Here is a 49,328-nt window from a genome sequence, read left to right on the forward strand (position 1 = left end):
GCCGACCTGGGCGATGATCGTCGCGGCGGACTTCGTGCCGCCCGCGATCGCGCTGCACCGGCCGGAGACCGCGTTGATGGTGCTGACCTTCTGCGAGAAGTTCTTCAGGCAGACCGGGCCACCGCTCTGCTGCGTGCAGCTCGGCGCGACGCTGTTCAGGAACGACTGCACGGCGGCGGCGTTCATCGCCGAGCCGTTGTAGAAGGCGGCGTCGCTGATGATGTTGCCCGGGTCGAACTGCGACGCGACGGCGGCGGAGGCCGGCTCGGTCGTGGTCGCCTCGGACAGCACGGTGCCGAACGTCATGCCGGTCGCCGCCACGGCGAGCGCGGCCACGAGGGCCAGGGCGGATCGGAGTCCCCGGCGGGGAGAGCGGGTGGGACGCATCACGGCACCTCCGCCGTCATCGGGTCGGAGGCCGTCGACGCGGAGCCGACGGCGTAGGTCAGGGTGACGGACCAGGTGCCGCTGGCGACCTGGGACGCGGGGAACGCGACCTGTGCGCAGTTCACCGAGGACGCGCTCGCCTCCGCCGCGCTCGTCGCGGTGCGGGTGACACCGCCCTTCGTGGCGGTGAAGCGGCACGTGCCGGACGTGTCGGTGGTGCCGGAGACGAGGCCGCCGGCCTGCAGCGTCTTCGACCCGGTGTCCCAGCCGGCGTAGGTCACGACGGCCGTGGCCGGGAAGTCCGACGGGTCGGTGTCCGGCTCGTTCGTCGCCCCGCTGCCGGGGAAGGGCCCGGGGGTGTCGTCGTCCGAGGCGTCGCCACCGTCCGACGCGTCGTCGCTCGGCGCCGAGGCGGCGTCGGAGGGGTCGACCGCTCCCCCGCTCGTCGCCGTCGAGGTCGGCGTGGCCGTGGCGCTGGTGGAGCGCGACGCCGAGGGGGTCGGCGAGGCGTCGTCGCCGCCGGAACAACCGGCCACGAGGAGACTGAGTGCACCGACCACCGCGAACGCAGCGATCGGCCTGGATGCGTGGAGCATGCTGACGGGCCGTCCTGAGGGAGTTGACAAGGGTCCGGGTTGCGACAACGGTAACTCGAAAGTCAAGGTTGAGGGTTGGTTCGTCCTGAATCACCCCCGGTCGGGGGTACCCGACGACTGTCGTGCACGCGGCGGTCCCGCCATCGGGCCCGGTGAGTATGCTGTTCCGGTCCTGCCCCCACGAACGAAGAGACGTATGGTCGACCAAGCACGCATGACCGCGCTCGCGGAGGAACCGCTCGTCGTGATCGGCGCTCCGACGAGCGCCTTCCGCGGAACCTGGCGCGAACTGCGCGACGTCTTCCGGCAGCGGGAGATGCTCGGCATGCTCATCCGCCGCGACCTCAAGGCGCGGTACAAGGACTCGGCCCTCGGCTTCGTGTGGACGCTCGTGCGCCCGCTGACGCAGCTCCTCATCTACTACTTCGTCATCGGGCAGGTGCTCGGCGCCGCCAACGGCATCGACAACTTCGCGATCTACGTCTTCACGGGCCTGACCGCCTACACGCTCTTCAGCGAGATCGTCGCCGGGTCGACCGGGTCGATCGTCGGCAACAGCGGCCTCATCAAGAAGGTCTACGTCCCGCGCGAGGTCTTCCCGCTGGCGAGCGTCGGCGCGGCCCTGGTGAACTTCACGATCCAGTTCGCGATCCTGCTGGCCGCGACGGTGTTCATCGGGGTGTTCCCCTGGCACGAGGGTCTGCTCTACCTGATCCCCTCGCTCGCCGTGATCCTGGTCTACGGCGCCGCCATCGGCCTGGTGCTGTCGGCGCTCAACGTGTACCTGCGCGACGTGCAGTTCGTCATCGACGTCGGCCTCATGGTCCTGCTCTGGGCGTCGCCGATCGTCTACTCGTACGCACGGGTCGTCGCCACGGTGAAGACCGACTGGCTGCTCGCCGTCTACACGAACAACCCGCTGACCCTGTCGGTGCTCGGGATGCAGAACGCGATCTGGTTGCACGACCCCGCGGACGTGACGTACCCGGACCACCTGATGCTGCGCCTCGGCGTCGCGTTCGTCATCGGGGTCCTCTGCCTCCTCGGCGCGCAGCGGATCTTCTCCCGCCTGCAGGGCAACTTCGCGCAGGAGCTGTAGACCATGGCCATCAGCACCCCCGTTGCCCCGGTCGGGACCGGTGACACCACCGACCGTCCCGACGTCATCGTCATCGACCACGTGCGCAAGCGCTTCACCGTGCGCAAGGACAACACCCTGCGCGAGCGCATCGTCACGCTGGGCCGCGCCGGCCGCAAGCACCGCCAGGACTTCTGGGCGCTCGACGACGTCACCGTCTCGATCCAGGCCGGCTCGACCGTCGGGCTCATCGGCCAGAACGGCTCCGGCAAGTCGACGCTGCTCAAGGCGATCGGCGGCATCATCCAGCCGACCTCCGGCACGGTGTCCCGCCGTGGTCGCCTCGCCGCGCTCCTCGAGCTCGGCGCCGGCTTCCACCCCGACCTGTCCGGCCGCGAGAACGTCTACCTGAACGCGAGCCTGCTCGGCCTCAGCCGCAGCCAGACCGACGAGAAGTTCGACGACATCCTGGCGTTCTCGGGCATCGGCGACTTCATCGACACCCAGGTGAAGTTCTACTCGTCGGGCATGTACGTGCGGCTCGCGTTCGCGGTCGCCGTGCACACCGACCCCGACGTGCTGCTCGTCGACGAGGTCCTCGCCGTCGGTGACGAGGCCTTCCAGCGCAAGTGCCTCGACCGCATCCGCACCTTCCAGGAGGCCGGCAAGACGATCATCATCGTCACGCACTCGCTCAGCCAGGTGCAGGAGATGTGCGACCGGGTCGTGCTGCTCAACAAGGGCAAGGTGCTGCACGACGGCGACCCGGTCACCGCGGTGAGCATGTTCCGCGAGGTCCTCGAGGAACGCCGCCAGAGCGAGCTGAGCACGGACGTCGCCGTCGGTCGCGGCCGGGTCCTCGGCGCGGGCGTGCAGGTCGAGGGCAAGGAACCCCGCGCCGACGTCCTGCCCGGCGACGACCTCGTCATCGACATGGAGTTCGAGCACCTGGACGGCATCGACGACTGGGAGGCCGCGGTGCAGATCAACAACGCCGGCGGCCAGGTCGTCTACGGCACGACGACGGGCATCATGGGCATGACGCTCCAGCCGCTGCACGGTCGCCGGAAGCTCCGCCTGCGGATCGCCGACACCGCCTTCGGCACCGGCAAGTACTTCGTCAACGTCTCGATGATGGACTCCGCCGGCCGCCACCTGCACGACATGCCGGAGTGCGACTCGTTCGAGGTCCCCTCGTTCGGCGACGCCGTCGGCACCGTCTACGCGCGGCCCTCGATCGAGGAGCTCGACTGAGCCCGACCGACGGCGCGGACCGCACCGCGGTCGTCGTCGTCAACTGGGAGCGCGCCGACCTGACCACGACGGCCGTCCGCGCCGTGCTCGCCGAGGGCGCGGCCGACGAGGTCGTCGTCGTCGACAACGGGTCGTCGGACGACTCCCTCGCGGTGCTCCGCCGCGAGCTGCCGGACGCCACGGTCGTCGCCCGGCAGCACAACGGCGGGTTCGCCGCCGGTGCGAACACGGGCATCCGCCGCACGGACGCCGAGATCGTCGTCCTGCTCAACAACGACGCGGTCCCCGCAGCGGGCTTCGTCGCGGCGCTCCGCGACCACCTGGCGCAGGCGGGGCCCGAGGTCGGGGCGGTGACGGGCCGCATCGTGCTCGCGGGACGCTGGACGGGCCTCCCGGCCGGAGCCGCGCCGGCACCCGACCAGCGGGTGCTGCGGGACCACACCGGCCGCGCGTGGACGCCGTCACCGGACGGCGACGTGCGGCTCAACTCGACCGGCGTCCTGGTCGACCGCGACGGCAACGGCATGGACCGCGACTGGTTCGCGCCCGCCGACCGCGTCGCGGACGTCGACGTCTTCGGGTTCTCCGGCGGCGCGTCCGCGCTCCGACGGAGTGCGCTCGACGACGTCGGCCTGCTCGACGAGTCCCTGTTCATGTACTACGAGGACACCGAGCTCGCCTGGCGGCTCCGCCGCCGCGGCTGGCGCGTCGAGCACGCGGCCGGCGCCGTCGTGGAGCACGACCACTCGGCGTCCTCCGGGGTGCAGAGCGACCTGTTCGTGTTCCGCAACGCCCGCAACCGGCTGGTCGTCGCGCTCTGGCACGCGCCGTGGCCGACGGTGCTGCGGGCGGCCGCCCGCACCCTGGTGCGCGGCGTGCGCGGGCTGGCGGTCGGTCGTTCCGGTCGTTCCGGACAGGAGGCCCGGCTCGTCCTGGCAGCGCTCGTCGACGTCGCAGGGGCCCTCCCGTCGCACCTGGCGCGGCGGCTCCGCGAGACGCGTCGCGCCGCCGTCCCGCGCCGCCGGATCGACACGGGCGCATGAGCGGGGCGGGCTATCCTGGTCACTCCCCCGTCGACGGCCCCGGCCGCGACCAGTCCGCACGGAAGGACCCCCGCGTGCCGCAGCTCACCGTCCTCGTCGACGGGACCGCGGTACCGGAGAACCTCGGCGGCGTCGGCCGCTACGTCGAGGGGGTCGTGTCGCACCTGACCGATCCCGCGCTCGACGTCCACCTGGTCGTCCGACCGGTGCACGCCGCGCACTTCCGGGCGATCGCCCCCGGCGTCACCGTGCACACCGCCCCGCGGTGGACCGACTCCGTGCCGCTCCGGTTCCTGTGGGAGCAGACCGGTCTGCCGGCGCTCGGCCGTCGGCTCGGGGCACGGGTGCTGCACTCGCCGCACTACACGTTCCCGTTCGGCTGGCGCGGCGGCTCCGTCGTCACCCTGCACGACGCCACCTTCTTCTCGAACCCCGAGTGGCACTCCCGCCTGAAGCGCACGTTCTTCACGTGGTGGAGCTGCCGGTCCCTGCGCACCCGCCCGGTCGTCGTCGTGCCGAGCGCCGCCACCGCGACCGAGGCCGCCCGGGTCGTCCCCGGCATCCGCGCCGACGTCCGGGTCGCCCCGCTCGGGGTCGACCGCGCCGTGTTCCACGAGCCGTCCACCGCCGAGGTCGAGGACGCGCGGATCGCCGCGACCCTGCCCGAGGGGGCGGCCTGGATCGCGTTCCTCGGCACCATCGAACCGCGGAAGAACGTCACCGCGCTGCTCGACGCCTACGCGTCCGTGCGGCGGGAGCGGGCCGACACCCCGTGGTTGGTGCTCTCCGGCGCCCGCGGCTGGGACACCGCAGCCGTCGAGCGGCTCGACGCCCTGCAGGACGCCGACCACGTCATCGAGGCCGGCTACCTGCCCCTCGAGGACCTCGCCGGCTACCTCGGCGGCGCCGAGTTCGTCGTCTACCCGTCCCTCGGCGAGGGCTTCGGCCTGCCCGTGGTCGAGGCGATGGCCTCCGGCGCGTGTGTCCTCACCACCCGCCGGTTGTCCCTGCCCGAGGTCGGCGGCGACGCGGCGGTGTACTCCGAGCCCTCCGCTCCCGCGCTGGCCGCCGCGATGACGGAGCTGCTCGACGACCCGTCGCGCGTCGCGTCGCACCGCGCGGCGGCGCTGGCCCGGGCCGCCTCGTTCACGTGGCAGGCCACCGCCGCCGTGCACGTCGCCGCCTACACCGACGTCGCCGGGGCCGGGGACGGGGTCGCGCGGTGATCCGGGTCGCGGTGCTGACGGTCACCTACAACACCGGTGAGACCATCCGACCGTTCCTCGCGAGCGTCGCCGCGGCGTCGACGGACCCGGTCGCCGTCGTCATCGCGGACAACGGCTCGGCCGACGTCGACGCACTGCGCGCGATCGGTGAGTCCTACGGCGCCGTCGTGGTGTCCTCCGGCGGCAACCGCGGCTACGGCGGGGGCATCGACGCGGCGCTGAGCGCCCTCGACGACGTCCTGCCCGACGTGCAGCCCGAGTTCCTGCTCGTCACGAACCCCGACGTCGTGCTCGCTCCCGGTTCGATCGACGAGCTCGTCGCCGCCGCCGACCGCCTGCCGTCCGGCGGCTCGTTCGGCCCCCGGATCCTCGACGACCAGGGCGAGACCTACCCGTCCGCACGGCAGCTCCCCTCGCTCCGGACCGGCCTCGGCCACGCGGCGTTCTCGCGCTTCTGGCCCGCGAACCCCTGGAGCCAGCGCTACTGGTCCACCACGAAGGTCGTCGAGCGCGAGGCCGGCTGGCTCTCCGGCGCGTGCTTCCTCATCCGCACGTCGCTGTTCCGCGAGCTCGACGGCTTCGACGAGTCGTACTTCATGTACTTCGAGGACGTCGACCTCGGGCAGCGCGTCGGACGGTCCGGCCGGGCGAACGTCTACGTGCCCTCGGCCGTCGTCACCCACACCGGTGCACACTCGACGTCGTCGAACCGGCGCCGCATGGAGATCGAGCACCACCGCAGCGCCTACCGCTTCCTGTCGCGGAAGTACCGGTCGTGGTGGCTCTGGCCGCTGCGCGTCGCCCTGCACGCGGGCCTGTCGCTCCGCGCCCGCTGGGTCACGCGGAAGTAGCGCGGGGCCGCGGGGCCGCGGGGCCGCGGGGCCGCGCCGCTGACGCGAACGCGCGCCGCACAACCAAAGTGCGTCCGAACCGCGCGGTTGCGCGGCGCGGATGCACTTTGGTTGTGCGCAGCGCGCGCACCCGCCGCGAGACGGCGGCGTCGCCGGCAGGCACCAGCGACAGCGCCGCGCCGCCGCCGCGCGGCCCTACCGCCGCAGGCGGGCGCGCTCGACGCGGGCGGCCTCGAGCAGCACCCGGGCGCGGGCGTCGAAGGAGTGCTCGGCGGCGACGTGCTCGGCGACCGCGGCCCGCTCGGCAGCGCTCGGCCAGGCGTGCGCCGGGTCGAGCAGGTCGGCGAGCTCGTCGCGCGAGCGTGCCACCGCCAGGGTCGGTACGTCGAGCACCTCGGTCAGCCCGGCCACCGGGTCGGTCACGACGACTCCCCCGGACGCCAGCACGTCGAACACGCGGTTCGACAGGAAGCCCCCCGACGCCATGTCGGGCCAGTGGTCGTTCAGCACGAGGCGGGCCGAGGCGTAGGCCCGCGCGACCTCGGCCCGCGACAACGACGGCTCGCCGAGCATCGCCGAGGGCACGAGCGGCTCCCACCCCGGACCGTGCACCCGCAGGTCCGTCCCGAGTGCCACCGCGTCGGAGACCACCGGCCGAGCGGTGCCCCGCGTCGACCCGACGAACACCACGTGCCCGGCATCCGGACCCGCCGGGTCGAGCGACCCCGGACGGAACACCGCGGGATCGGTCGCCTGCAGCAGGGTGCGCACCGGCACGCCCGCGCGGGCAGCGGCCGCCGCCGCCCACGCCGGTCCGGCCGCGAACGCCGCGTCGAAGGACCGCAGCTCGGTGTCGGCGACGTCGTCGGGGTGGCTGATCACCCAGAGCAGGTTCACCGACGCCGGGTTCGGCGGCACCCGATCGAGCCCGCGGACGACGAGGGTGACGTCGTCGGACGCGTCGTCGTCCCGCACGTGGGCGTCGCGTCGGTCGACCCGGACCCGCTGCCCGAGCCGCTCGAGTGCGCCGGCGAGCTCGGCCGCGAAGTGCACGTCGCCCCAGCCGTCGCCCTCGGGGCCGGCGGGTGCGGCGATCTTCAACGACCAGGTGAGTCGCTCTCCCGTGGCCGTCGTCCGCACGGCGGGCGACACCGGTCGGGCACCCCACGGCGGCAGCGGCGAGCCCGCGACGACGTCCGCGCCCTCCGGCCTGCGGTCGCGCCACGCGCTGACGGCGTCGACCGTCGCGGCGTCGACCGTGCGGCCGGGTTCGACGGAGCGGGTCGCGTCGCCGACGACGCGCACCGGTCCGCCGTGCACGTCGGCGACCGCGCGGGTCCAGGCAGCCAGGGTGGTGCGTTCGTCCGGGAGGCCCGGGGCCGGCACCAGCGCCGCCCCCGGCACCGAGAACACCGGTTGGTCCGCAGCGAACACGGTGTCGACGTCGGCGCGGTCGTCGGACCACGGCAGCGCCCCGGGGCGGAGGAGCCGGGCGCCCGACCGCACCGTGCCGTCCGGCAGCCGGACGCGCGCCTGGGCGACGGTGTCGGCGGCGGCGAGGGCGCGGAGCGTGGGGACGTCCACCTGCACCGAGGAGTCGACGAGCACGAGCGTGCGACCCACCCCACCGGCGACCCCGGCGTCGATCGCCGCGCCGAGGCCGTCGACCGGGGCGCGACGCACCCAGGGCACGCCGCGGCCGAACGGGGCGACCGGCGAGGCGTCGGCGACGTAGCTCACCGCGCGGACGTCGGCGGAGCGGCCGAACGCCCGGCGCGCGACGGCGACGAGCGGAGCGACCTCGGCGTGCCGGTCCGAGCGGGTCGTGACGAGCACCGTGACCTCGGCGGCCGACCGCGGCGGAGCGTCCTGCGACCGGGCCGTCCCGTCGACGTCAGCCGACGTCGGCGACGCGGGACGGGCCTCCCGGCCGGAGGGGTCGCGACGGCGACCGAACCACCCGGTTCCCGACGCCACGACGGTGGCTACGCGCCGAGGAGCCGCTGGAGGTAGACGCCGTAGCCGCCCTTGACGAGCGGCGCGGCGAGCTCGGCGAGCTGCGCGTCGTCGATCCAGCCGTTGCGCCAGGCGATCTCCTCGATGCAGCCGATCTTGAAGCCCTGCCGGTCCTCGATGACCTTGACGTACTCGGAGGCCTGCATCATCGACTCGAACGTGCCGGTGTCGAGCCAGGCGGTGCCGCGGTCGAGGACCTGGACGCCGAGCTCGCTGGCCTCGAGGTAGCGCTCGTTGACGGTCGAGATCTCGAGCTCACCACGGGCGCTCGGCTCGATCGTCTTCGCGATCTCGATGACCTTGTTGTCGTAGAAGTACAGGCCGGGGACGGCGTAGTTCGACTTCGGCTCGGTCGGCTTCTCCTCGATGGAGACCGCGGTGAAGTCGTCGTCGAACTCGACGACGCCGTACGCCTTCGGGTCGGCCACGTGGTACGCGAAGATCGTCGCGCCCTGCACGTCGGTGTTCTTCCGCAGGTTCGTGCCGAGGCCGGTGCCGTGGAAGATGTTGTCGCCGAGGACGAGTGCGACGCTGTCGTCGCCGATGAAGTCCTCACCGATGACGAAGGCCTGTGCCAGGCCGTCCGGCGAGGGCTGCACGGCGTACTGGATCTCCATGCCGAGCGTGGAGCCGTCGCCGAGCAGCGCCTTGAACTGCTCGTTGTACTCCGGGGTCGTGATGACGAGGACCTCGCGGATGCCCGCCATCATGAGCGTCGACAGCGGGTAGTAGACCATCGGCTTGTCGTAGATCGGCATGAGCTGCTTGCTGATGCCCTTGGTGATCGGCCAGAGGCGCGTGCCGGAACCGCCGGCGAGGATGATGCCCTTCATGATCGGACTGCTCCCATGGGTCGCGGGTCGGCTACTTCGGCGAGGATGATGCCCTTCATCGGTGTCCCGTTCCCTACTTCTTCGTCCGGAGCGACTCGGTGTACGCGATGCACTCCTCGTAGGTCGGCAGCAGGCCCTGGGCCGCGGCCTCCTCGAGGGTCGGCGCGGTCGTGTCCTTCTCGGAGAGCACCGGCTCGCCGATGCCGTCCGGCAGTTCCAGCCCGACGGTCGGGTCGAGGATGGTGATCCCCTTCTCGCGCTGCGGGTCGTAGTGCGCGCTGACCAGGTAGTTCACGGTCGACCGGTCCTCGAGCGCGACGATCGCGTGGCCGAGCCCCTCGGACAGGTAGACGGCCTTGCGGTCGACGTCGTCGATCCGGACCGAGTCCCACTGGCCGAACGTCGGCGACCCGACGCGGATGTCGACGATGTAGTCGATGAACGCCCCGCGGACCGCGGTGACGTACTTCGCCTGGCTCGGGGCGACGAGGGCGTAGTGGATGCCCCGCGCGACGCCGGCCGACGAGATCGACATGTTCACCTGGCGGAGGTCCAGCGGGTGGCCGACCGTGTCTTCGACGACGTCGGCCCGGTACGCCTCGAGGAACGCTCCTCGTGCGTCGCCGTGCTGGACGGGCGTGAACTCCCACGCGCCGGGGATCTTCAGTTCGCGGATCTGCACCGGGGAAGCCTAGCAAGGGTCACGGATCGCATAGGCTGTCCTGGTTCTGTGCCCTGCGCCCTGCGCAATGCGACGCCCCGAAACGAGACCGAGCGAGCCTGTGAAGCTATTCGTCCAGATCCCCTGCCTCAACGAGGAGAACACCCTCGCCAGCGTCATCGACTCCATCCCGACGGAGATCGACGGCATCGACGAGATCGAGATCCTGGTGATCAACGACGGCAGCACGGACCGCACCGTCGAGGTCGCGAAGGAGCACGGCGTCAAGCACTTCGTGCACCACACCACGAACATGGGCCTCGCCCGCTCGTTCCGCGACGGGGTCGACTACGCCCTGCTGCACGGCGCGGACATCGTCGTGAACACCGACGGTGACAACCAGTACCCGCAGGCGCAGATCGCCGAACTCGTGCAGCCGATCCTCCGCAAGGAGGCCGAGATCGTCATCGGCGACCGCCAGACGCGCACGATCGAGCACTTCTCCGGCTTCAAGAAGCTCATGCAGCGCTTCGGGTCCTGGGTGGCGAGCCGCGCGGCCGGCCTCGACCTGCCGGACGCCGCGAGCGGGTTCCGTGCGTACTCGAAGTACTCGCTCATCCGCCTCAACATCGTGACGCGCTTCAGCTACTGCATGGAGACCATCGTGCAGGCCGGCTACAAGCGCCTGGCGATCGCGTCGGTGCCGATCACGACGAACCCGAAGACGCGGGAGTCCCGCCTCTTCAGCAACATCTTCCAGCACATGTTCGAGTCCGGGTCGGCGATCGCCCGCGTCTACCTGATGTACCGGCCGATGGCGCTCTTCGCCTGGGTGAGCGTGGTGCTCGGCGCCCTGGGGCTCTGGCCGCTCATCCGGTACCTCGTGCTGCTCGCGATGAACACCGGCGGCAACCACCTGCAGTCGATCATCCTCGGGGTGGTCCTGCTCATCACGGCGTTGCTCTCGATCGTCATCGGCGTCGTGGCCGACCTCACGCGCCTGAACCGCACGCTGGCCGAGGAGCAGCTCGACCTGCAGAAACTGCAGCGGTATGGCGACTGACACGACTCCGGTCGTGTCCGGGACGGGTGTGGGGCGCCCCTCCGTCGGACGCGCCGAGCGTGTCGTCGTCATCGCCCTGACGATCGCCTTCGCCGCGGTGCTCGCGGTCTGGGCGGTCGTCACCACGACGTACAAGGCGCCGGACGAGCCGACCCACGTGGACGCGGTGCTCCACGTGGCGATCGGCACGGACTGGGCCGACCCCGGCGAGCTGCACTACCTCGCCGCCACGAACGCCTCGCTCGACGCGAACCTGCGCGAACCGGCGTCGCAGCACCAGACCTGGGGCGAGCTGCTCCGCGAGCACCCGGGGACCGCGCCGACGAGCATCGACCAGATGTCGCAGCACCCGCCGACCTACTACGCACTGGCCGCCGGCGTCCTCCACCTGGTGCACTTCGAGGACCTCCGCTGGGACCTGGCGGTGCTGGTGCTCCGCCTCTTCGACGCCCTGCTCGTCCTGCCGCTGCCGTTCCTCGCCTGGGCGACCGTCCGACGGCTGACCCGGTCGCCCCGCGCCGCCCTGGTCGCCGGTGCGGTGATCGTCGGCGTGCCGGAGATCGCGGCCATCGGCGCCTCGGTCACGAACGACGCGCTCATGCTGCCGCTCGCCGGTGCCCTGGTGTACTTCGTCGTCCGGCTGCTGACCGGCGACCTGCGCGTGCGCACCACGATCTGGATCGCGCTGTTCCTCGGCGCGATGCTCCTGGTGAAGGGCACCGCGCTGCCCGCGATCCCGTTCGTGGCGATCGCCGTGATGGCCGCCGGCTGCACCCGCGCCACCGTGTGGCGGAACGCGCTCCGGACCCTGTGGACGCTCGGCCTCGCCGCCGTCGTCGGCGCGTGGTGGTGGTTGCGCAACCTGCTCGTGTTCCACCAGGTCCAACCCGACGGCCTGGCGCCGTACGCCCGGCCGCCGAAGCCGTTCCCCGAGGGCACCGGGGCGAGCCCGGAGATCTTCCTGCGTGACTACTGGAACGGGGTGAGCCGGACGTTCTGGGGCAGCGTCGGCGGCCTCACGCAGTTCCAGCTGGCGCAGTTCGTCATCGACGGGCTGACCGTCGTGTGCCTTGCCGGCATCGTGATCTGGGCGTTCCGACGCGGCCCGCTGCTGCGTCCGGCCGTCGTGTTGGCGTCGTACCCGGTGGTCCTCATCGCCCTGCACATGCAGAGCGGGTGGGGCGGCTACCTGCGGAACACCATCGTCGCCGGGACCCAGGGGCGCTACTACTTCCCGACGCTACTCGCCCTCGTCGCGCTGAGCGCCCTGGCGTGGCGGCGGGTCACCGTCACCGCAGCCGGCCGGACCCGCCTGGCCGTGGGGATCGCCGTCGCCGCGATGGCCCTCGGCCTGTACGGCGTGGTCTACGCGCTCCGGGCCTTCGGCCAGGACGCCGCGTTCTGGATCGACGACGCCGTCGTCCGCTCCTTCGACCGCACCGGGACGCTCGCGGCCGGCGGCGCCTTCACCCTCGCGACGGTCGCCGCCCTCGCCCTCGTCGCGACGGCCGTGCTGCTCGTGCGGTTCCTGCGCCGACCGGAGGTGCAGGCATGAGCCCCCGCCGCAGCACCTGGCTCCTCCTCGGCACCGTGACGCTCGCCTGGTTCGCGTTCCTGCTGACCTTCGCCCTCGTCACGCCCGTGCTCGGCGCCCCGGACGAGCCCGCGCACGTCGACGCGGCCTTCCGGCTCGCACTCGGGCTCGGGTGGCCGCACCCGGGCGAGATGCACTACCTCGCCGCGATCCGACAGGTCGTCGAGCAGCCCGTCGCCGCGGTCGACCGGCTCTCCGTCGACGCCCTGCTCGCCGCGACACCCGGCGACTCCCCCGCGGTCGACCCGATGTCCCAGAACCCGCCGACGTACTGGCTCGTCGCCGCAGGCGTCCTGCGGGTCGTGCGCTTCGGAGCGCTCGACTGGGGCCACGCGGTGCTCGTCCTGCGCCTGTTCGACGTCGTCCTGGTGACCGCGCTGCCGGTGCTCGTCTGGGCGACCGTCCGACGGGTGACCCGTTCACCGCGGACCGCGCTCGTCGCACCGCTGCTGCTCTTCGCCGTGCCGCAGCTCGCCCAGGTGACGTCGGGGGTCACGGTCTGGGCGCCGATGGTGCTGTTCGGCGCCGTGCTCGTCTGGCTCGTCACCCGCGTGCTCACCGGCGACCGCTCCTGGTGGACCACCGCCGGGCTCGCCGTCGCCGTGACCGGGCTCGCGTCGCTCAACGCGCTCGGCCTGCTCGCGGTGCCGTTCGCCGCGGCCGTGCTCCTGCTGGCCCCCGGCCGCCCCGCCGTCCGACGTGTCCTGCACGCGGCCGTCGTGGTCGCCGCCGCCGCGGCGGTGTCCGGCTGGTGGTGGGTCCGCACGGTGCTCGTGAGCGGTACCCCGGTGCCGGACGCCCTGCGCGGCGTCACCGCGGTGCAGCCGTACGGCCCGGGCGGTGTGAACCCCGGGGCGTTCGCCGGCCGGCAGTGGGACGGGCTCACCACCACGTTCTTCGGGTCGTTCGGCGCGAACCAGTGGCCGCTGCCCGCCGCCCTGCTCGACGTGCTCGCGATCGGTGCGCTCACCGTCCTCGCGTGGTCGACGGCGCGCCGCACCCCCACCCGGCGCGTCACCGCCGTCCTGCTCGTCTGGCCCGTGCTCGTCCTCGTCGCCACGCTCGCCTACAACTGGCGGAACTACCTCAGCACCCACGTGGGCAACGGACAGCAGGGCCGGTTCCTGTTCGTCGCGATCGTCGCGCTCGTGCTCGGCCAGGTCGTCGCCTGGCACGCCCTCGTCGTGCGCCCCGAGCTGCGCCGCCGGCTCGCTCGCGGCGGTGCCGTGGCGGCCTACGCGATCGGCCTGTACGGCATCGGCGTCTGCTACCGCGGCGCGTGGGAGGCCAACCAGTTCCGGATCAGCCGCGCCGGGGCCTCGGCCTTCGCAGGCGGCTCCGTCGCCGGGCCGTACACCGCGGCGCTGGCGTGTGCGCTGTTCGTGGCCGCCGCCCTGGTCAGCACCGTCCTGCTCTGGCGCGCGACGAGCGCCGGCGCGAGCGCCGCGACGACCGCACCGACGAGCACCCCGACCGATCCGACCGGCCCGACATCGACGCCGGGCACGCCCCGCGCCGGGACCGGTGCCGACCACGTCGCGGCCCCCACCCGCCCCGACGCCGCGGCCCCCGCCCGGCCCACGACCGACTCCCCGCTAGAATCGCGGCCGACCGTCGCACCGACCACAAGGAATGAGCACCCGTGAAGATCCTCGTCACCGGAGGAGCCGGCTTCATCGGCTCGAACTTCGTCCGCCGCACGCTGGAGGACGCGTACCCCGGCCTCGAGGGCGCCGAGGTAGTCGTCTACGACGCACTGACCTACTCGGGCAACGAGGCGAACCTCGCGCCGGTCGCCGACTCCCCCCGCTACACCTTCGTGCACGGTGACATCCGCGACGCCGCGAAGCTCGACGAGGTCGTCCCCGGCGTCGACGCCATCGTGCACTTCGCCGCCGAGTCCCACGTCGACCGCTCGGTCCGCGACTCCGGCATCTTCGTCGAGACGAACGTCGTCGGCACCCAGCGCCTGCTCGACGCCGCGCTCCGGCACGGCACCGAGCGCTTCGTGCACGTCTCCACCGACGAGGTCTACGGCTCGATCAGCGAGGGCTCGTGGGACGAGGAGCGCCCGCTCGAGCCGAACTCGCCGTACTCGGCGTCGAAGGCCGGCAGCGACCTGCTCGCGCGCAGCTACCACCGCACGCACGGCCTGAACCTCTCGATCACGCGTTGCTCGAACAACTACGGGCCGTACCACTTCCCCGAGAAGGTCATCCCGCTCTTCGTCACGAACCTCATCGACGACAAGAACGTGCCGCTCTACGGCGAGGGCAACAACATCCGCGACTGGCTGCACGTCGACGACCACACCCGCGGCATCGCGATGGTCCTGACCCGCGGCCGCGCCGGCGAGGTCTACAACATCGGCGGCGGCACCGAGCTCACCAACAAGGAGCTCACGCAGCTGCTGCTCGACGCCACCGGCAAGGACTGGTCGTCCGTCGAGCGCGTCGCCGACCGCCTCGGCCACGACCTGCGCTACTCGGTCGACATCTCGAAGATCCAGGCCGAGCTCGGCTACGAGCCGCAGGTGCCGTTCGAGCAGGGCCTGGCCGACGTGGTGCAGTGGTACCGCGACAACCGCGCCTGGTGGGAGCCGCTCAAGGAACGCGCGGCGATCGCGTGACCCGGTACCTCGTCACCGGCGCCGCCGGCATGCTCGGCCGCGACCTGCAGGCCGCGCTCGCCGGCCGTGAGGTCACCGCGCTGTCCCGCGCGGAGCTCGACATCACCGACCCGACCGCGGTGGACGCCGCCGTCGCCGGGCACGACGTCGTGATCAACTCCGCCGCGTACACGAAGGTGGACGACGCCGAGACGCACGAGGACGACGCGTACGCCGTCAACGCGACCGGACCGGAGCTCCTCGCCCGGGCCGCGGTCCGGCACGGCGCGAAGCTCGTCACGGTGTCGACGGACTACGTGTTCGACGGCCACGGGTCCGCCCCGTACGCCGAGGACGCCCCGACCGACCCGATCAACGCCTACGGTCGCACGAAGGCCGCCGGCGAGGCGCTCGTCCGCGCGACCGCCCCGGACAGCTCGTACGTCGTCCGCACCGCGTGGATCTACGGCGCGCACGGCCCGAACTTCGCCGCCACCATGCTGCGGCTCGCCGGGTCGCACGACACCGTCAGCGTCGTCACCGACCAGGTCGGACAGCCGACGTGGACGGGCGACCTCGCCGCCCGCATCGTCGAGCTCGTCGACTCGGACGCGCCCGCCGGGACCTACCACGGCACCAACGCCGGCCAGGGCTCGTGGTTCGACTTCACGCAGGCGATCTACCGCGAGCTCGGACTCGACCCGGAACGCGTCCTGCCCACGGACAGCACCGCGTTCGTCCGGCCCGCTCCGCGTCCGGCCTACAGCGTGCTCGGTCACGACGGCTGGTCGCGCGCCGGGCTCGCGCCCATGCGCGACTGGCGCGACGCGCTGCACGCCGCGGTCGCCGCAGGTGCGCTGACGGCCTAGCCGCGGCGCTCTGCCAGGAGGCCCGGATCCCGTCACCGACGTCGTCGGACGTGATCCGGGCCTCCCGCCCCGCCCAGGGGGCGCCCCGCTCGCCCTGGTAGTGTCGGGCAGCCGGATGCCGGGACCACGTCCCGCCCGACCACGACGAGGAGACCCGCACCATGACCACGCTCCACGTGCTCGTCGACCAGGTCGTCGCCCCCGTACCGGGCGGCATCGGTCGGTACGCCGAAGAGCTGGCGCGACACCTGGTCGACCAGGCGCCGAGCGGCTGCGACGTCGTCGGCGTCGTGTCGGCCGTCGGCTCCGACGACATGGCCCACCTGCGCACGCTGCTGCCGGGACTCGCCGCGCTCGACCGGCTGCCGCTGCCCCGTCGTGAGCTCTCGCTCGCCTGGCAGGGCGGGTTCGTCGGCGGCATCGCCAAGGGCATGGTCCACGCGCCGAGCGTGCTCGCTCCCCTGGTGAAGCACGACCGCTTCCAGGACCCGGGTCGGCAGACCGTCGTCACGGTGCACGACACGGTGCCGTGGACCAACCCGGAGACCCTCACCACCCGCGGCGTGCATTTCCACAAGGCGATGGTGAAGCGGGCCTGGAAGTACGCCGACGCGGTCGTCGTCCCGACCCACGCGGTGGCCGGGGCCCTCAACGAGATCCACCGCTTCGACGACCGCCTGCGCGTCATCGGCGGCGCCCCGAGCGGACGGCTCCGTCTCCCGGTCGACGCCGACCTGCGTGCCGAGCGCCTCGGACTGCCCGACCGGTACGTGCTCGCGGTCGGCACGCTCGAGCCCCGCAAGGCGCTGTCGTCCCTCATCGAGGCGATGGTGCACCCCGACGCCCCGACCGACATCCCGCTCGTCGTGTCCGGCCCGGACGGCTGGGGCGACGTCGACGTCTACGGCACCGCCGAGCGTGCCGGGCTGTCCCGCGACCGGCTCAAGGTGCTCGGCCGCATCGACGACGCCGACCTGGCGGTCGTCTACGACCGTGCGACGGTGTTCGTGTTCCCGAGCCTGGCCGAGGGATTCGGCCTGCCCGTGGTCGAGGCGATGTCCTTCGGCACCCCGGTCATCCACTCGGACGACCCGGCGGTCGCCGAGGTCGCGTCCGACGCCGGCGTGACCGTCGCCCGGTCGCCGCGGGAGTCCTACCCGGAGCGCCTCGCACAGGCCGTGTACCAGGTCGTCAACGACCCGCACCTGGCCGAGCGCCTCGCCGTCGCCGGGCCGGACCGCGCACGCATGTACGACTGGAGCGACGCTGCCGCCGAGACCTGGCAGCTGCACGCCGACCTCTGACGTCGGTCAGCGCCGCACGTACGTGTAGGTGCTGTACCAGTCGATGTACAGGTGCCCGGACGCGCCCCAGTCGCCGGTCTGGAACATGTACCGGTGCTCCGTCCGGGGCACGTCATGGGTGACCGTGCTGATCACCTTGCCGTCGAGCCGGTAGCGCACCGACTTCCCGGGGATCCACTCGATCGAGTAGGTGTGCCAACGGCGCCAGTCCACGCCGGTGTCGGTGCTCGTCGCCGCCGCCTCGCGACCCGGGCGCATCGAGTGGTGGTGCACCATCGGCCGGGCGTCGAAGTTGCCCTCCGGATAGTCGATCTCGCCGTCCGACCAGACGTCCGACGACGGCCAGAGCATGAACGCCGCACCGTTGCCGTCACCGCCGGTGGCCTTCGCCCGCACGGTGAACTTGCCGCCCTTGTGCGACCACGCCCCCTTCGGCGTGCCGAAGGTCCCCGCGGCGCCGCGCTTCCCGTCGAGCCGGACGTCCATGTACCCGTTGTGCGCGCTGATCTGCGACCCCGAGAAGTACATGCCGCCGGTGCCGTCCGGGTACGGCTGCCAGGTCTTCGCGTAGGTCGACGCGAACTGGCCACCCGCCGCCGCCTTCGTGCTGAACTGCTCGCGGACCGTCTGTCGGAAGTTCCCCACGTCGCCGCGGGGCGCGGAACTGGCCGCGGCCGGCGCGACCGGGACGAGGCCGCCGGCGACGAGCGCGGCACCGAGGAGGACGACGGCGAGGCTCGCTCGTCTCGAGGCACGGTCCTGCATGGGCTGGTCACTCCCTGACGTGACGGTCCACGCCCGTCCGTCGGGCGTCGGGGGCCTGGTCGACGGCCACCCGCGGATCACGCTAGTTCGGCGGCACGCCGGGCACCGCCCCCAGTCCACGCGCGACCCGGACGGGGGGGACGCTCCGTCGACGGCGGACCAGGCGGCCCGGCCGCGCTCGCGCCGAGGGGCAGCCGCGCTGGCTCGGGGCGGATGCCGGCGCCGGTGTCGACTCAGGGGCGGCGTCGGCTCAGGGCTGGCATCGGAGCGATCGGTGCCGGCTCAGGGCCGGTGTCGGGTCCGTGCCGGTGTCGCTCAGGGCCGGTCCCGGCGACGGGTCACGACGGTGACCACGACCGTGCCGACGGCGGCGACCACCGCGACGACGGCGGCGACGACGGCGACCGTCCGCGCGGCGGTCCACCCCTCGAACTGGCTCTTGGTGGCCACGAGCTGGTCCCCGGCCGCTCCGGTCCACGACGCCACCGGGTTGAGCGGGCCGGCGGCGGCGAGCTCGGCGACGCACACGACCGCCGCGACGACGACGACCGCAGCCAGCACGAGGACGGGCACGAGACGACGCAGACGAGCGGACATGCGGCTACGGTAGCGCGCATGACACGGTGCGAGGAGTGCGGCAGACCGATCACGGGTGAGCCCGTGCGGACGGCGACGCGGACGCTCGACCGCGCGTGTGCGGACCGCACCGACGCGATCGCGTACGGCGTCCTCACCGGGGGAACGCCACACGATGCGGCGGGCGCGCCCGACCTCGGCGACCGACGCCGCAGCGCCCGCTAGATCGAGTCGCGCAGGCGCGCGGCCTTCTCCTCGACCAGCCGCTCGAGCCCGTCCGCGTACTCGGCGAGGCGTGCGGCGACCGCGGGTTCGGACGAGCCGATGATCCGCGCGGCGAGCAGACCGGCGTTCGCCGCACCGTTGATCGCCATCGTCGCGACCGGGATGCCCGCGGGCATCTGCACGATCGAGAGCAGCGAGTCGAGACCGTCGAGACGGGCGAGCTGCACCGGCACGCCGATCACCGGGAGCGTCGTCATCGAGGCGACCATGCCCGGCAGGTGCGCCGCACCGCCCGCCCCGGCGATGACGACGCGGATGCCGCGCCCGGCCGCCTCGCGGGCGAACCGGGTCATCTTGTCGGGGGTGCGGTGGGCCGAGACGACGTCGGCCTCGAACGGGATGCCGAGTTCGGCGAGGATGTCCGCCGCCGCGCGCATGGTGGGCCAGTCGGAGTCCGACCCCATGATGATCGAGACGAGCGGCTGGACGGGGGCGTCGGTGTCGGTCACGCGACGAGCCTAGCCGAGCAGCACCCGCCGCCAGGAGTCGCCGTCGCGGCCGATCGTCCGCTCCGTCGCGACCCACCGGGCAGCGCCGTCGTCGGCCCTGCCGTGCTCGACCGCGGCGCGCACGGCCTCCCGCCACGCGGCGGGGTCGTCGGGGACGGCGACGGCGCCGTGCTGTCGGGCCGCGGCGTACGAGGGACGGTCCGAGACGACCGCGGGGATCCCGAGCGCGGTGTACTCGAGGAACTTCAGGTCGCTCTTCGCGCGGTTGAACTCCTCGTCGCGCAGGGGGGCGACTCCGGCGCGCCAGCGCTGCCGGTGCGCGACGAGCCAGCGCGAGAAGGCTGGGTAGTGGCCGTCGGGCACCTCGAGCCGGCGGTACCAGTCGGCACCGTCCTCGTCGGTGACGCCGATGACCTCGAGCCGGATCGGCGTGCCGTCCGTCGTCGTGAGGTCGGCGAAGACGTCGTGCAGCAGTGCGAGGTCGGCGGCGTGCGTGAGCGTGCCCATGTACAAGACCCGGTGCTCGTCACGGGGCCGGTCGTCGTCGGTGGCGGGCTCCCCCGGGGTCCAGAGCCCGGGGTCGAGGGCGTTCCGGACGACCGCGACGCTCCGGGCGACGGGTCGGACGACCTCGGCGAGTTCCGGCGTGCTCACGACGACGGTGTCGGCGCCGCGGACGATCGCGTCGATCGACGCGAGCCGGTCGGGGTCGTACTCGGCACGGGCCAGTCGCTGTCGGCCCGAGGCGGTGAAGAAGTCGTCGTCGACCTCGGCCACCACCCGGACCCCACGGGCCGCAGCCGCGTCGAGGAACGGCTGCACGGTGGCGCGCGGCAGGACGTCGCGCTGGACGAGCACGGCGGCGTACCCGGTGGTGTCAGTGCCGGCCACGAACGCGGCGGGGTCGACCTGGCGGACCGTTGCGGTCCCGCCCGCCGCCAGGTGCTCGACGCGGCGGACGACCCGGACGTGCGCCGACGCGGGGTGTGCCCCGTCGGCACCTGCCACGACGTACCCGAGCACCGGGAGCGGGGCGGGTGCCGGTGGCGCCCCGAGCACCGCACGGCGGAGTCGTCGGACGGCCCGGCGGGCGAGATCACGCGGCATGCGGCCCATTCTCCCGCACCGCCGCACAGGACCGGCACGCCGAGCAGGAACCCACACCGCCCCGGTGGCGCGGTGCGGTCCAGCGGGTCAGCGCACCCGCACCGTGCTGCACCCGAGCGCGGTGTCCCCGCCGCGGCCGATGCCGACGGCGGTCAGGCACACCGAGCGCTTGCCGGCCGCCACACGGACCGACCCTGCGAACCCGTGCCGCGTGCCGCTCGTGTGCACGCGGTCGACGTCGCTCCGCGTGCGGTCGGCCACCAGGGTGCCGACGGACCGGCCGCCGGCCGTGACCCGCACGGAGACGGACCGTCCGAGGGCGTCGCGGTCGAAGGCCCAACCCCGGACCGAGACCCGACCGGCGGTGTCGGCGGTCACGGACTCGCGCTTGCCGACCGGGGCGGCGACGGGCACCGTCACCGTCCGGCACGGACCGACGGGACGGTCGGCGCCCGCTCCGGTGTTCCGCGCGACGGCGCACACGCGGTGCTTCCCCGCGCCGACCGGCACCGTGCCGCTGAACCCGTGGGCCGTGCCGGATCCCCACGTCCGGTGCACGTCGGCGCGGGTGACCCCGGCGGACAGGGACCCGACGGTCCTGCCGTCGACCGTCACCGCCACGGTCGTCGCCGACCCGACGGCGTCCCCGTCGAAGGCCCACCCGGTCACCGCGATGCCGGCCGCCGTCACCCGCGCGGACTCGAGCGCGCCGTAGGGGTCGTGCCGGTAGGCCCGCGCCGTGGCGCAGCCGAGGTCGGTGTCGTCCCCGGCGCCGATCGAGACCGCCGTGACGCAGACGCGGCGCGGACCGGCCGCCGCGGGCACCACGACGTCGAACCCGTGGGACCGGCCGACGCCTGCGGACGCGTCGACGTCGGACCGGTCGGCGTCGGCGGCGATGCTGCCGGCCGCGGCGCCGTCGACGGTCGCGCGGACCCGGACGGGCTGCGTCGGGTCGTCCTCGTCGTACGCCCAGCCGCGCACACGCACGCCGCCGCCCGCGCCGGCCACGAGTTCGAGCGAGCCGCGCGGCGACAGCTGCGGCGTCGCCGCGCCGAGGCGGGCGTTCGCGACGAGGGACTGCGCGTACGTCGACCACCACTTCCCCGCGGCCGGTCCGCCGTTGCAGGTGCCGTCGCTCGCGCCCGGGGTCTTCACCCAGAGCAGGGCGTCGAGCGCGGTGCCGTCGGCGACGACCCGCGGCGTGGTGCCGAGGCCGGCGCCGGGCGCGTTGCACCAGGTGCCGCGCCAGCCCTGCCCGTTCCGCGAGGTGTCGATGACGTAGTGCGAGCCCCCGGTCGCCGCGGAGACCTTCTGCGCGTAGGCCTGTTCCTGGGCGGTCGGGTAGTAGTTCGCGACGTTCGTGAAGAACCCGCGTGCCTGCTGCACGCCCGCGCTGTCCAGGCGGGCGGCCATCGTCGCCGGCTGGACCCAGTTCGAGTTGCCGGCGTCCAGGTAGGCGGGCACCCCGGCAGCGGTCAGGCCGGCCACCGTGCGGGAGAGGATCCGGTAGCGCTGCTGGTCGAGGGCCTGGTCGCACGCGGCGTTGCTGAGCATGGCGAGCGAGTCCGGTTCGACGATGACCGCGACGCGGTGCCCGGCGACGGCGGCGGTGACCTGGTCGACCCACGCGTCGTAGGACGCCTCGTCGAAGCCACCGGCGGAGTACCCGCCGCAGTCCCGGTCCGGGATCGCGTAGAGCACGAACACGGCGGTGGTGCCGGACTGCTCGGCCCCGCTGACGGCGGTGTCGATCGTCTTCCGGAGCTGCGTGCCCTGCGCCCACTCGCCGAGCCAGGTCGCCACCGGGTAGCGGGCGATCGTCGACGCGGCCGAGGCACCGGCCGCGTCGGACCCGGCGAGCGCCGTCGCGGCCTTGGCGGCCTCGCTCGTCGGGGAGCGGTACGGCCCGGCTCCGTACAGCGACGCGGCGGTCGCGGAACGGATGTCGGTCGCGGACGTCGCGGCGGACGCGGTGGCCGTCGGCAGCAGCGCGCCGACGACGGCGGTGAGCGCCACGGCGGCGGCGCAGACGACGGCACGGCGCGGACGGCGGTGCATGGACACACTCCTCGGACGGTCGACCCCTGACCCGTCCATGGGAACACGCGGTCGGCGGCGTCACCACCCGCCAGAGCGGGTGCCACCCGAGGGGGTGTCGGCACTCCTGGGGACGTCCCGGACGTCCGTGTCGCGACCCGGTGACGGACGGGAGGCCCGTGGCGGCGTCCGCCACGGGCCTCCCGTCCGCTCCCCGTCGCGTCGACGGGCCGCCGCTCAGTCGTCGAAGTGCGCTGCGGCCGCCCGTGCGCGGTAGACGACGTCGTCGACGTCGTCGCCGATGACGGTGACGTGGCCGATCTTGCGACCCGGGCGCGGGGCCTTGCCGTAGAAGTGGTACTTCGCCTCGGGGAACGCCTCGAGTGCTGCCGGGTAGCGGGCGGCGAGGTCGCCGTCCGCCGGACCGCCGAGGACGTTGATCATCACCGAGGCGGGAGCGAACGCGCCGGTGGCGCCGAGCGGCAGGTCGAGGACGGCACGCAGGTGCTGCTCGAACTGGCTCGTGGTGGCGCCGTCGATGGTCCAGTGCCCGGTGTTGTGCGGTCGCATCGCGAGCTCGTTGATGAGGATGCGCTCGTCGTCGGTCTGGAACAGCTCGACGGCCAGGACCCCGGTGACGCCGAGCGCCTCGGCGATGCGGACGGCGATCGACTCGGTCAGGTCGGCGATGCGCCCGGCACTGTCCGGCGCCGGCGCGATGACCTCGGCGCAGACACCGTCGCGCTGCACGGTCTCGACGAGCGGCCAGGCGACGACCTGACCGGAGGGACGCCGGGCCACGGACTGCGCGAGCTCGCGGGTGAAGGGCACGAGCTCCTCGACGAGCAGGGCCTGGTCGCCACCGGCCTCGGCGGTCGCGATGAACCAGTCGTCGACGTCCGAGGCGTCGGAGACGACCCGCACGCCCTTGCCGTCGTACCCGCCCCGCGGGGTCTTCACGACCGCACGACCGCCGTGGTCGGCGAGGAAGGCGCGCAGCTCGTCCTGGTCGTGCACGGCCGCCCAGTCCGGCACCGGCAGCCCGAGCTCGGTCAGGCGGGTGCGCATCGTGATCTTGTCCTGTGCGACGGCGAGGGGCTCGGGGCCGGGGCGGACGTCGACGCCGGCGTCGACGAGTGCGCGGAGGACGTCCTGCGGCACGTGCTCGTGGTCGAAGGTGACGACGTCGACCTGGCGGGCGAACGCGAGCACGGTCTCGACGTCGTGGTAGTCGCCCTCGGCGGTGGCGGCGATCGCCGCGGACATGTCCGGCCCCTCGGCGAGGACCCGGATGTCGATGCCGAGTTCGATGGCGGCGGGCACCATCATCCGTGCGAGCTGTCCTCCGCCGATGACCCCGACGCGCAACGCCATGCTGTGTGATCCTTCCGGCACTCACACCGGGTGGCGAGAGCGCGTTGTCTACAATCGTTCTTCGGGTCCGCGGTGCGCGACCCGTCTCAACTCTACGGATCCTGGAGGGCTCGTGCGGCGCCTCATCGCCCAGTTCGCACGCTTCGGCCTCGTCGGAGCGGTCGGCTTCGTCGTGGACACGACGGTGTTCAACGTCCTCCGCAGCACGGTGCTCGACCCGGCGGACGTCCACTCGGGTCCGTTCTGGGCGAAGGTGGTCTCGACCGCGGTCGCCATCTTCGTGAACTGGATGGGCAACCGCTACTGGACCTTCCGCGAGCAGCGCCGCGCCGTCGCCACCCGCGAGGGCATCGAGTTCGTCGTCGTGTCGCTCGGCGGCATGGTCATCGCGCTCGCCTGCCTGGCGGTGTCGCACTACGCGATGGGGCTGACGTCGGTGCTGGCCGACAACGTCGCGAACATCGTCGGGCTCGTGCTCGGCGCGGTCTTCCGGTTCTGGCTGTACAAGGTGTGGGTCTACCACCCGGAGCGCACGGGCGAGGCCGCCGTCGCGGACACCGCGACGCCCGTGCACGCCGCGGCCCCGTCCGACGTCGTCGACGGTGTGACGGACGCCACGGCCGTGCCCGGGCCGCAGGTGAGCGGCGACGCGCGACCGTAGGATCGGTCGGGTGACGGCCCCCACGACCACCACCGGCTCCCCCACCACCGACTCCCCCGCAGCGCCGACCCGCGCCGCCCGGTGGGAGCGCATCGCCATCGCCGTCGTCACCGCGACGTTCGGCCTCTGGCTCGTCGCGTGGGCACTCGTCGTCCCGGTGTTCGAGGCACCGGACGAGACCGCGCACATCGACGCCGCGGTGCACGTGGCACTCGGCGGCGAGTGGGTCGACCCGGGCGCGCTGCAGGTCTCGAACGCCGTGCAGGCCGCCAAGGCCGAGCAGGCGACGAAGCCGGCCGACCAGTGGTCCACCGTGAGCGGCCTGCTGCAGGGCGCACCGGGACCGTCGGCGACGGTCAACCAGATGACCCAGCACCCGCCGACCGCGTACCTCGCCGGCGGGCTGGTCCTGCGGGCCGTCGACTACGGCGACCTGCGGTGGGACCACGCGTTCCTGGCGCTCCGCCTCGCCGACGCCCTCGCCGTGACGGCCCTGCCGCTGCTGGTGTGGGCGTCCGTCCGCCGGGTGACCCGGTCGCCGCGGGCCGCGCTGGTCGGTGCGCTCGCACTCTTCGCGACGCCGGAGCTCGCGTCCATCGGCTCGTCGGTGTCGAACGACGCCCCTGTGCTGCTCGTCGCGGGTGTCGTCGCCTGGCTGGCGACGCGCCTGCTCACCGGCGACACCCGCTGGCGGACGACGATCGCGTTGGCGGTGGCCCTCGGTGCGCTCGTCTGGATCAAGGGCACCGGTCTGCCCGCGGTCCCCTTCGTCGCCGTGGTCGTGCTGTTCGCCGGCGCCGGGGTGCTGTCCCTGCGGCGACGGGTGGTCCGCACCGTGGTCGCGATGGCGGTCTCCGGCGGGATCGGCGCGTGGTGGTGGGTCCACAACTGGTTCGCCTACGGCCGCGTGCAGCCGAACGGCTACACCGCGATGCGGCCCCCGAAGGACTTCCCGCCGGGTGAGCACCCGACCCTCGGACACTTCCTCGACGTGTCGTGGGGCACCCTCGCCCGCACGTTCTGGGGCAGCTTCGGCGGTCGGGCGCAGGTGAGCATGGGCGACCTGCTGACGGCCGTCCTCACGCTCGTCGCGCTCGTCGTCCTGGTCGGCTGGGCGTTCCGCCGTGGCCCGCAGCTCCGCGTCGCGCTCTGCCTGGCGGTGTTCCCGGCGCTGCTCATCGGCATCCAGAACCGCACGAGCGCCCACTCGTACCTGACCACCACCGAGGTCGCCGCCACGCAGGGTCGGTACTACTTCCCCGCGATCGTCTGCCTCGTCGTGCTGAGCGCCCTCGCCTGGCGACGACTCGTGCCGGCGGGTCGTGCGCGGTCGTGGGCAGCCGTCGCCCTGGCGGTGCTGCTCCCCGCGGTCGGCGTCTACGGCTTCGCGGTGGCGTCCGCATGGTTCTGGAACGCCGCGCTGTTCCCGGTCACGGGCCGCGGGCTCCTGCGGTACTCCGAGCTCGGCCCGGTGCCGCCCGCCGTGCTCGCCGTCGTGGTGGTCCTCGTCGCGGCCGGTCTGGTGGCGTCGGTCGTGCAGGTCGCCCGCGCGGGTCGTCGTGGTGCGGTCGACGCCCCCGTCACCGTGGTGTGAGGCCGCCGCTGCGTCGCCGTGGCGGCACCTGGTGAGCAGGAGACGTCGAGTCCGTCGCCCCGACCCGACGTCTTCTGCTCACTGAAGGGATCGCCGGGCGTCAGACCGCCGCTGCGTTGCCCGCTGCGTCGTCGCGGCGGCACTCGGTGAGCAGAAGAGGTCGAGTCCCCCACTCCGACCCGACATCTTCTGCTCACTGAACGGGAGCGCGGGGCGTCAGGCCGCCGGTGCGCTGCCCGCCGCGGCGTGGTGACGGCGCCCGCGCACGGGGCGCCATGCCGCCGGTGCGTTGCCCACCGCGTCGACCTGACGACATCCAGTGAGCAGAAGATGTCGGGTCGTCCGTCCCGACCCGACGTCTTCTGCACACTGGCCGGGAGCGCCGGGCGTCGGGCCGCCGGTGCGTTGCCCGCTGCGTCGTCGTATCGACATCCAGTGAGCAGAAGATGTCGGGTCTGCCATCCAGACCCGACGTCTTCTGCTCACTGGACGGGAGCGCGGAGCGCCGAGCGCGGAGCGCCGAGCGCGGAGCCTCAGGCCGCCGGCACGCCGCTCTCGACCGCCGAGGGGTCGTCGGTCGGACGGCCGCGGCGGAACCACGTGGGGGCTGCGGCGCAGAGCAGGAACAGGCCGTCGACGGCCAGGCTCCAGACGCGGGTGACGACCACCACGACGAGGGCGACGGACGGCGGCATCACGAGCGCGAGCAGCAGGGCCTGGACGCCCTCGCGGACGCCGAGGCCTCCGGGGGCGAACACGGCGAGCATGCTGATCGCCGACGCCATGCTCGCGGCGCCGATGACGAACGCCGCGTCGGTGAGCTTCAGCGACGGGTACACCGCCAGGGTGATGAAGTAGTAGGCCGTGCCGGAGAGCACCGCACCGGCGACGTACAGGCCGGCGCCGCCGAGGACGGTGCCGAGGTTCGGGCGGACGTCGGCTTCGAGGGGCTTGCGCCGCAGGATCTTCAGCGCGATGCCGATGAGGAACACGAACACCTGCGGGATGAGGCAGACGACGCAGCCGACGAAGGCCGCGATCATCAGGACGATGAGCCAGACGTCGAGCTGGTGGGTGCGCGGGTCGATGAGCAGCAGCACGAGGGCCAGGGCGAGGGTCGCGGCGATCTGCAGGGCGCCCTCGAGCAGGCCGCTCACGCCGAGCCGCGCCTTCGAGACGCCGTGCTTCGACGCGAAGTAGACCTTGCCGATGATCCAGGTCGCGGCGCCGGGGATGTACCGCCCCATCCACGACTTCGCGTAGACGTAGGTCAGGGTGACGCCGCTGCCCTTGAGGCCGGTCGCCCCGAGTCGGCGGAGCAGGTAGAACCAGATGCCGACGCCCCAGTAGCGGAAGCCCAGGCTGATGAGCGTCGCGACGACGACCCACGACCACTGCCAGTCGAGTCCGGCGAGCTGCGCCCAGTCGACGTGCCGGACGTAGAGCACGAGGAACACCGCGAGCAGGACGTAGAAGACGATCGGGATCGCCCGCCCGAGGATCCGTCGCGCGGTGGACGGACGCTTCCCCTCGGTCGCGGGGGTCTCGCTGGTGGTTCCTGACAAACGACTCTCCTGCCGGGTCTCGGGCACAGGTCATCGTAGACGCAGCGGCGCCCGGCTCCCTGCGTCGCCGCTCGGACGGACCGCTACCGGGCGAGCTGCACGATCTGGATGCGGCACGGGATCTCCGGGTCCGTGGAGCGGTCGGCGCTGCACGAGATCGTCGCGTCGTAGGTGCCGACGAGCTTCCCCGCCACCGAGTAGTCGCGGGCCGGGGCGGTCGCCGGGTCGAACTGCACGAAGTACTGCACGCCCTCGTCGATGAACAGGTTGCGCATCGCGTCGGAGTGGTACGTGTAGCCCTGACCTGAGCGACCGTACACGTGCGTGTCGGTCAGGAAGGCGAGCGACGAGAGCGAGCGGTAGTTCGAGCCGATGACGTTGGCCCCTTCGGGCAGGGCGCCGCTCGCGCGGATCTGGTCGGCGAGCCGGACGAGCTCGGGGACCTCGGTCGGCCCGAGCACGCGCAGCGGCTCGGTCCGGTTCACCGACGGGTAGAACGGCGCCGGCGAGCCGGCCCAGTTCTGCGTGAAGGACGCGACGGGGACGACGGCGATCGCGAGGCACGCGACGACGGCGCGGACGACCCCGCGTCGGCGCACCAGGCGCCAGACCGCCGGCAGCATGAGTGCGCCGATCATCGCTGTGAGGTACAAGAGCGGCCAGTAGTACCGGGCGTTGCCGCCGCCGCTCGACGACGACGTGATCATGCCGTAGCCGACGAAGTAGACCAGGGTGGTCGCGGCGACGATGCAGGTGAACGCGTAGCGGCGGAAGCGCACGACGCCGATGACGAGCGCGGCGGCGAAGAGCAGGGCGATCGGCGCGGCGAACGGCGCGAAGGTGCTGATCTTCTGCAGGTAGTAGGGCAGGGCGAGCATGCGCTCGTGCAGGTAGTAGGCGGCGCGGGCGGGGATGCCCGACTCCTTCGTCACCCGCGGCCCGGTGTCCTCGGTGGTGGTCGTCGTGGTCGGCGGCACGGCGTCGGGGTCCGGGTTGTCCATCGGACCCTGCTTGTAGACCGACGGGGTGAAGTCCTCGTTCGGCGAGAAGGCGTGCGGGTTCGGCGGGACGGGCAGGAACGGCCAGTCGGTCGCCCGCCCGCCGTCGTCGAACTTCGAGCCGATGTTCACGGACAGCGACGACCCGAGGGTCACCGTGCCGTACTTCACGGTCAGGGCGCCGACCCAGGGGGCGATGACGACCGCGAACACGACGATCGTGGCGACCGGCGCGGTCCACCAGTGCCGGACCGGCTCACGCCGACGGCGGGCGGACCACACGCGCAGGAGCAGCCAGAGGACGACGGCGCCGATGGCGACCGGCAGCAGGAAGAGCTTGGTGAAGTACCCGAGGGCGGCCACGGCGCCGAGCACCGCACCGGAGACGAGCCGTGCGCGCCGCGTGCCGTGCAGCGCCTGGTCCGCCCAGCGCAGGGCCCACAGGAACCCGACGATCCACGCGACGACGAGCAGGTCCGGCGTCTGCACCGACACCGCGCTCATCAGGGCGGGGATCGACGTGACCATGAACAGCACCGCCGGGACGATGCGGTGGTTCTGCGACCAGACGAGCCACCCGCCGATGCCGAGCACGACGGCCACGGCGAAGCAGTTCACGACCGCGAAGGCCGTCTGCAGGCCGAGGCCCGCCGCGACGAACGGCGCCATCATCCACGAGACCAGCGGCGACCAGTAGGCGTTGATCGCGTCCGGCAGCCAACCGTTCGCGTACTCGCGCGCGATGCCCATGTACGAGATGCCGTCGACGTTCGTCACCCCGAGGCGGTTGTGGTACGCCACGGCGGCGCTGAGACCGACCCCGACGACCACGAGGACGGCCAGCACGAGGGGCGCCACGACGTGTCGGTACCGCCGTGTGCCCGCCTCCGGACGCCGTCGGACGGGCTCGGAGGTGATCTGCGGTGCTGCGGGCGTCGTCACGGTCACGTGCTTCATCATGACATCCGTTCGCTCGACCGACCGCACCGTGGCGGATCGCGTGCCGTGGTCGGCGTGTGGGAGACTGCCTGCGACCCCGCTCCGACCACCACGAGGACGTTCGTTGGCCACCGAAACCCGCGCAACCGATCCCGCAGCCGAGACGCCGGTCGCCGCTCCCCGATCGGGCGGTCGGCTCGAGTTCCCGTACCTCGACGGCCTCCGCGGTCTCGCGGCCCTGGCCGTGGTGTTCTACCACGCGTACCTCTTCACGGGGATGAAGGGCACCGGGCCGACCGAGCTGCCGTGGCTCCGTCCGATCATCGGGTGGGGCTACCTCGGGGTCCCGCTCTTCATCGTGCTGTCCGGGTACGTCCTGATGCTGCCCGTCGTGACCCGGTTCGACCGCTACCGGCTGCCCGGCGGGTTCTGGAAGTTCATCTGGCGCCGCGCCCGACGCATCATCCCGCCGTACTGGGCGTCGCTCGTCGTCTTCGCGCTCATCATCCTGTTCGTCCCGGTGATGGGGCAGCCGGGCGGCACCCAGTGGGACACCAAGCTGCCGATGGGCTGGGGCACGTTCCTCACCCACCTGTTCCTCGTGCACGACTTCTTCCCGCAGTACATCGGCAAGATCAACGGGCCGATGTGGACCGTCGCCGTCGAGTGGCAGATCTACTTCCTCATGCCGCTGCTGATCCTGCCGCTCTGGAAGGTCTTCGGCGGGTGGGCGACCGCCTCGTCGCTGGTCCTCATCGGCATGTGGATGGGTGCCGAGAGCCGCTACTCCTGGATGCACCCGTGGTTCGTCGGCCTCTTCGCGGTGGGCATGCTCGCGGCCGAGCTGACGGTGAAGGCCCGCGACGAGCACCTCACCGGCAAGCTCGAGTCCTCGAAGCTCGGCGGTCCCCGCTGGCAGGGCGGCGTGTTCGTCGCGGCGATGTTCGTCGGCACGCTCCTGGTGTTCTTCCGCAACCGCGACTACTGGCAGCACCAGACCTGGCCGTCCGAGGTCGTGCTCGGCCTCTTCGCCGGCATCCTGCTCACCTGGATGGGACGCCGGGCCGTCACCGGGCAGCACACCTGGCTCGCGCGGTTCTTCGCGTGGAAGCCTTTCGTGCTCGCGGGCCTGGTGTCGTACTCGGTCTACCTCTTCCACAGCCCGTTGCTCGGCCTCGGCAACCTGCTGCTCCTGCCGGTCGGCCTGTCCCCGAAGTGGCAGTTCCTGATGATGGTCGTCGTTGTCATCCCGGTCACGCTCGCGATCTGCGTCGGCATGTGGTGGCTCGTGGAACGCAACTTCCTGAACCGTCGGCAGAAGCACGCCACGCAGGAGGTCTCCTCGCGCGGGCGGGTGCCCGAGGTGGAGATCGACGACACCGACGGCGCACGCCCGACCCGCGAGCACCGCTAGCGCCGCCAGCGCCGCCAGCGCGGCCAGCGCGGCCAGCACCGCCGGCACCGCCAGCACCGGGGACGGTGGCCGCCGGCAGCGCCGACCAGCGCGACGGCCCGTCCGCGTCGGCGGCGACGGCACGCGTGCGCCAGGCGGACAGGTGTCGCCGAGGCCCGGTAGCATCGCTCGGACTGCGGCGTGGGAGATCAGGCCCCCACGGCATCTCGACAGGGAAGACGAGACCACATGCGCGCACCCATCACCAGGCTCATCGGACTCGGCACCGCTGCCGCCGTCGCCGGAGCGATCACCTTCGGCAGCGGGCCGCTGGTCGCCGCTGCGGCCCCGACCGCACCGGCAGCCCCGACCGCACCGGCACCCTCGGCGTCCTCCGCCGCGACGACGTCGGCTCCCGCCGCCCCGGAGCAGGAGCTCTCCATCGCCGAGATGGACCGCACCGGCAACCACACCATGGGCGCCGGCATCGCCGCCCACGCCGGTGAGACGCACGTCAGTGTCGCTCCCGGCGGGGTGAGCGCGCAGTCGCTGAGCACCTCCGCCGCCGCGAAGGCGTCCGGCCCGTTGCCCGGCCGCGTGCAGGGCTTCGACATCAGCGCCTGGCAGCCGAGCGTCAACTTCCGGCAGTCGTACCGGAACGGGGCGCGCTTCGTCTACGTCAAGGCGACGGAGGGCACGTCGTACGTCAGCTCGACGTACAAGCAGCAGTACGCGACCGCGAAGCAGCGCAACCTGATCCGTGGTGGCTACGTCTACGCGCAGCCGAGCCAAGCGAGCGGGGCGGCCACCGCGAACTACTTCTTCGCGCACGGCGGGCAGTGGTCGAAGGACGGAAAGACGCTCCCCCCGCTGCTCGACATCGAGTACGGCAGCGCCGCGCAGGGCACCTGCTACGGACTGAGCTGGGGCCAGATGCGCAACTGGATCAAGGACTTCTCGAACACGGTCCACAAGAAGGTCCACCGCTACCCGGCGATCTACACGACGACCGACTGGTGGAAGCGCTGCACGAACAACAGCAACCAGTTCTCGAAGAACGCGCTGTTCGTGGCCCTGTACCCGGTGCACGACTTCACGACGCCGGGCACGCTCGGCCGCAGCTGGTCGAAGTGGACCTTCTGGCAGTGGGCGTCGAGCGGCACCCTGCCTGGTGACCAGGACGTCTACCGGAACTCCGTCACCTACCTGAAGCGCTTCGCGGCGAAGACGGAGTGACGGCGCCGGCGCGCCCCGTCAGGAACGGGTCCGCGCCCGGCGGCCCGTCGCCCAGCCGACGGCGAGCAGCACCAGACCGATGACGGTGACCGGCGCACCCGCGAAGACGAGGAACGCCGCCCCGAAGGGGAAGCTCCCGCCGGTCGCGGCGGACACGACGAGGATCAGCGCCCCGACGGCGGAGACGGCGCCGCCGGCGGCGGCGACGATGCCACCGGCGAGGATGAGGGAACGACGTTCGGTCATGGCGTCAGCCTAGGGGTCGACGGACGGGAGGCCCGTGGCGGCGTCGCCACGGGCCTCCCGTCCGTCAGCTGCGTGCGGTCGCGGGCCGCACGTCGTGTGCCGGTGGTCAGCGGACGTCGCGCGTCGCTTCGGCGAAGTCGGCGTCGAGCGCCGTCGCCATCCGGGCGACACCGTCGGCGAGCTGCTGCCGCACCACGTCGCGGTCCGCGTCGAGCGCTTCGAGCTGCGCGGTGACGTCGTCGACGAAGGTCGGCTCGAGCGCCGACTCGATCGGCTTCGAGAACTCCTGCTGCCCCATCTGCTCGAAGAACAGCCGTCCCTTGTCGACGTAGTAGAGCACCGCGGCCGGCACGCCCGCGATCGTCGCGACGATGGCGGAGTGCAGGCGGCTCGCCAGGAACAGCCGGCTGCGGGACATCAGGCCCGCGTACTCGGACGGCGAGAACGCGTCCGCCTCGACCACGTGGGTGCGGTCGGCGTGCCGCATGAGCGCGATGACCTCGCGGGCGAAGGCGGCGTCGCCCTCGGACGCCTCCATGTGCATCGGGTAGAACACGACGTCGGCGTCCCACCGGTCGATGACGCGGTCGGCCAGGTCAGCGACGGCCTGACGGTAGGTGACGAGCTTGTCGCTGTCGACGCCGGTCTGGCGGAAGCGCTTCGGCAGGAACCGGAAGGGGATCCAGCCGCTGCGCTTGTAGTGGAACCAGCGGCGGACACCGAAGCCGATCGAGCCCTCGAGCTGCTCGGCGGTCAGGCCGGTGGTGCGCTCGAGGCGTTCGAGCACGTCGGCGTCGGGCGTGGTGACGGTGCCGACCACCGCGGGGTCGAAGGACGACACGATCGGCGTCGTCACGCCCCAGGACAGGAGCTTCTCGCGGGACTCGTCGTCACGGACCGCGAACGCGCTGCACAGGTCGACGGTGGCCCGGATGAGGCGCTTGCTGATGCCTGCGGTGGTCGGGCCGATGCCCTGGAACGCCCCGACGAGGTGCTTGTTGACCGCGCGGACGAGCAGCATCTTGCCGAACCAGTACACGAGGCCGAGCTTGTTCGTGTAGTCCTTGAGGATCTCGCCGCCGCCCCAGAGCACGACGTCGGCGCCGCGGGCGGCACGCAGCAGGGCGAACAGGTCGCCGATGCCGGTGCTGTACGGCGAGACCGGCAGGAACCGAATGCCGAACCACGCGGCGTCCCGCTCGGGGTACTGCGACAGGGAGACGATCTCGGCGTCCGGCCAGCGGCGGCGGACGAGTTCGACGTTGCCGGCGAGGATCGCCCGGTCCCCGCGGTTGTGGGGCGAATCGCTATTGTGGATCAGTACGCGCACGGGGTGAGAGCCTACCGGACCGTCCCCCGCCACCCCCGGAAAGGCACGATGTCCCGCACCGACCACACCGCCCGACCCCGCCTGCTCGTCCTCGGTTCGACGTTCCCGGCGCACCCCGACGACGGCGTGCCCGCGTTCGTGCTCGACCTCGCCCACCAGGAGGCCCTGGGCTTCGACACGATGGTGCTCACGCCCCGGGTGCCCGGTGGTGCCAAGACGGAGCGGATCGGCGACGTCGGCGTCCGGCGCTTCCCGTACTTCCCGAAGGCGTTCGAGGACCTGGCCGACGGCGCGATCCTCGACAACCTCAAGGAGCGGCGTTCCCGGATCGTGCAGGTGCCGGCGCTCGTGCTCGCGCAGTACCTCGCCGTGCGCCGCGTCGTGCGGTCGGCGAGGCCCGACGTCATCCACGCGCACTGGGCGATCCCGCAGGCGCTCGTGGCGACGCTCGCGGCGCCCGGCGTGCCGGTGGTCGTCACCACGCACGGTGGCGACATCTACGCCCTGCGTGCCGCGCCGCTCGTCCGGCTCAAGCGCTGGGTCTTCGGGCGGTCCGCCCACGTCACCACCGTCAACTCGGAGATGCGCGACCGCCTGACGGAGTGGGGCGTGCCGGAGTCCCGGTCCACGGTGATCCCGATGGGCGTCGACCTCGGTCCGGCCCGCGACACCCGCGCCCGCGTGCCCGCCCAGGAACACCACGTCGTGGCCGTCGGCCGCCTGGTCGAGAAGAAGGGCTTCGGCAACCTGGTCGAGGCGCTCCGCGGCCTCGGCGACGACGTGCCGTGGCGGCTCACCGTCGTCGGCGACGGTCCCTACCGGGCGCAGCTCGAGCAGCAGGCGGCCGGACTCCCCGTGACGTTCCTCGGGCAGCGCGGCCGCACCGAGGTGCTCGAGACCCTCGCGTCCGCGACCGTCGTCGCCGTGCCGTCGATCCCCGCAGCGAACGGCGACCAGGAGGGCCTGCCGGTCACCCTGCTCGAGGCCGCCGCCGTCGGTGCCGCGATCGTCGCGAGCGACCTGCCCGGCATCCGTGACGTGGTGGAGGACGACGTGTCCGGCGTGCTCGTGCCGCCCGGCGACGTCCCGGCGCTCCGGGCCGCGCTGCAGCGCGTGCTCACCGACGACGCCGCGCGCGCCCGCTACCAGGAGCGGGCCGTCGCGTCGGCGGCGGAGTTCTCGACCGAGCGGATCGGCGAGCGCTACCGCGCGGTGCTGTCCGACGCGATCGGCTGATCCCCGTCCGGGGTCGCCGTCGGCGCCGGCGCGGTCGGTACCGCCGTCGTCGGTGCCGCCGTCGTGTCGTCCTGCCGGCGCCGGCGGAGGCCGTCGAGCTCGCCGAGCACGAAGAGCACGATCGTCGCGGCGGTCAGCACGCCGGCGAGCACCGTCGCGCCGAGCACCAGGGTCCTCGAGTGCGGCACGAGCGTCGCGCCCGCGAAGTGCAGCAGCGACCAGATCGGCACGAGGGCCAGGAGCGTCCACGCCGGCACGAGCACCACGGCCGCGCGCCGCGACGCCCCGAGCCCGGCCGCCACGGCGATGGCGATCGGTACCCAGACCGCCAGCGTGTAGCGGTTGATCGGCGCACCGCCACCGGCCATGTAGCGGATCTCGACGAGCACGAAGAGCACGACGACGGTCACGAGCATCGCGACGACGAGCGCGCGCGGCCAGGCCTCGGCGGACCGGACGGCACGCTCCCCCCGCCGGTCGGTCGCGCGGCGCACCACGAGCACCACGGCGGCGACCGCCACGAGCAGGAGCGGCACGAGCAGGAGCGTCCACGGCACGGGGTCGCGCAGGTCGAGCGCACCGCGGTAGAGCGCGAAGAGCTGCTTCCAGAAGGACGGCTTCGTCGCCACCTCGCCGTCGGTGAAGTGGGCGCGGGGCACCCAGCCCGGCCACGGCTTCGGCCGACCGCTGAACGACCCGGCGACGATGGTGTTGCGCACCCAGAACCACCCGGACGCCGCCGCGGCGGCGGCCACCGGTACGAGCGCGACGACCACGCGGGCCCACACGCCCCGGAGCCGGCCGAGCCGGACCGTCCGGGCCAGCAGGAACGCCACCGCGACGGCCACCAGCCAGAGCGCGAAGGACAGCCGCGTGGTCATGCCGGCGGCCGTCACGAGGGCGCCGCCGACGAGCAGGCGCGGTGTGAGACCGGAGCGCAGGGCGGCGCCGGCCACGCCGCAGGCGAGGGCGCCGAGGAGCGCGGCGAGCGAGTCGTTGTAGACGACGCCGGCCTGCACGACGAGCACCGCGGTGAAGGCCGAGACGACGGCGACGGTGGCGGGCAGTCGACGGGCCCCCGGGAAGCAGCGCGACGCCGCCCAGGCCGCGGCGGGGACGATCCCGGCCACGACGAGCGCGTTCACGACGCGCGCCGCGACGACCGCCTGCACCGGGTGTCCCCCGTCGACGAGCGGGCCGACGAGCGGCGCGAGCAGGACGTAGTAGAGCGGCGGGTGCTGCGCGACCCACTGCACGGGCGGGTGGTGGCCGAAGCCGGGCCGGAAGCGCACGCCGTCCATCAGGACCGGCAGCTGCCCGTGCCACACCCGGAGTGCGTAGTCGACGTGCGCCGACTCGTCCGTGCTGCTGAGCGGCTCCGTCGACGCGATCCGGGCGACGGCGGCGACGAGCACGAACAGGGTGGCCGCGAGCACGACCGGGGTGGCCCAGTCGCGCCCGCGGACGCCGTCGAGCAGGACGCGCCGCACCCGGGGGGCCACGGAGTGCCTCAGCGCCCCATGCCGCGGTACGTGAAGCCGGCTGCGGTCCAGGCGTCGCGGTCCAGGCAGTTCCGGCCGTCGACGACGACCGGGCTGGCGACCAGCGACGCCACGGTGGTCGCGTCGAGCTCGCGGAACTCGGTCCACTCGGTGAGCACGAGCACCAGCTCGGCGCCGGTGAGCGCCTCGGACGCGCGCTCGACGTAGTCGAGTTCGGGGTGCACCCGACGGGCGGTGCCGACGGCCTCGGGGTCGTACGCCGAGACGGTCGCGCCGAGGGCGTGCAGACGCGCGGCGATGTCGAGGGCCGGCGAGTCGCGGACGTCGTCGGAGTTCGGCTTGAAGGCCAGGCCGAGCGCCGCGACGCGCTTGCCCGCCACGTCGCCGCCGAGCAGCTCCTGGGCGAGGTCGACGACGTGTGCACGGCGGCGCAGGTTGGTGGCGTCGACGTCGGCCAGGAACGCGAGCGACTCACCGACGCCGAGCTCGTCGGCCCGGGCCTGGAACGCGCGGATGTCCTTCGGCAGGCAGCCGCCGCCGAAGCCGAGGCCGGCGTTCAGGAACTTGCGGCCGATGCGGGCGTCGTGGCCGATGGCGTCGGCGAGCGCGGTGACGTCGGCGCCGGCGACCTCGGCGATCTCGGCCATCGAGTTGATGAACGAGATCTTGGTCGCGAGGAACGCGTTCGCGCTGATCTTGACGAGCTCGGCCGTCGGCAGGTTGACGACGAGTCGCGGGGTGCCGGTCGACAGCGCCTCGGCGTAGACCTCGTCGAGCGCGGCGACGGCGCGCTGCCCGTCCTCGCCGTCCGGCACGCCGTAGACGAAGCGGTCCGGGCTGATGGTGTCCTGCACCGCGAAGCCCTCGCGCAGGAACTCCGGGTTCCACACGAGCGTCGCCCCCGGCACGGCGGCCGAGACCTCGTCGGCGAGCCGCGCGGCGGTGCCGACGGGCACGGTCGACTTGCCGACGACGAACTCGCCGGCGGACAGGTGCGGGGTGAGCGCGGCGACGGCCGCGTCGACGTAGGTCAGGTCCGCGGCACCGGTCGGGCCCTGCGGGGTGCCGACGGCGAGGAAGTGCACCTGGGCGCCGGCGACCTCGGCCATGTCCGTGGTGAAGCGGATCCGGCCGGACGAGAGCGCCTCGGTCAGGATCTCCGGCAGCCCGGGCTCGAAGAAGGGGGCCTCGCCCGCGGCGAGCCGCTCGATCTTCGCGGGGTCGACGTCGACGGCGACGACGTCGTGTCCGAGCTTGGCCATGGAGGCGGCGTGCACGGCACCGAGGTAGCCGCAGCCGATCACAGAGATACGCACGCGAAGACGCTACCGGTTTCTCGCGCAGATGCCAGCACGGCCCCGCCGCCCGGCGCGGCCCCCGCCGTCAGGAGCGGACGTCGCCCCACGGCGGTCGGTGGTCCGGACCGCCGACGATCTCGTCCCAGTCCGGCTCGCGGTGCCGGCGCCTGGCCTCGTACGCCTCCACCAGGTCGTGCAGGACGGCGACGACGAGGTCGGCGTGCGGCACGTCGGCGAGCACCACGGCCGGGTCCTCACCGGGGAACACCAGCACGTCGCCGGAGCGGAACAGCCCCTGCAGCCCGCGGCGGCGCACCGTGACGTCGTACCCGCGGGAGTGCAGCAGCTCGTGCCGGGTGCGGGTGCCGAGGCCCTGCACGACGACCAGGCGACGGGTCGTCACGATGTACCGCTCGGACATCCACCGGAAGAGCGGGACGGCGCCGCCGACCACGACGAGGAGCACGACGAGGCCCGCCACGACGGCGTTCAGCCACGCGAGCTGGGCCTGGAAGACGCCGAAGCCGAACCCGCCGGCGGCGGTCACGAGCACGACGAACACGGCCGGGCGCACCAGGCGCCGAGCGTGCGGTCGCAGGCGCGCGACGACGCGTTCGGGCGGCGGCTCGGCGGTCATGCCGTCATGCATACCGCAGGTGGGTGACGTCCCCCACGGCGACGCCCCTGGCCGCGCCGGCTCGATCCCGGATCGTGATGCGGCCCTCGTCGTCGATGCCGGTGGCCTCCGCCTCCTCGACCGTGCCGTCGGGCAGTTCGAGGCGGATGCGGCGACCGATCGTGCCGCACGCTGCGCGGACACGGGACCGGACCGTCTCGGCGGCGGGACCGCCGGCGGCCAGGGCGACCACGGCCTCCAGGAGGGCCCGGTGGAAGGCGGACAGGACCGCGTCGGCCAGGGTGGGGGCGTCGTCGACCGCGCCCGCCAGGCGGAGGGAGGTCGACGTCGGCGTCGGCAACCGGTCGGTGGGGATGGTGAGGTTGACGCCGGCTCCCACGACGACGCTGCCGTCCGTGGCGACCTGGCAGAGGATCCCGCACACCTTGTCGCCGGCGACCTGCACGTCGTTCGGCCACTTCACGACGACCGCTGCGTCGGACGGCAGGACCGACGCGACGGCGTCGCGCATCGCCGCACCGGCGACGAGGGGCAGCCACCCGCGGTCGCGGTCGTCGAGGTCGGCCCGGACGAGCACGCTCGCGGCGAGCGTCTCGCCGGCGGGGGCGGACCACGAGCGGTCGAGCCGACCGCGGCCGGCGGTCTGGTCCATCGTGGCGACGACGCTCCCGTGCTGCCGGGCGGTCGCGACGTCGAGCAGGTCCGCGTTGGTGGAACCGGTCCGCGCCGGCGTCTCGAGGGTCGCTCCGGACGCCCGGACCGCGCTGCCGGTGACGGGGAAGGACGACGACGCGGGTGTGGACATGCACGCAAATGTACGGGCAGGAACCGTGGGGGTCCTCCAACCGACCCCGTCCTGGCCGCCGGTAGGGTGAGCGGGTGACCACAGGAGACACCCCCGATCTCTCGACGACGGCCGGCCGACTCGCCGACCTCCGCGACCGGTACCACGAAGCCGTGACCGCCGCGGGCGAAGCCGCCATCGCGAAGCAGCACGCCAAGGGCAAGGGCACCGCGCGCGAACGCATCGAGCAGCTGCTCGACGAGAACTCCTTCGTGGAGTTCGACGAGTTCGTGCGGCACCGCACCACCTCGTTCGGCATGGACGCCAAGCGCCCCTACGGCGACGCGGTCGTCACCGGCGTCGGCACGATCCACGGCCGCAACGTCGCCGTGTACGCCCAGGACTTCACGGTCTTCGGCGGATCGCTCGGCGAGGTCGCCGGCGAGAAGATCATCAAGGTCATGCAGCACGCGCTGAAGACCGGTGTGCCGATCATCGGCATCCTCGACTCCGGCGGCGCGCGCATCCAGGAGGGCGTGGTCGCGCTCGGCAAGTACGGCGAGATCTTCCGCCTCAACACCCAGGCGTCCGGCGTCATCCCGCAGATCTCGATCGTCATGGGCCCGGCGGCCGGCGGTGCGGTGTACTCCCCCGCCCTCACCGACTTCGTCATCATGGTCGACAAGACCAGTCACATGTTCGTCACCGGCCCCGACGTCATCAAGACCGTCACCGGCGAGGACGTCGGCTTCGAGGAGCTCGGCGGCGCCCAGACGCACAACGCGGTCTCCGGTGTGGCCCACTACCTCGCCGAGGACGAGACCGACGCGCTCGACTACGCCCGCTCGCTCATCGGGTTCCTGCCGGACAACAATCTGTCCGACGCGCCGGCGTACGACGTCGCCCCCGAGCTCGAGACCACCGACGCCGACCACGAGCTCGACCTCGTCATCCCGGACTCGACGAACCAGCCGTACGACGTCACCACGATCATCGAGCACGTCGTCGACGACGGCGAGTTCCTCGAGGTCCAGCCGCTCTTCGCACCGAACATCCTCATCGGCTTCGGCCGGGTCGAGGGCAGCACGGTCGGCATCATCGCAAACCAGCCGCAGGCGATGGCCGGCACGCTCAACATCGACGCCGGCGAGAAGGCCGCGCGCTTCGTGCGGTTCTGCGACGCCTTCGGCATCCCGATCCTCACCCTGGTCGACGTGCCCGGCTACCTGCCCGGCACCGACCAGGAGTGGACCGGCGTCATCCGCCGCGGTGCGAAGCTGCTCTACGCCTACGCCGAGGCCACCGTGCCGCTCGTCACCGTCATCACCCGAAAGGCGTACGGCGGCGCGTACATCGTCATGGGCTCGAAGCAGCTCGGCGCCGACATCAACCTGGCGTGGCCGACCGCCGAGATCGCCGTGATGGGCGGTCAGGGCGCCGTGAACATCCTGTACCGCGCCGAGATCAAGCGCGCCGAGGAGTCCGGCGAGGACGTCGCCGCCGTGCGCACGAAGCTCGCGAACGAGTACACGTACAACGTGGCGTCGCCGTACCTGGCGGCCGAGCGCGGCGAGCTCGACGGCATCATCCAGCCGCACGCCACGCGCGTGTCGGTGATCAAAGCGCTCCGGTCGCTGCGCGGCAAGCGTGCGACGCTGCCGCCGAAGAAGCACGGGAACATCCCCCTCTGATGGGCGTGCACTGATGGGTCGTCACGCAGCTCCCGTCCCCGCGGACGAGCCGACGTCGGTCGCCGACGTCCACGTGGTGTCCGGCGACCCCTCGCCCGAGGAGCTCGCCGCCGTCGTCGCCGTCCTGCAGCGCCAGGCCGACGAGGCTGCGGCCGCTGGTCGTGCCGAGGTCGTCGACCGGCCCCGGGCCGGCTGGGAGTCATCCGCACGCGGCCTGCGTCGCCCGCTCGACCACGGCCGCGGCGCCTGGAGCCGGTCGCTCCGCTGATGTACCCCTGCGGGGAGTGCTCCGTGAGCACGTTGCAGGCTGCACTTCCCGGTCGGTATCCCCTCGATCGGGGGGCAGGGAACGCGGAATCGGGCCAGATCCGCTTGATTTGTCCCCCGAAATGATGACTGACACGGGTTGCGGGCGGGGGCAAGATTGACGTGTTCGGTGTCCTTCTCTGAAGAACATCGCAGGTCGGTGGCCGACTAGGGTACGACGCCATCGACCGCATCGAGGCAGGGCGACATTCGGGTTGTCGCTCAGCCTCGGGTCGTGAACGGGCCGGTCGGACTCCGACCGGCCCGTTCCCCGTTTCCGGGGGCGTTCGCACGCGCACCCCTCCGCGACGGTCCACGCGTCGATCACCTCGTGCGTCGTCGGGGTGGTCGCGTCAGCCGTCGGCGCCGGCCCGGCGCGACCAAGTTGCGGCCGGGAGGCCCGTGGCAGCGCTGCCACGCGCCCCCCGGCCGCCCCCGCAGCGCGTCCGCTGTCTCGGGTACCCTGCGGCGCGCACCACCTTCGCGACGATCCACGCGTCGATCACCTGGTGTCGTGTCGGAACATGCGCACGCACCGCATGCGTGCGCATGTCCGACGCTCCACGCGTCGATCACCTCGTGTCGTGTCGGAATCTGCGCAGTCGCCGCGCGACCCCGCGCCGCCGCGACCCGCGTCAGACGGTCTCGTGCCGCGGGATCTCGAGCCAGAGCGCCACGGAGTCGTCCTCGTCACCGTCGTCGTCGTCCATGCCGGCGCCGAGTGCGGCCGACTCGCTCGCCGCGACGTCGAGCCGCAGGCCCACGACCGTCACCGCGGCCTCGGCGCCCTCGCCCACCGTGCGGACGATGACGTTGTCGGCGTCGCGGGCCTGCCGGAGCGCCTCGGCGATGCGCGCGTGGATGCGTCGGACGTCCTCGGCGTCGAGGTCGTCGAGTCCCCCGTCGTCGTGCAGCTGGACGGTGGCACCCCGTCGCCGCAGCTGCATGACCTCGTCGCGGACGTCGTCGGAGAGCAGCGACCTGCCGCGGATCTCGTCGCGGATCGCCTGCTCGAGGTTGAGACACTCGGCGCGGTCGGCCTCGTCGAGGTCGCCGCACGAGTCGATGATCCGCTGCAGCATCGGCAAGGCCATGCGGGTGGTCTGGCGCAGGCGGAACTGCCGCTCGAACACGTGGGCGTCCTGCGCGGCCTGCCAGTCGGCGGTCTCCTGTTCGGCGCGCACGAGCTCGCGGGTGTTCCGGGTGGCCCGGCTCATCGCCGCGGCGAAGACCGTCGCGATCGCGACCCAGGCCACGCTGCCGAGCACGCCGAGCGACCCGAGGGCGTCGAGCCCGGCCCACGCGATGGTGTGCACGGCGAGGAACAGCACACCGACCCAGGCGAACGGGCCGCGGCCGCGCACCACGAGCACGACCATGAGCGTGCCGACCGCGGCGATCCACCAGGTGACGTAGCCCGCACCCGGGGTGATCTCGCGGACGACCGGGGCCGACACGACCGGCATCACGAGCGCGGTCGCCAGGGCGAAGCACGCGCTCCAGACCGGCAGCACCTTGCCCGGCACGAACAGCACCGTGCCGGTCGCCGCGGCGTACAGCACCATGCAGGTGATGACGGGGCCGACCTCGGTGACCCGGGACAGCGACGACAGCGCGAGCACCAGGTGGTAGACGGAGAAGAGCGAGGCGAGGCCGAGCGCGACGCTCGCCGGCAGCGAGACCCTCACGCGGAGGCCCCCGATCCGGCCGCTGCCCCGGTCCAGCGCAGTTCGACGCGGGTACCGGCGCCGGGGGCGGTGTGCACCTCGGCCGTCCCCTCGACGGTGGTGACGCGCTCGATGATCGAGCGCCGCACGCCGAGCCGTTCGGACGGGATCGCCGCGACGTCGAAGCCGCGCCCGTCGTCGCCCACCTCGACCCGGATGCCGTCGCCGCGCTGCTCGATCCGGACCCAGCGGTCGACGTCGGGTCCGCCGGCGTGCTGCACGCTGTTCACGGCGGCCTGCAGCGCCGCCGAGGCGAGGGCGTCCGCGACGGCGGCCGGCAGCCGGAGCGGCGCGGCATGCGCTGGCCGGGGCGGCACGATGCGCACCGGCGCGGCGAGTGCACCGACGGCGTCCCCGATCCGCGTGCGGAGCTCGGCGAGGGTCACCGGGAGCGCCTCGCCGGGGCCGTCCGTCGCGGCGGCCTCGAGGTGGTCGATCGCGTTCCGGGCCATCCGCGCGGCGAGCGTCTTCGCCTCGAGGGTGTCCGCGCGGGCGGCGGACAGCAGCGTCGTGAGCACGCTGTCGTGCACGATGGCGTCGACCTGGACCCGCTCGACCTCGGTCGCGTGCTCCCGGATCGCCAACGAGTACCGGCGGACGGCGGTGGACTGCGCCGAGTCGACGGCCGAGGCCGCACGGCGCAGGACGACCGCGATGACGAGGACGGCGCCGCTGAGCAGCGCCGTGTAGACACCGTCGAGCAGCGCGCGGGTCAGCCCGACCTCGCCGCCGACCGGCGCGAGGCGCACCACCACGTAGACCGCCGGGACGAGTGCCGTGTAGATCGTCGCGCGCCACGTGGCGAAGCCCATCGCCGCGGCGGTCGACCCGACGGTGCAGAACCACCACGGCCAGGGCTGCTGCCCCGCCGGGATCGGGTCCTGCACGGTGGCCGGCCAGCTGACGAGCGCGACGAGGAACAGCAGCGCGCAGGCGATCTGCGCGAGCTGCGCGACCCGCGGCACGAACGCCGAGACGCCCACGAAGACGAACGAGGCGCCGAGCGCGAGCGCGACGAGCGGTCCCCAGAACGGGTCGAGGGCGGGCAGCTGCTCGAGCACGGCCGGCGCGTCGACGATCCCCAGGCCGATCGCGGCCATGGCGAGCAGCACGGCGAACGCGCGCTCGACCGACGCCTGGGTGATCGAGGTGCGGACGTTGCGGGACGGGTCGCCGCCGAACGGTGCCGTGCCGTCGAGTCCCGGTGGGACCGGGCCGTGCTCGGGCGCACCGGGCGAGGCGGGGACCGCACCGGCCCGGGCGCCGGCACGCTGGGCCGCGGGACGCAGCGCGCCGGCCCCCGGGCCCACCGCTCCGGCGAACCCGGGCGCCGGCTCAGCCGCGATCGCCATCGGACTCAGCGACCGTCGCCGTCGGGGTCGATCCCCGAGTCGAGCCCGGGGAGGATCCCGTCCTCGACCGCGCGGCGGAGCAGGTCGACCTTGGTCGGCGCGGGTCGGCCGACCTCGACGTACTTCACGCGGATGCGGTCGAGGTACTCGCGGGCGGTGGAGTACCCGATGCCGAGCTGCTGCGCGGCGAGCTTGAGCGGCAGGCCCGATGCGTAGAGGTGCAGGATCTCCCGCTCGCGGCGCCCGAGCTGCGCCTTCGCGAAGTCCCGGTCGGCGTCGATCGCGCTCGCCCACTCGAGGTTGTTGAGGACGTCCCCGCGCGCGACGGTCGCGACGGCGGCCATCACGGTCTTCGTCGCCGAGGACTTCGGGATGACGCCGGCAGCCCCTGCTGCCAGTGCCTCGCGGACGTTGGCGACGCGGTCGGCGATGGAGTGCACGAGCACCGCCGATCCGGTGCCCTGCACGCCCTTGACGTTCTCGGTGACGGTCGAGCCGTCGCCGAGGGACAGGTCGAGGACGACGACGTCGACCTCTCGCCCGTCGAGGTTCTCGACGTACTCGGGGACGCTCGCGGCGGTGAGCACCACCTCGAACCCCTCGTTCTGGCACGCCGCCTGGATCCCGAGTCGGACGGACTCGTGGTCGTCGACGATCGCGACCCGGACCGGCCTGGTGGCCGTCGCGGGTGTCTCGTTGGTGGTTGTCGTTCCTGCTGCCACTGTGGCCTCTCGTCCCGATGCGCAGGCCCGGCCCCTGAAACCGGGTCGCCATCGAGTACCCAGGATACCCAGCCCGGACTCAGGTGGGGAGTCCGGACGGTGCGCCACGCGGCTCAGGTTCCGGCGCTCGGGCCCTCGGCGGGACCCGGGCGATGCTGGGACGACCTCAGCGCGTCGGTACGAGCCGGGCGACCGCCTCGAGGTGGTGCGTGTGCGGGAACAGGTCGAAGGCCCGCAGCGCCTCGAGCGTGTACCCCAGGTCGGCGAAGGTCGCGACGTCGCGGGCGAGCGCGACGGGGTCGCAGGCGACGTAGACGACCTGTGCGGGTGCCAGTGCCGCGATCTGCTCGACGACCTGGCGTCCGGCGCCGGCGCGCGGCGGGTCGAGGACGATCGTGCCGGCGCGGAAGCGGTCCTGCTCGGCGCGCGAGGCGTTCGCCACCGTGTTCGCGAGCCAGCGGTCGACGCGCCCGGTCTCGGCGCGGGCGCCGATCCACTCGGACAGGTTCTCCTGCGCGTGCTCGGTCGCGCGCCCCGCGCTCTCGACGCTCGTGATGCGCGCCTTCGGGCCGACGAGGTCGCCGAGCGCTGCGGCGAGCAGGCCGACACCGCCGTACAGGTCGAGGTGGGTGCCCTCGGGGTCGAGGCGGTCGCGGTCGACCAGGTCCTGCACGGCCTCGGTGAGCACGGTCGCCGCGGCGCGGTGCACCTGCCAGAAGCCGTTGTCGTCGACCTGGAACGTGCGCTCCCCGACGACCTCGGTCACGACCGTGGGCTTCTGCTCGTCGATGACGAGCCGTGCCCCCTCGGACCCGCTCGGCGCGAGGACGTCGATCACCGACGAGCCCGGCATCACGCCACGGCCGAGCGGCGCGCTCTGCTGCACCGCGGCGCTCGCGAGCGGCAGGCTGGTGACGGGGATGACGGAGTGCGAACGGGCGGCGAACGGGCCGGCGGTGCCGTGCTCGTCGACGTGCAGCCGGACGCGGGTGCGCCAACCGAGGCCGTTCGCGGCGTCGTCGCCGGGCGCCGCCTCGACGACGACGTCGTGGCCGAGCACCTCGGCGAGGTCCGTCCGGGCGAACCGCGCGAACGCGTCGACGAGGACGTCGTGCTTCAGCGTGCGCTGGTGGGCGAGGGCGATGTGCCCGAACTCGGCACCGCCCGGGCGCGTCTCGGGGTCGCGGTCGAGCGCGGCCTCCGGCCAGACGTGGTCGACGCGGTGCTCGCTCGGGGTGACGACGCTGACCGTGTCGGCACGCCAGAACGACTTCTTGCGGTCCTCGGTCACCCGGGCGACGACGCGCTCCCCGGGGATCGCGTCCGAGACGAAGACCACCCGGCCTTCGTGCCGTGCCACCGAGATGCCGCCGTGGGCGATCCCGGTGACGTCGAGTTCGAGCAGCGTGCCGACGGATTCACCCATGGTGAGATGGTCCCATGCGTCTGTACCTCGCGAGTACATCCCCCGCCCGCCGAGCCCTCCTCGCCCAGTCCGGGATCGAGCCGGTGCTCGTCTCCCCCGGGGTCGACGAGGACGCCGCCGGTGCCGCCGCCGCCGCGTCCCTCGGCCGTGACCTGACCGGCCCCGAGCTCGTCTCGCTCCTCGCGGTCGCGAAGGCGTCGGCCGTCGCGGACGCCGCCGTCGCCGGCTCGCCGGTGGACGGCGTGGTGTTCGGCGGCGACTCCGCCTTCGAGGTCGACGGACGCCTGTACGGCAAGCCGCACGACCCGGCGGTCGCCCGGGAGCGCTGGCGGCAGATGCTCGCCGCCGGCGGCGGGACCCTGTGGAGCGGACACTGCGTCGTCGACCGGCGCCGCGACGTGGACCCGGCCACGGGGCGGACGGGAGGCCCGGACGCGGCCCGCACCGTGCCTCCCGTCCGTCCCCTGGTCACGTCGCCTGCCGGGGTCCCGGACCTGGGTGACGTCGCGCCCGGCGGGTCGGCGCTGGCCGCCGCGGGCGACCGCGTGGTCGCGGTCGACAGCGCGGTGCTCACCTTCGCCGACGACGTCTCGGCGGACGAGATCGACGCGTACGTCGCGACCGGCGAGCCGCTCGAGGTGGCGGGCGCGTTCACCATCGACGGTCGGGCGGCGGCGTACATCACCCGGATCGACGGCGCGCCGTCGGCCGTGATCGGCATGTCGTTGCCGATGCTGCGGACGATGCTCCTGCGGGGCTTCGGCATCGACTGGCACGATCTCTGGTCGCTGTAGACATCCGCACTGTGCGGGGCCGGTTCTTTGTGGATGCCGGTCAATTCGTCCCGCGACCGCACGAATACGCTGATGTCTCATGCCCCGTATCAGCAAGGTCCTCATCGCGAACCGCGGCGAGATCGCCGTCCGCATCATCCGTGCGGCCCGCGACGCAGGCAAGGCATCGGTCGCGGTCTACGCCGACCAGGACCGTGACGCCCTCCACGCACGCCTCGCTGACGAGGCCTACGCGCTGAACGGCACCACGAGCGCCGACACCTACCTCGTCATCGACAAGATCATCTCGGTCGCCCGTCGCTCCGGCGCGGATGCCGTGCACCCGGGCTACGGGTTCCTGGCCGAGAACGCCGACTTCGCCCGCGCCGTCATCGACGCGGGGCTGACCTGGATCGGTCCGTCGCCGGAGTCCATCGAGCGCCTCGGCGACAAGGTCTCCGCGCGCCACGTCGCCGAGAAGGTCGGGGCGCCGCTCGCCCCCGGCACCATCGAGCCCGTCAAGGACGCCTCCGAGGTCATCGCGTTCGCGGACGAGGTCGGCCTGCCGGTCGCCATCAAGGCGGCCTTCGGTGGCGGTGGCCGCGGCCTGAAGGTCGCACGGACGCGCGAGGAGGTCGCCTCGCAGTTCGAGTCGGCGACGCGTGAAGCCATCGCGGCGTTCGGCCGCGGCGAGTGCTTCGTCGAGAAGTACCTCGACAAGCCGCGCCACGTCGAGACCCAGTGCCTCGCCGACGAGCACGGCAACGTCGTCGTCGTCTCGACGCGCGACTGCTCGCTGCAGCGTCGCCACCAGAAGCTCGTCGAGGAGGCCCCCGCGCCGTACCTGACCGACGAACAGCAGGAGCGACTGTACGAGTCGTCGAAGGCGATCCTGCGCGAGGTCGGCTACGTCGGCGCCGGCACCTGCGAGTTCCTCATCGGGGCCGACGGCACCGTGTCGTTCCTCGAGGTGAACACCCGCCTGCAGGTCGAGCACTGCGTCTCGGAAGAGGTCACCGGCATCGACCTCGTCCGCGAGCAGTTCCGCATCGCCGAGGGCGGCACGCTCGACTACTCCGACCCGACGCCCCGCGGGCACTCGTTCGAGTTCCGCATCAACGGCGAGGACCCTGGTCGCAACTTCTTCCCCGCGCCCGGCCCCGTGCACGCGTTCAACGCGCCGTCCGGCCCCGGCGTCCGCGTCGACTCCGGCGTCGTGTCGGGCGACGTCGTGTCCGGCTCGTTCGACTCGATGCTCGCGAAGCTCGTCGTCACCGGCGCCACGCGCGCCGAGGCCCTGGAACGCTCGCGACGGGCACTCGCCGAGTTCGAGGTCACCGGCCTGCCGACCGTGCTGCCGTTCCACCGCGCGGTCGTGTCGGACCCGGCCTTCGCGACCCCCGACGACGAGCCGTTCTCCGTGTACACGCAGTGGATCGAGACCGACTTCCAGAACGACATCCCGGCGTGGAGCGGCTCCCCCGAGGAGCTCCCCGCCCCGGCCGCCCGCGAGAGCGTCGTCGTCGAGGTGCAGGGCAAGCGCATCGAGGTCACGATGCCGTCGATCGTCGGCGGTGGCGCGGCCGCGGGGCGTCGTCCCGCCGGTCCCTCCGCTCCCCCGAAGCGCCGCTCGTCGGCCGTGCGCGGCGGTGTCGCGAAGTCGGGCGGGTCCGTCGCCTCGCCGATGCAGGCCACCGTCGTGAAGCTCGCGGTCGCCGAGGGCGACACCGTGGTGAAGGGCGACCTGCTCGTCGTCCTCGAGGCGATGAAGATGGAGCAGCCCGTCCAGGCCCACAAGGACGGCGTCGTCACGAGCCTGAACGCCCCGGTCGGCCAGACGATCTCGTCCGGCCACGTGCTGCTCGAGCTCGCGTAGCGCGCGCGGGCGCCGCGCTCCGCTGGCGCGAATCCGCTTCGCACAACCAAAGTCACC

At 73.0% G+C, this 49,328-nt stretch carries 43 protein-coding genes (1 of these 43 cut by a window edge); 20 read left to right on the forward strand and 23 right to left on the reverse strand.

Going from position 1 to position 49,328, the window contains the following annotated elements; genetic code table 11:
• Together BIU97_RS13570 and BIU97_RS13575 are read right to left on the reverse strand one after the other, a co-directional pair.
• Positions 1 to 387: the 5' portion of a hypothetical protein gene (locus BIU97_RS13570; RefSeq protein WP_139196044.1), read on the reverse strand. 2,154 nt of this gene lie to the left of the window's left edge; only the first 387 of its 2,541 coding nucleotides appear in the window; its start codon is at positions 385 to 387; its stop codon lies off the left edge, out of view.
• Positions 387 to 983: a hypothetical protein gene (locus tag BIU97_RS13575; protein ID WP_071297949.1), complete on the reverse strand. Its 597-nt coding sequence runs from the start codon at positions 981 to 983 to the stop codon at positions 387 to 389. The genes BIU97_RS13570 and BIU97_RS13575 overlap by 1 nt, the downstream gene beginning before the upstream one ends.
• A gap of 196 nt (positions 984 to 1,179) precedes the next feature.
• On the opposite strand from BIU97_RS13575, the gene BIU97_RS13580 reads away from it, so the two are divergent.
• The 5 genes from BIU97_RS13580 (at position 1,180) to BIU97_RS13600 (ending at position 6,435) form a co-directional block, all read left to right on the forward strand.
• Complete coding sequence (locus BIU97_RS13580) at positions 1,180 to 2,082, forward strand: ABC transporter permease (protein WP_071297950.1); 903 nt, start codon at positions 1,180 to 1,182, stop codon at positions 2,080 to 2,082.
• Between the two features lie 3 nt (positions 2,083 to 2,085).
• A complete protein-coding gene (locus BIU97_RS13585; RefSeq protein WP_071297951.1) occupies positions 2,086 to 3,315 on the forward strand; it encodes an ABC transporter ATP-binding protein in 1,230 nt (409 codons plus the stop codon).
• Positions 3,234 to 4,358 carry a glycosyltransferase gene (locus BIU97_RS13590; RefSeq protein WP_083420959.1) on the forward strand — a complete coding sequence of 375 codons (1,125 nt, stop codon included), beginning with the start codon at positions 3,234 to 3,236 and terminating at the stop codon, positions 4,356 to 4,358. The genes BIU97_RS13585 and BIU97_RS13590 overlap by 82 nt, the downstream gene beginning before the upstream one ends.
• 74 nt (positions 4,359 to 4,432) lie before the next feature.
• Positions 4,433 to 5,584 (forward strand): glycosyltransferase family 4 protein, encoded by a 1,152-nt coding sequence (locus BIU97_RS13595; protein WP_071297952.1) that lies wholly within the window; start codon positions 4,433 to 4,435, stop codon positions 5,582 to 5,584.
• The gene (locus BIU97_RS13600; RefSeq protein WP_071297953.1) at positions 5,581 to 6,435 is read left to right on the forward strand and encodes a glycosyltransferase family 2 protein; all 855 of its coding nucleotides are present in this window, start codon (positions 5,581 to 5,583) and stop codon (positions 6,433 to 6,435) included. Before BIU97_RS13595 ends, BIU97_RS13600 begins: the two co-directional genes overlap by 4 nt.
• Positions 6,436 to 6,630: 195 nt before the next feature.
• Here BIU97_RS13600 and BIU97_RS13605 read toward each other — a convergent pair whose 3' ends face one another.
• The 3 genes from BIU97_RS13605 to BIU97_RS13615 form a co-directional block, all read right to left on the reverse strand.
• Positions 6,631 to 8,412: a glycosyltransferase family protein gene (locus BIU97_RS13605; RefSeq protein WP_071297954.1), complete on the reverse strand. Its 1,782-nt coding sequence runs from the start codon at positions 8,410 to 8,412 to the stop codon at positions 6,631 to 6,633.
• A gap of 8 nt (positions 8,413 to 8,420) precedes the next feature.
• Positions 8,421 to 9,284 carry a glucose-1-phosphate thymidylyltransferase RfbA gene (gene rfbA / locus BIU97_RS13610; protein WP_071297955.1) on the reverse strand — a complete coding sequence of 288 codons (864 nt, stop codon included), beginning with the start codon at positions 9,282 to 9,284 and terminating at the stop codon, positions 8,421 to 8,423.
• A gap of 73 nt (positions 9,285 to 9,357) precedes the next feature.
• The gene (locus BIU97_RS13615; protein ID WP_071261629.1) at positions 9,358 to 9,966 is read right to left on the reverse strand and encodes a dTDP-4-dehydrorhamnose 3,5-epimerase family protein; all 609 of its coding nucleotides are present in this window, start codon (positions 9,964 to 9,966) and stop codon (positions 9,358 to 9,360) included.
• A 100-nt stretch (positions 9,967 to 10,066) separates the two neighbouring features.
• Between BIU97_RS13615 and BIU97_RS13620 the strand changes: the two genes are divergently transcribed.
• The 6 genes from BIU97_RS13620 (at position 10,067) to BIU97_RS13645 (ending at position 17,383) form a co-directional block, all read left to right on the forward strand.
• Complete coding sequence (locus BIU97_RS13620) at positions 10,067 to 11,008, forward strand: glycosyltransferase family 2 protein (protein WP_071261627.1); 942 nt, start codon at positions 10,067 to 10,069, stop codon at positions 11,006 to 11,008.
• Positions 10,998 to 12,563 carry a glycosyltransferase family 39 protein gene (locus BIU97_RS13625; RefSeq protein WP_083420961.1) on the forward strand — a complete coding sequence of 522 codons (1,566 nt, stop codon included), beginning with the start codon at positions 10,998 to 11,000 and terminating at the stop codon, positions 12,561 to 12,563. Before BIU97_RS13620 ends, BIU97_RS13625 begins: the two co-directional genes overlap by 11 nt.
• The gene (locus tag BIU97_RS13630) at positions 12,560 to 14,248 is read left to right on the forward strand and encodes a glycosyltransferase family 39 protein (protein ID WP_071297957.1); all 1,689 of its coding nucleotides are present in this window, start codon (positions 12,560 to 12,562) and stop codon (positions 14,246 to 14,248) included. The genes BIU97_RS13625 and BIU97_RS13630 overlap by 4 nt, the downstream gene beginning before the upstream one ends.
• Positions 14,245 to 15,231 carry a dTDP-glucose 4,6-dehydratase gene (rfbB, locus tag BIU97_RS13635; protein ID WP_071261620.1) on the forward strand — a complete coding sequence of 329 codons (987 nt, stop codon included), beginning with the start codon at positions 14,245 to 14,247 and terminating at the stop codon, positions 15,229 to 15,231. Before BIU97_RS13630 ends, rfbB begins: the two co-directional genes overlap by 4 nt.
• Positions 15,228 to 16,079: a dTDP-4-dehydrorhamnose reductase gene (gene rfbD / locus BIU97_RS13640; protein ID WP_071261617.1), complete on the forward strand. Its 852-nt coding sequence runs from the start codon at positions 15,228 to 15,230 to the stop codon at positions 16,077 to 16,079. The genes rfbB and rfbD overlap by 4 nt, the downstream gene beginning before the upstream one ends.
• Before the next feature lie 161 nt (positions 16,080 to 16,240).
• A complete protein-coding gene (locus BIU97_RS13645; protein WP_071261612.1) occupies positions 16,241 to 17,383 on the forward strand; it encodes a glycosyltransferase family 4 protein in 1,143 nt (380 codons plus the stop codon).
• A gap of 6 nt (positions 17,384 to 17,389) precedes the next feature.
• Here BIU97_RS13645 and BIU97_RS13650 read toward each other — a convergent pair whose 3' ends face one another.
• The 6 genes from BIU97_RS13650 to BIU97_RS13675 all read right to left on the reverse strand — a co-directional run bounded on the left by BIU97_RS13650 (position 17,390) and on the right by BIU97_RS13675 (position 23,979).
• The gene (locus BIU97_RS13650; protein ID WP_071297958.1) at positions 17,390 to 18,148 is read right to left on the reverse strand and encodes a glycoside hydrolase family 16 protein; all 759 of its coding nucleotides are present in this window, start codon (positions 18,146 to 18,148) and stop codon (positions 17,390 to 17,392) included.
• A gap of 315 nt (positions 18,149 to 18,463) precedes the next feature.
• A complete protein-coding gene (locus BIU97_RS13655) occupies positions 18,464 to 18,745 on the reverse strand; it encodes a hypothetical protein (RefSeq protein WP_071297959.1) in 282 nt (93 codons plus the stop codon).
• A 200-nt stretch (positions 18,746 to 18,945) separates the two neighbouring features.
• A complete protein-coding gene (gene purE, locus BIU97_RS13660) occupies positions 18,946 to 19,413 on the reverse strand; it encodes a 5-(carboxyamino)imidazole ribonucleotide mutase (RefSeq protein WP_175472241.1) in 468 nt (155 codons plus the stop codon).
• A 54-nt stretch (positions 19,414 to 19,467) separates the two neighbouring features.
• Positions 19,468 to 20,565 carry a glycosyltransferase gene (locus BIU97_RS13665; RefSeq protein ID WP_139196045.1) on the reverse strand — a complete coding sequence of 366 codons (1,098 nt, stop codon included), beginning with the start codon at positions 20,563 to 20,565 and terminating at the stop codon, positions 19,468 to 19,470.
• Positions 20,566 to 20,652: 87 nt separating this feature from the next.
• On the reverse strand, positions 20,653 to 22,626 hold the full coding sequence (locus BIU97_RS13670; protein WP_071297961.1) for a glycoside hydrolase family 6 protein: 1,974 nt from the start codon (positions 22,624 to 22,626) through the stop codon (positions 20,653 to 20,655).
• A 216-nt stretch (positions 22,627 to 22,842) separates the two neighbouring features.
• Positions 22,843 to 23,979, reverse strand: a complete 1,137-nt coding sequence (locus BIU97_RS13675; protein WP_071297962.1) for a 5-(carboxyamino)imidazole ribonucleotide synthase — start codon at positions 23,977 to 23,979, stop codon at positions 22,843 to 22,845.
• Between the two features lie 112 nt (positions 23,980 to 24,091).
• Between BIU97_RS13675 and BIU97_RS13680 the strand changes: the two genes are divergently transcribed.
• Positions 24,092 to 24,640: a GtrA family protein gene (locus BIU97_RS13680; protein ID WP_083420963.1), complete on the forward strand. Its 549-nt coding sequence runs from the start codon at positions 24,092 to 24,094 to the stop codon at positions 24,638 to 24,640.
• A gap of 10 nt (positions 24,641 to 24,650) precedes the next feature.
• The gene (locus tag BIU97_RS13685; protein ID WP_071297963.1) at positions 24,651 to 26,234 is read left to right on the forward strand and encodes a DUF2142 domain-containing protein; all 1,584 of its coding nucleotides are present in this window, start codon (positions 24,651 to 24,653) and stop codon (positions 26,232 to 26,234) included.
• A 533-nt stretch (positions 26,235 to 26,767) separates the two neighbouring features.
• Here BIU97_RS13685 and BIU97_RS13690 read toward each other — a convergent pair.
• Together BIU97_RS13690 and BIU97_RS13695 are read right to left on the reverse strand one after the other, a co-directional pair.
• Complete coding sequence (locus BIU97_RS13690) at positions 26,768 to 27,799, reverse strand: lysylphosphatidylglycerol synthase domain-containing protein (protein ID WP_071261588.1); 1,032 nt, start codon at positions 27,797 to 27,799, stop codon at positions 26,768 to 26,770.
• Positions 27,800 to 27,882: 83 nt separating this feature from the next.
• Positions 27,883 to 29,745: an ArnT family glycosyltransferase gene (locus BIU97_RS13695; protein WP_175472238.1), complete on the reverse strand. Its 1,863-nt coding sequence runs from the start codon at positions 29,743 to 29,745 to the stop codon at positions 27,883 to 27,885.
• A gap of 115 nt (positions 29,746 to 29,860) precedes the next feature.
• Here BIU97_RS13695 and BIU97_RS13700 point away from each other — a divergent pair, with 115 nt between their 5' ends.
• Both BIU97_RS13700 and BIU97_RS13705 read left to right on the forward strand, forming a co-directional pair.
• On the forward strand, positions 29,861 to 31,150 hold the full coding sequence (locus tag BIU97_RS13700; RefSeq protein WP_071261583.1) for an acyltransferase family protein: 1,290 nt from the start codon (positions 29,861 to 29,863) through the stop codon (positions 31,148 to 31,150).
• Positions 31,151 to 31,378: 228 nt separating this feature from the next.
• Positions 31,379 to 32,365: a GH25 family lysozyme gene (locus BIU97_RS13705; RefSeq protein WP_083404850.1), complete on the forward strand. Its 987-nt coding sequence runs from the start codon at positions 31,379 to 31,381 to the stop codon at positions 32,363 to 32,365.
• Positions 32,366 to 32,383: 18 nt separating this feature from the next.
• Here BIU97_RS13705 and BIU97_RS13710 read toward each other — a convergent pair whose 3' ends face one another.
• Positions 32,384 to 32,611: a hypothetical protein gene (locus tag BIU97_RS13710; RefSeq protein ID WP_071261581.1), complete on the reverse strand. Its 228-nt coding sequence runs from the start codon at positions 32,609 to 32,611 to the stop codon at positions 32,384 to 32,386.
• 106 nt (positions 32,612 to 32,717) lie between these two features.
• Positions 32,718 to 33,941, reverse strand: a complete 1,224-nt coding sequence (locus BIU97_RS13715) for a polysaccharide pyruvyl transferase family protein (RefSeq protein ID WP_071261567.1) — start codon at positions 33,939 to 33,941, stop codon at positions 32,718 to 32,720.
• 48 nt (positions 33,942 to 33,989) lie between these two features.
• Here BIU97_RS13715 and BIU97_RS13720 point away from each other — a divergent pair, with 48 nt between their 5' ends.
• The gene (locus BIU97_RS13720; protein WP_071261564.1) at positions 33,990 to 35,177 is read left to right on the forward strand and encodes a glycosyltransferase; all 1,188 of its coding nucleotides are present in this window, start codon (positions 33,990 to 33,992) and stop codon (positions 35,175 to 35,177) included.
• Here the strand turns inward: BIU97_RS13720 and BIU97_RS18155 are convergent.
• The 4 genes from BIU97_RS18155 to BIU97_RS13740 form a co-directional block, all read right to left on the reverse strand.
• On the reverse strand, positions 35,144 to 36,679 hold the full coding sequence (locus tag BIU97_RS18155) for a hypothetical protein (protein WP_071261554.1): 1,536 nt from the start codon (positions 36,677 to 36,679) through the stop codon (positions 35,144 to 35,146). The two genes, BIU97_RS13720 and BIU97_RS18155, sit on opposite strands and share 34 nt — an antisense overlap.
• Before the next feature lie 8 nt (positions 36,680 to 36,687).
• Positions 36,688 to 37,995 carry a UDP-glucose dehydrogenase family protein gene (locus tag BIU97_RS13730; RefSeq protein WP_071261548.1) on the reverse strand — a complete coding sequence of 436 codons (1,308 nt, stop codon included), beginning with the start codon at positions 37,993 to 37,995 and terminating at the stop codon, positions 36,688 to 36,690.
• A 67-nt stretch (positions 37,996 to 38,062) separates the two neighbouring features.
• Positions 38,063 to 38,614 carry a PH domain-containing protein gene (locus BIU97_RS13735; RefSeq protein ID WP_071261544.1) on the reverse strand — a complete coding sequence of 184 codons (552 nt, stop codon included), beginning with the start codon at positions 38,612 to 38,614 and terminating at the stop codon, positions 38,063 to 38,065.
• A 4-nt stretch (positions 38,615 to 38,618) separates the two neighbouring features.
• Complete coding sequence (locus tag BIU97_RS13740) at positions 38,619 to 39,419, reverse strand: biotin--[acetyl-CoA-carboxylase] ligase (RefSeq protein WP_071261541.1); 801 nt, start codon at positions 39,417 to 39,419, stop codon at positions 38,619 to 38,621.
• Between the two features lie 74 nt (positions 39,420 to 39,493).
• On the opposite strand from BIU97_RS13740, the gene BIU97_RS13745 reads away from it, so the two are divergent.
• Together BIU97_RS13745 and BIU97_RS13750 are read left to right on the forward strand one after the other, a co-directional pair.
• Positions 39,494 to 41,089 (forward strand): acyl-CoA carboxylase subunit beta, encoded by a 1,596-nt coding sequence (locus BIU97_RS13745; RefSeq protein ID WP_071261524.1) that lies wholly within the window; start codon positions 39,494 to 39,496, stop codon positions 41,087 to 41,089.
• 13 nt (positions 41,090 to 41,102) lie between these two features.
• Complete coding sequence (locus BIU97_RS13750; protein WP_071261521.1) at positions 41,103 to 41,357, forward strand: acyl-CoA carboxylase subunit epsilon; 255 nt, start codon at positions 41,103 to 41,105, stop codon at positions 41,355 to 41,357.
• 673 nt (positions 41,358 to 42,030) lie between these two features.
• Here the strand turns inward: BIU97_RS13750 and BIU97_RS13755 are convergent.
• From BIU97_RS13755 to BIU97_RS13770, 4 genes are all read right to left on the reverse strand, one after another.
• Entirely contained in the window at positions 42,031 to 43,083 is a 1,053-nt protein-coding gene (locus BIU97_RS13755) for a hypothetical protein (protein WP_071297964.1), read from the reverse strand.
• A complete protein-coding gene (locus BIU97_RS13760; RefSeq protein ID WP_071261511.1) occupies positions 43,080 to 44,474 on the reverse strand; it encodes a sensor histidine kinase in 1,395 nt (464 codons plus the stop codon). Before BIU97_RS13760 ends, BIU97_RS13755 begins: the two co-directional genes overlap by 4 nt.
• Positions 44,475 to 44,479: 5 nt before the next feature.
• Positions 44,480 to 45,196, reverse strand: a complete 717-nt coding sequence (locus BIU97_RS13765; RefSeq protein WP_071261508.1) for a response regulator transcription factor — start codon at positions 45,194 to 45,196, stop codon at positions 44,480 to 44,482.
• A 166-nt stretch (positions 45,197 to 45,362) separates the two neighbouring features.
• Positions 45,363 to 46,622 (reverse strand): class I SAM-dependent RNA methyltransferase, encoded by a 1,260-nt coding sequence (locus BIU97_RS13770; RefSeq protein WP_071261498.1) that lies wholly within the window; start codon positions 46,620 to 46,622, stop codon positions 45,363 to 45,365.
• Positions 46,623 to 46,636: 14 nt separating this feature from the next.
• On the opposite strand from BIU97_RS13770, the gene BIU97_RS13775 reads away from it, so the two are divergent.
• Together BIU97_RS13775 and BIU97_RS13780 are read left to right on the forward strand one after the other, a co-directional pair.
• On the forward strand, positions 46,637 to 47,416 hold the full coding sequence (locus tag BIU97_RS13775) for a Maf family protein (RefSeq protein WP_071261496.1): 780 nt from the start codon (positions 46,637 to 46,639) through the stop codon (positions 47,414 to 47,416).
• A gap of 79 nt (positions 47,417 to 47,495) precedes the next feature.
• Positions 47,496 to 49,271 (forward strand): acetyl/propionyl/methylcrotonyl-CoA carboxylase subunit alpha, encoded by a 1,776-nt coding sequence (locus BIU97_RS13780; RefSeq protein ID WP_071261491.1) that lies wholly within the window; start codon positions 47,496 to 47,498, stop codon positions 49,269 to 49,271.
• The last annotated feature ends 57 nt before the right edge of the window (positions 49,272 to 49,328 follow it).

The organism is Curtobacterium sp. MCBA15_009 (assembly GCF_001864895.1).
Taxonomy (GTDB): domain Bacteria; phylum Actinomycetota; class Actinomycetes; order Actinomycetales; family Microbacteriaceae; genus Curtobacterium.

Coding starts and splice junctions, on each gene's coding strand:
- BIU97_RS13575 (WP_071297949.1), bottom strand. CDS start 983: ATGCTCCACGCATCCAGGCCGATCGCTGCGTTCGCGGTGGTCGGTGCA.
- BIU97_RS13580 (WP_071297950.1), top strand. CDS start 1,180: ATGGTCGACCAAGCACGCATGACCGCGCTCGCGGAGGAACCGCTCGTC.
- BIU97_RS13585 (WP_071297951.1), top strand. CDS start 2,086: ATGGCCATCAGCACCCCCGTTGCCCCGGTCGGGACCGGTGACACCACC.
- rfbA (WP_071297955.1), bottom strand. CDS start 9,284: ATGAAGGGCATCATCCTCGCCGGCGGTTCCGGCACGCGCCTCTGGCCG.
- BIU97_RS13625 (WP_083420961.1), top strand. CDS start 10,998: ATGGCGACTGACACGACTCCGGTCGTGTCCGGGACGGGTGTGGGGCGC.
- BIU97_RS13630 (WP_071297957.1), top strand. CDS start 12,560: ATGAGCCCCCGCCGCAGCACCTGGCTCCTCCTCGGCACCGTGACGCTC.
- BIU97_RS13645 (WP_071261612.1), top strand. CDS start 16,241: ATGACCACGCTCCACGTGCTCGTCGACCAGGTCGTCGCCCCCGTACCG.
- BIU97_RS13650 (WP_071297958.1), bottom strand. CDS start 18,148: ATGCAGGACCGTGCCTCGAGACGAGCGAGCCTCGCCGTCGTCCTCCTC.
- BIU97_RS13655 (WP_071297959.1), bottom strand. CDS start 18,745: ATGTCCGCTCGTCTGCGTCGTCTCGTGCCCGTCCTCGTGCTGGCTGCG.
- purE (WP_175472241.1), bottom strand. CDS start 19,413: ATGGGGTCGGACTCCGACTGGCCCACCATGCGCGCGGCGGCGGACATC.
- BIU97_RS13665 (WP_139196045.1), bottom strand. CDS start 20,565: ATGCCGCGTGATCTCGCCCGCCGGGCCGTCCGACGACTCCGCCGTGCG.
- BIU97_RS13670 (WP_071297961.1), bottom strand. CDS start 22,626: ATGCACCGCCGTCCGCGCCGTGCCGTCGTCTGCGCCGCCGCCGTGGCG.
- BIU97_RS13675 (WP_071297962.1), bottom strand. CDS start 23,979: ATGGCGTTGCGCGTCGGGGTCATCGGCGGAGGACAGCTCGCACGGATG.
- BIU97_RS13705 (WP_083404850.1), top strand. CDS start 31,379: ATGCGCGCACCCATCACCAGGCTCATCGGACTCGGCACCGCTGCCGCC.
- BIU97_RS13710 (WP_071261581.1), bottom strand. CDS start 32,611: ATGACCGAACGTCGTTCCCTCATCCTCGCCGGTGGCATCGTCGCCGCC.
- BIU97_RS13720 (WP_071261564.1), top strand. CDS start 33,990: ATGTCCCGCACCGACCACACCGCCCGACCCCGCCTGCTCGTCCTCGGT.
- BIU97_RS13735 (WP_071261544.1), bottom strand. CDS start 38,614: ATGACCGCCGAGCCGCCGCCCGAACGCGTCGTCGCGCGCCTGCGACCG.
- BIU97_RS13740 (WP_071261541.1), bottom strand. CDS start 39,419: ATGTCCACACCCGCGTCGTCGTCCTTCCCCGTCACCGGCAGCGCGGTC.
- BIU97_RS13750 (WP_071261521.1), top strand. CDS start 41,103: ATGGGTCGTCACGCAGCTCCCGTCCCCGCGGACGAGCCGACGTCGGTC.
- BIU97_RS13760 (WP_071261511.1), bottom strand. CDS start 44,474: ATGGCGATCGCGGCTGAGCCGGCGCCCGGGTTCGCCGGAGCGGTGGGC.
- BIU97_RS13770 (WP_071261498.1), bottom strand. CDS start 46,622: ATGGGTGAATCCGTCGGCACGCTGCTCGAACTCGACGTCACCGGGATC.
- BIU97_RS13775 (WP_071261496.1), top strand. CDS start 46,637: ATGCGTCTGTACCTCGCGAGTACATCCCCCGCCCGCCGAGCCCTCCTC.
- BIU97_RS13780 (WP_071261491.1), top strand. CDS start 47,496: ATGCCCCGTATCAGCAAGGTCCTCATCGCGAACCGCGGCGAGATCGCC.